Origin of the sequence: Micromonospora globbae (genome assembly GCF_003610785.1) — a bacterium.
In the GTDB taxonomy this organism is placed as follows: domain Bacteria; phylum Actinomycetota; class Actinomycetes; order Mycobacteriales; family Micromonosporaceae; genus Micromonospora; species Micromonospora globbae.
On sequence record NZ_RAQQ01000014.1, the window covers coordinates 111204 to 167412 of the forward strand.

General features: G+C 73.5%; 54 protein-coding genes, 1 tRNA gene and 1 other RNA gene (2 of these 56 only partly in view). 18 read left to right on the forward strand and 38 right to left on the reverse strand.

Features of this window, described 5'->3' with window-relative positions; genetic code table 11:
- A protein-coding gene (locus tag D7I43_RS19855; RefSeq protein ID WP_120330037.1) for an ArsR/SmtB family transcription factor crosses the window boundary here: on the reverse strand, positions 1 to 396 show its 5' portion. 171 nt of this gene lie to the left of the window's left edge; the window shows 396 of its 567 coding nt (coding positions 1-396); it begins with the start codon at positions 394 to 396; its stop codon lies beyond the left edge, outside the window.
- 86 nt (positions 397 to 482) lie between these two features.
- Between D7I43_RS19855 and D7I43_RS19860 the strand changes: the two genes are divergently transcribed.
- Positions 483 to 1409: a S41 family peptidase gene (locus tag D7I43_RS19860; protein ID WP_120330038.1), complete on the forward strand. Its 927-nt coding sequence runs from the start codon at positions 483 to 485 to the stop codon at positions 1407 to 1409.
- A gap of 21 nt (positions 1410 to 1430) precedes the next feature.
- Here the strand turns inward: D7I43_RS19860 and D7I43_RS19865 are convergent, their stop codons facing one another.
- The 8 genes from D7I43_RS19865 to D7I43_RS19900 form a co-directional block, all read right to left on the reverse strand.
- A complete protein-coding gene (locus tag D7I43_RS19865) occupies positions 1431 to 2978 on the reverse strand; it encodes a hypothetical protein (RefSeq protein ID WP_240033051.1) in 1548 nt (515 codons plus the stop codon).
- Positions 2975 to 4075 (reverse strand): hypothetical protein, encoded by a 1101-nt coding sequence (locus D7I43_RS19870; RefSeq protein WP_120330039.1) that lies wholly within the window; start codon positions 4073 to 4075, stop codon positions 2975 to 2977. The genes D7I43_RS19865 and D7I43_RS19870 overlap by 4 nt, the downstream gene beginning before the upstream one ends.
- Positions 4072 to 5481 carry an MFS transporter gene (locus D7I43_RS19875; RefSeq protein ID WP_120330040.1) on the reverse strand — a complete coding sequence of 470 codons (1410 nt, stop codon included), beginning with the start codon at positions 5479 to 5481 and terminating at the stop codon, positions 4072 to 4074. Before D7I43_RS19875 ends, D7I43_RS19870 begins: the two co-directional genes overlap by 4 nt.
- Before the next feature lie 146 nt (positions 5482 to 5627).
- Positions 5628 to 6626 carry a CHRD domain-containing protein gene (locus D7I43_RS19880; RefSeq protein ID WP_158610119.1) on the reverse strand — a complete coding sequence of 333 codons (999 nt, stop codon included), beginning with the start codon at positions 6624 to 6626 and terminating at the stop codon, positions 5628 to 5630.
- 395 nt (positions 6627 to 7021) lie between these two features.
- Complete coding sequence (locus tag D7I43_RS19885; protein ID WP_120330042.1) at positions 7022 to 7900, reverse strand: SRPBCC family protein; 879 nt, start codon at positions 7898 to 7900, stop codon at positions 7022 to 7024.
- The gene (locus D7I43_RS19890) at positions 7893 to 8450 is read right to left on the reverse strand and encodes an ArsR/SmtB family transcription factor (RefSeq protein ID WP_120330043.1); all 558 of its coding nucleotides are present in this window, start codon (positions 8448 to 8450) and stop codon (positions 7893 to 7895) included. The genes D7I43_RS19885 and D7I43_RS19890 overlap by 8 nt, the downstream gene beginning before the upstream one ends.
- 99 nt (positions 8451 to 8549) lie before the next feature.
- Positions 8550 to 9893 (reverse strand): class I SAM-dependent methyltransferase, encoded by a 1344-nt coding sequence (locus tag D7I43_RS19895; protein WP_120330044.1) that lies wholly within the window; start codon positions 9891 to 9893, stop codon positions 8550 to 8552.
- A complete protein-coding gene (locus D7I43_RS19900) occupies positions 9890 to 11290 on the reverse strand; it encodes an FAD-binding oxidoreductase (protein WP_120330045.1) in 1401 nt (466 codons plus the stop codon). The genes D7I43_RS19895 and D7I43_RS19900 overlap by 4 nt, the downstream gene beginning before the upstream one ends.
- A gap of 96 nt (positions 11291 to 11386) precedes the next feature.
- Here D7I43_RS19900 and D7I43_RS19905 point away from each other — a divergent pair, with 96 nt between their 5' ends.
- Both D7I43_RS19905 and D7I43_RS19910 read left to right on the forward strand, forming a co-directional pair.
- Entirely contained in the window at positions 11387 to 11857 is a 471-nt protein-coding gene (locus tag D7I43_RS19905) for an aminoacyl-tRNA deacylase (RefSeq protein WP_120330046.1), read from the forward strand.
- Positions 11858 to 12049: 192 nt separating this feature from the next.
- Positions 12050 to 12334 carry a DUF427 domain-containing protein gene (locus D7I43_RS19910; protein WP_120330047.1) on the forward strand — a complete coding sequence of 95 codons (285 nt, stop codon included), beginning with the start codon at positions 12050 to 12052 and terminating at the stop codon, positions 12332 to 12334.
- A 21-nt stretch (positions 12335 to 12355) separates the two neighbouring features.
- Here the strand turns inward: D7I43_RS19910 and D7I43_RS19915 are convergent, their stop codons facing one another.
- The gene (locus D7I43_RS19915) at positions 12356 to 13663 is read right to left on the reverse strand and encodes an MFS transporter (protein WP_120330048.1); all 1308 of its coding nucleotides are present in this window, start codon (positions 13661 to 13663) and stop codon (positions 12356 to 12358) included.
- Positions 13664 to 13715: 52 nt separating this feature from the next.
- On the opposite strand from D7I43_RS19915, the gene D7I43_RS19920 reads away from it, so the two are divergent.
- Positions 13716 to 14705: a GlxA family transcriptional regulator gene (locus D7I43_RS19920; RefSeq protein WP_120330049.1), complete on the forward strand. Its 990-nt coding sequence runs from the start codon at positions 13716 to 13718 to the stop codon at positions 14703 to 14705.
- 110 nt (positions 14706 to 14815) lie between these two features.
- Here the strand turns inward: D7I43_RS19920 and D7I43_RS19925 are convergent, their stop codons facing one another.
- From D7I43_RS19925 to D7I43_RS19955, 7 genes are all read right to left on the reverse strand, one after another.
- Positions 14816 to 15280, reverse strand: a complete 465-nt coding sequence (locus tag D7I43_RS19925; protein WP_120330050.1) for a hypothetical protein — start codon at positions 15278 to 15280, stop codon at positions 14816 to 14818.
- Between the two features lie 107 nt (positions 15281 to 15387).
- Entirely contained in the window at positions 15388 to 17343 is a 1956-nt protein-coding gene (locus D7I43_RS19930; protein ID WP_120330051.1) for a VWA domain-containing protein, read from the reverse strand.
- Positions 17344 to 17345: 2 nt separating this feature from the next.
- On the reverse strand, positions 17346 to 18818 hold the full coding sequence (locus D7I43_RS19935) for a magnesium chelatase ATPase subunit I (RefSeq protein ID WP_120330052.1): 1473 nt from the start codon (positions 18816 to 18818) through the stop codon (positions 17346 to 17348).
- A gap of 65 nt (positions 18819 to 18883) precedes the next feature.
- Complete coding sequence (locus D7I43_RS19940; RefSeq protein WP_120330053.1) at positions 18884 to 19960, reverse strand: hypothetical protein; 1077 nt, start codon at positions 19958 to 19960, stop codon at positions 18884 to 18886.
- A gap of 89 nt (positions 19961 to 20049) precedes the next feature.
- The gene (locus D7I43_RS19945) at positions 20050 to 20700 is read right to left on the reverse strand and encodes a response regulator transcription factor (protein WP_120330054.1); all 651 of its coding nucleotides are present in this window, start codon (positions 20698 to 20700) and stop codon (positions 20050 to 20052) included.
- The gene (locus D7I43_RS19950; RefSeq protein WP_120330055.1) at positions 20697 to 21944 is read right to left on the reverse strand and encodes a sensor histidine kinase; all 1248 of its coding nucleotides are present in this window, start codon (positions 21942 to 21944) and stop codon (positions 20697 to 20699) included. Before D7I43_RS19950 ends, D7I43_RS19945 begins: the two co-directional genes overlap by 4 nt.
- Before the next feature lie 54 nt (positions 21945 to 21998).
- On the reverse strand, positions 21999 to 22496 hold the full coding sequence (locus D7I43_RS19955) for a hemerythrin domain-containing protein (protein ID WP_120330056.1): 498 nt from the start codon (positions 22494 to 22496) through the stop codon (positions 21999 to 22001).
- Positions 22497 to 22590: 94 nt separating this feature from the next.
- Here D7I43_RS19955 and mgrA point away from each other — a divergent pair, with 94 nt between their 5' ends.
- The 4 genes from mgrA (at position 22591) to D7I43_RS19975 (ending at position 25267) form a co-directional block, all read left to right on the forward strand.
- Positions 22591 to 23586 carry an L-glyceraldehyde 3-phosphate reductase gene (mgrA, locus tag D7I43_RS19960; RefSeq protein WP_120330057.1) on the forward strand — a complete coding sequence of 332 codons (996 nt, stop codon included), beginning with the start codon at positions 22591 to 22593 and terminating at the stop codon, positions 23584 to 23586.
- Positions 23587 to 23655: 69 nt separating this feature from the next.
- Positions 23656 to 23778, forward strand: a complete 123-nt coding sequence (locus D7I43_RS19965; RefSeq protein WP_120330058.1) for a 50S ribosomal protein L36 — start codon at positions 23656 to 23658, stop codon at positions 23776 to 23778.
- Positions 23779 to 23889: 111 nt separating this feature from the next.
- Positions 23890 to 24360, forward strand: coding sequence for a hypothetical protein (locus D7I43_RS19970; RefSeq protein WP_120330059.1), 471 nt, complete (start codon positions 23890 to 23892; stop codon positions 24358 to 24360).
- Positions 24353 to 25267 (forward strand): alpha/beta fold hydrolase, encoded by a 915-nt coding sequence (locus tag D7I43_RS19975; RefSeq protein ID WP_120330060.1) that lies wholly within the window; start codon positions 24353 to 24355, stop codon positions 25265 to 25267. The genes D7I43_RS19970 and D7I43_RS19975 overlap by 8 nt, the downstream gene beginning before the upstream one ends.
- 73 nt (positions 25268 to 25340) lie before the next feature.
- Here D7I43_RS19975 and D7I43_RS19980 read toward each other — a convergent pair whose 3' ends face one another.
- Positions 25341 to 25682, reverse strand: a complete 342-nt coding sequence (locus tag D7I43_RS19980; protein WP_120330061.1) for a VOC family protein — start codon at positions 25680 to 25682, stop codon at positions 25341 to 25343.
- A gap of 90 nt (positions 25683 to 25772) precedes the next feature.
- On the opposite strand from D7I43_RS19980, the gene D7I43_RS19985 reads away from it, so the two are divergent.
- Entirely contained in the window at positions 25773 to 26207 is a 435-nt protein-coding gene (locus D7I43_RS19985) for a VOC family protein (RefSeq protein WP_120330062.1), read from the forward strand.
- Positions 26208 to 26270: 63 nt separating this feature from the next.
- Here the strand turns inward: D7I43_RS19985 and D7I43_RS19990 are convergent.
- Positions 26271 to 26343: transfer RNA gene (locus D7I43_RS19990), tRNA-Ala, on the reverse strand.
- A gap of 112 nt (positions 26344 to 26455) precedes the next feature.
- Positions 26456 to 27046 carry a YqgE/AlgH family protein gene (locus D7I43_RS19995; RefSeq protein ID WP_120330123.1) on the reverse strand — a complete coding sequence of 197 codons (591 nt, stop codon included), beginning with the start codon at positions 27044 to 27046 and terminating at the stop codon, positions 26456 to 26458.
- A gap of 159 nt (positions 27047 to 27205) precedes the next feature.
- Between D7I43_RS19995 and D7I43_RS20000 the strand changes: the two genes are divergently transcribed.
- Positions 27206 to 28009, forward strand: a complete 804-nt coding sequence (locus D7I43_RS20000; protein WP_120330063.1) for an S-methyl-5'-thioadenosine phosphorylase — start codon at positions 27206 to 27208, stop codon at positions 28007 to 28009.
- Between the two features lie 191 nt (positions 28010 to 28200).
- A complete protein-coding gene (gene mdlC, locus D7I43_RS20005; RefSeq protein ID WP_120330064.1) occupies positions 28201 to 29796 on the forward strand; it encodes a benzoylformate decarboxylase in 1596 nt (531 codons plus the stop codon).
- 6 nt (positions 29797 to 29802) lie between these two features.
- On the opposite strand, the gene D7I43_RS20010 is transcribed toward mdlC, so the two are convergent.
- The 9 genes from D7I43_RS20010 to pruA form a co-directional block, all read right to left on the reverse strand.
- Positions 29803 to 30786, reverse strand: coding sequence for a hypothetical protein (locus tag D7I43_RS20010; RefSeq protein WP_120330065.1), 984 nt, complete (start codon positions 30784 to 30786; stop codon positions 29803 to 29805).
- A gap of 288 nt (positions 30787 to 31074) precedes the next feature.
- Positions 31075 to 31545 carry a hypothetical protein gene (locus tag D7I43_RS20015; RefSeq protein ID WP_120330066.1) on the reverse strand — a complete coding sequence of 157 codons (471 nt, stop codon included), beginning with the start codon at positions 31543 to 31545 and terminating at the stop codon, positions 31075 to 31077.
- 201 nt (positions 31546 to 31746) lie between these two features.
- Positions 31747 to 32122, reverse strand: a transfer-messenger RNA (tmRNA) gene (gene ssrA / locus D7I43_RS20020).
- 104 nt (positions 32123 to 32226) lie between these two features.
- Positions 32227 to 32706, reverse strand: a complete 480-nt coding sequence (gene smpB / locus D7I43_RS20025) for an SsrA-binding protein SmpB (protein WP_120330067.1) — start codon at positions 32704 to 32706, stop codon at positions 32227 to 32229.
- A gap of 149 nt (positions 32707 to 32855) precedes the next feature.
- Positions 32856 to 33731: a permease-like cell division protein FtsX gene (gene ftsX / locus D7I43_RS20030; protein WP_120330068.1), complete on the reverse strand. Its 876-nt coding sequence runs from the start codon at positions 33729 to 33731 to the stop codon at positions 32856 to 32858.
- A gap of 71 nt (positions 33732 to 33802) precedes the next feature.
- Positions 33803 to 34483: a cell division ATP-binding protein FtsE gene (gene ftsE / locus D7I43_RS20035; RefSeq protein ID WP_120330069.1), complete on the reverse strand. Its 681-nt coding sequence runs from the start codon at positions 34481 to 34483 to the stop codon at positions 33803 to 33805.
- A 118-nt stretch (positions 34484 to 34601) separates the two neighbouring features.
- Positions 34602 to 35723 (reverse strand): peptide chain release factor 2, encoded by a 1122-nt coding sequence (gene prfB / locus D7I43_RS20040; RefSeq protein ID WP_120330070.1) that lies wholly within the window; start codon positions 35721 to 35723, stop codon positions 34602 to 34604.
- Positions 35724 to 35796: 73 nt separating this feature from the next.
- Positions 35797 to 36312 carry a PadR family transcriptional regulator gene (locus tag D7I43_RS20045; protein ID WP_120330124.1) on the reverse strand — a complete coding sequence of 172 codons (516 nt, stop codon included), beginning with the start codon at positions 36310 to 36312 and terminating at the stop codon, positions 35797 to 35799.
- A 151-nt stretch (positions 36313 to 36463) separates the two neighbouring features.
- Positions 36464 to 38092 (reverse strand): L-glutamate gamma-semialdehyde dehydrogenase, encoded by a 1629-nt coding sequence (pruA, locus tag D7I43_RS20050; protein ID WP_120330071.1) that lies wholly within the window; start codon positions 38090 to 38092, stop codon positions 36464 to 36466.
- A 265-nt stretch (positions 38093 to 38357) separates the two neighbouring features.
- Between pruA and D7I43_RS20055 the strand changes: the two genes are divergently transcribed.
- The gene (locus tag D7I43_RS20055; protein WP_120330072.1) at positions 38358 to 39566 is read left to right on the forward strand and encodes a hypothetical protein; all 1209 of its coding nucleotides are present in this window, start codon (positions 38358 to 38360) and stop codon (positions 39564 to 39566) included.
- 47 nt (positions 39567 to 39613) lie between these two features.
- Here the strand turns inward: D7I43_RS20055 and D7I43_RS20060 are convergent, their stop codons facing one another.
- The gene (locus tag D7I43_RS20060) at positions 39614 to 40123 is read right to left on the reverse strand and encodes a DUF6912 family protein (RefSeq protein ID WP_120330073.1); all 510 of its coding nucleotides are present in this window, start codon (positions 40121 to 40123) and stop codon (positions 39614 to 39616) included.
- Positions 40124 to 40325: 202 nt separating this feature from the next.
- On the opposite strand from D7I43_RS20060, the gene D7I43_RS20065 reads away from it, so the two are divergent.
- Both D7I43_RS20065 and D7I43_RS20070 read left to right on the forward strand, forming a co-directional pair.
- Positions 40326 to 40553, forward strand: coding sequence for a helix-turn-helix domain-containing protein (locus tag D7I43_RS20065; protein ID WP_120330074.1), 228 nt, complete (start codon positions 40326 to 40328; stop codon positions 40551 to 40553).
- A gap of 101 nt (positions 40554 to 40654) precedes the next feature.
- Complete coding sequence (locus D7I43_RS20070) at positions 40655 to 41236, forward strand: Rv3235 family protein (RefSeq protein WP_120330075.1); 582 nt, start codon at positions 40655 to 40657, stop codon at positions 41234 to 41236.
- A 127-nt stretch (positions 41237 to 41363) separates the two neighbouring features.
- Here the strand turns inward: D7I43_RS20070 and D7I43_RS20075 are convergent, their stop codons facing one another.
- The 3 genes from D7I43_RS20075 to secA form a co-directional block, all read right to left on the reverse strand.
- A complete protein-coding gene (locus D7I43_RS20075) occupies positions 41364 to 41951 on the reverse strand; it encodes a hypothetical protein (RefSeq protein ID WP_120330076.1) in 588 nt (195 codons plus the stop codon).
- 431 nt (positions 41952 to 42382) lie between these two features.
- Positions 42383 to 43315 (reverse strand): hypothetical protein, encoded by a 933-nt coding sequence (locus D7I43_RS32765; protein WP_158610120.1) that lies wholly within the window; start codon positions 43313 to 43315, stop codon positions 42383 to 42385.
- A gap of 403 nt (positions 43316 to 43718) precedes the next feature.
- Positions 43719 to 46646 (reverse strand): preprotein translocase subunit SecA, encoded by a 2928-nt coding sequence (gene secA, locus D7I43_RS20085; protein ID WP_120330077.1) that lies wholly within the window; start codon positions 46644 to 46646, stop codon positions 43719 to 43721.
- A gap of 168 nt (positions 46647 to 46814) precedes the next feature.
- Here secA and D7I43_RS20090 point away from each other — a divergent pair, with 168 nt between their 5' ends.
- Positions 46815 to 47969 (forward strand): GNAT family N-acetyltransferase, encoded by a 1155-nt coding sequence (locus D7I43_RS20090; protein ID WP_120330078.1) that lies wholly within the window; start codon positions 46815 to 46817, stop codon positions 47967 to 47969.
- Positions 47966 to 49075, forward strand: a complete 1110-nt coding sequence (locus D7I43_RS20095) for a GNAT family N-acetyltransferase (protein WP_120330079.1) — start codon at positions 47966 to 47968, stop codon at positions 49073 to 49075. The genes D7I43_RS20090 and D7I43_RS20095 overlap by 4 nt, the downstream gene beginning before the upstream one ends.
- A gap of 145 nt (positions 49076 to 49220) precedes the next feature.
- On the opposite strand, the gene hpf is transcribed toward D7I43_RS20095, so the two are convergent.
- The 5 genes from hpf to mtrA all read right to left on the reverse strand — a co-directional run bounded on the left by hpf (position 49221) and on the right by mtrA (position 55091).
- Complete coding sequence (gene hpf, locus D7I43_RS20100; RefSeq protein WP_120330080.1) at positions 49221 to 49862, reverse strand: ribosome hibernation-promoting factor, HPF/YfiA family; 642 nt, start codon at positions 49860 to 49862, stop codon at positions 49221 to 49223.
- Between the two features lie 251 nt (positions 49863 to 50113).
- Positions 50114 to 50773 (reverse strand): ComF family protein, encoded by a 660-nt coding sequence (locus D7I43_RS20105; RefSeq protein WP_120330125.1) that lies wholly within the window; start codon positions 50771 to 50773, stop codon positions 50114 to 50116.
- A gap of 46 nt (positions 50774 to 50819) precedes the next feature.
- Positions 50820 to 52628 (reverse strand): LpqB family beta-propeller domain-containing protein, encoded by a 1809-nt coding sequence (locus D7I43_RS20110; protein WP_120330081.1) that lies wholly within the window; start codon positions 52626 to 52628, stop codon positions 50820 to 50822.
- Positions 52625 to 54388, reverse strand: coding sequence for an MtrAB system histidine kinase MtrB (mtrB, locus tag D7I43_RS20115; protein ID WP_120330082.1), 1764 nt, complete (start codon positions 54386 to 54388; stop codon positions 52625 to 52627). The genes D7I43_RS20110 and mtrB overlap by 4 nt, the downstream gene beginning before the upstream one ends.
- Before the next feature lie 13 nt (positions 54389 to 54401).
- Complete coding sequence (gene mtrA, locus D7I43_RS20120; protein ID WP_120330083.1) at positions 54402 to 55091, reverse strand: MtrAB system response regulator MtrA; 690 nt, start codon at positions 55089 to 55091, stop codon at positions 54402 to 54404.
- 210 nt (positions 55092 to 55301) lie between these two features.
- Here mtrA and D7I43_RS20125 point away from each other — a divergent pair, with 210 nt between their 5' ends.
- On the forward strand, positions 55302 to 56144 hold the full coding sequence (locus D7I43_RS20125) for a hypothetical protein (protein ID WP_120330084.1): 843 nt from the start codon (positions 55302 to 55304) through the stop codon (positions 56142 to 56144).
- Positions 56141 to 56209: the 5' portion of a DUF4129 domain-containing protein gene (locus D7I43_RS20130; RefSeq protein WP_120330085.1), read on the forward strand. The gene runs 570 nt beyond the window's last position; 69 of the gene's 639 nt are visible here — the first part of the coding sequence; its start codon is at positions 56141 to 56143; its stop codon lies beyond the right edge, outside the window. Before D7I43_RS20125 ends, D7I43_RS20130 begins: the two co-directional genes overlap by 4 nt.

A 56209-nucleotide genomic window follows, 5' to 3' on the forward strand; every position in this document is an offset into this window, starting at 1 on the left:
GGTGAGCCGCAGGTGCCGCAGCTGGAGCAGCGGCTCGTCCGGCGCGGCCGCGATCTCCTCGGCGACCGCGCCGAGCATGGCGGCGGTGGCGCCGACGTGTCCCGGCGCGACCCGGATTCGCCGGGCGGACCGCTGGTAGTACTGCTCGGTGCCGCCGCGCACCGGCCGGGTGTGCGCCACCCGCACCATGCCGGCCTCGCGGAGCACCTTGAGGTGGTGTGCCACGTTGCCCTTGGCCGACCCGAGCGCCCCGGCGAGCTGGCTGATCGTGGCCGGGCGCTGGCCCAGTGCGAACAGCAGGCGCTGGCGGAACGGGTGCCCGAGCGCCTTGAACTGCTCGGGGGTGGTGACCTCCAGCAGTTCGTCGAGGGGACGGTCGGGACGTGGATCGGCCATGGCAGAAAGTGTCTACTTCTCTTGACGCTTCTGTCAATCGGCTGCTCTACTGCTCAGCACCCACCACCCGAGGACGGGAGCCGCCCATGCGCCAGGCCGAGATCACCGAGGCCGTCGAACGGACCGCCACGCTCGTCGACGAGCACTACGTCTTCCCCGACCTGGCCGGACGGCTGGCCACCCTGCTCACCGACAACCTCGCCGCCGGCCGGTACGCCACCGCGGCCGACCCCCGCGCCCTCGGTGAGCTGGTCACCGCCGACCTCCAGTCCCTCAACGGCGACCTGCACCTGCGCCTGAAGTACCACGAGGAGGCGCTGCCCGAACGGGACGAGCACCCCGACGACGACCGGATCGTGCGGCTGGCCGCCGACACGATGGGCGGGGTGGGCCGCGTGCAGCGCCTCGACGGCAACGTCGGCCTGCTGGAGATCCGGCCGCTGCTCTTCCCCCCGCCCCTCGCCGGCGACCAGATGACCGCGGCGATGCGGCTGCTCGCCGGCACCGACGCGCTGCTGCTCGACCTGCGCGAGAACGTCGGCGGCAGCCCCGACGGGGTCGCGCTCCTCTGCGGCTGGTTCTTCGACGAGCCGACCCTGCTGCACACCACGTACGACCGCGCGGGCCGTCCCGTCCGCCAGTCCTGGAGCGCCGCGTACGTGCCCGTGCCGACGTACGACGCCACCAAGCCGGTCTACGTGCTGACCAGCGGCCGCACGTTCTCCGGCGGCGAGGAACTGGCCTACGACCTCCAGCAGTCCGGCCGGGCCACCGTGGTGGGCGAGCGCACCGGAGGCGGGGCGCATCCCCGGATCGGCTTCCGCGCCCACGCCCACCTGGAGGTCACCGTGCCGGTCGCCCGTCCGGTCCACCCCGTCACCGGCACCAACTGGGAGGGCACCGGGGTGCTCCCCGACATCGAGTCGCCGGCCGCCGACGCGCTCGACGTGGCGCACCGCGCCGCGCTGTCCCGGCTGGACGTGCCGGCCCCGGTCACGGCCGTCGCGGCCTGACCGCCGCCGGCACCCGGCCGATCAGGCCCACTCCTCGGCCGGGTCACCGTCGGGCGCGGGGTCGCCGGCAGCGTCGCCAGCCGTGGCGGCACCGGCGGCCTCGGCGCCGGCGGGCACCGGCGGGCCGCCGTGGGTCCAGGGGGTCTCCTCGGGGGCCGGGAAGGCGCCGGCCGGAAGGTACGCGTCGGAGAGCGTCGTGTAGCAGAGCCGCTCCCCCACCTCCGGCACGCTGCCCGGCGGCGCCGTCAGCCCGCGCCCCATCCCGCCGGACAGCTCCAGCACCACCTCGGTCTTGCCGTCGGCGGGGTGCAGGAACACCACCCGGGCCTTCTGCCCCGGCCGGGCCGGCGAGTACAGCGTGGCGCCCACCGGCACCAGCACCGGCTCGGTCGTGACCACCTGGATCCGGGGACGCAGCACGGGCCGCTTCCCGCTGTCGTCGACCCGGGCGGGATCGGCGAGCGTCACCTCGCCCACGAACGCCTCGCCGGTGAGGCGGTGCTCGGCCATCACCAGCGGGTCGTCGTAGGCGCGCTGCACCGCGTACGACGTGAGGGCCCGCTCCAACCGGTGCAGCCGCACCGCCGCGGCGACCGCGCCGTCCCGCCGGGGCTGCGGCCCGCCGCCCGCGTCGACGTGCTCGGCGTGCGCGGTGAACGCGTCCCGGTCGCCCGCCCAGCGCCCCTCCACCCGGGCGCCGGGCGGCAGGGCGCGCAGCAGGCCCACGCCGCGCCACATCAGCTCCCAGGTGGGCGCGAGCTGGTCGCGCAGCAACGACTCCAGCGTCGCGTACGCCTCGGCGCGCGCGTCCGGGTCGTCCTCCGCCTCGGCGTACGCGGCGATGGCCGGCGCGAGCCGGTGGTTGTCGAAGTCCGGGTCGGTGGCCGGACCGGCCGGCGGATGCGTGCCCGGGTCCTCGGCCCGGGCCGCCGCCTCGGCACCGGTCGTTCCCGGCGGCGGGTCGATCCAGCCGAGCAACGCCGGCAGGTGCAGGTCCTCCACGGCGCTCTGCCCGGTGGCCCAGTGCAGGGTCAGCGCGTCGGTCATCGCCAGCAGCGCCGACGCACCCGGATGCTCGGCCCGGTCGGCGAAGAACGTCAGCCACCGCCCGAGCAGCGGCACCGACGGGTGCACCGGGTGCTCACCGTCCGGTCGGCGGAACCGGGTGGAGCGACCGAGCAGCCGCAGGAACGTGATCCCGGCCGGGTTGGGCACCAGCACCTGCGGCGCGTCGACGTACCGGTACCGCACGTCCCGGCCCCGGTCGACCGGCACCGCCTCGCTCACCTCCCGGTGGGCGTCCACGTACGGCAGCACGACCTCGGCCAACTCGGCGGCGAACCGGAACCGCTGGTCCCGGTTGCGCGGCTGGGGCACGACCAGCAGCCGCGCCTCGTCCGGCGCCGTACCGACCATCGCGGCCAACGGGGCGTTCGCCTCACCGGCGAGCGCGAGCGGCACCAGCACCAGGGGACGCTCGTGCAGGTGCACGTGGCGGACGGTCGCCACCGGCTGGGCCACCCCGGCCGCGACGGCCTGCGCCTTCGCGAGCGCGCGCAGCGTACTCATGCCGGCACGCCCAGGGCCTCGGCGCGCAACCGGGCCGCGGCGCGCAGCAGCGCGGCGGCCTCGGCCTCCTCCGGGTCGGGGGTCCGGGCGCCGTCGGCGAGCGCCACCACCTCGGCCACGGTGGCGAGCCCGCCGAGCGCCTCGCGGACCGGCCGGCCCAGCGCGGCCGTGTGGCCGCGCGCCTCGTGCCGGCAGAAGTACGCCAGCTCGCAGCTGGCCAGGCACTCCGGCGCGTACCGGGCCTCCACGCGCGACAGCGCGGCGGCCAGCGTGGCCGGGTCGGCAGCCAGGTCGGCGGTGAAGTCGGACGGCACCGACGCCAGCAGGTCGTCGAGCCGGGCCATCCGGTCCAGCTGGCGGCGCAGCACCAGCAACTGCTTACGGACGTCGAGCAGGCTGGCCACCGGCCGGTTCGCGAAGTCCCGCGGGCAGATCAGCACCACCTCGTGCGACACCAGCCCCGGATCGTGGCCGGCGGCAGCGAGCAGCTCGCGCAGCGCCAGCACGTACACGGCCGACTGGGTCGCCGCCGCCGCGACCTTCGCGGGGTCGGCCTGCCCGTCGATCACCGGGAACGACTTGATCTCGACGACGTGGAACCGGCCGGCCAGCCGGGCGGCCACCAGATCCGGTTCGAGGTGGACCCGCCGGCCCGCGACCTCGAGGCTGAGCAGCGGGTGGTCGAAGAGGGCGGCGGGCTGGTCGGCGCCGGTGGGCGCGGCGGCCACCAGCAGCTCACGCGACCGGGCGTGCCGCTCGGGCAGGTCGTCGTCGGCGCCGAGGTCGGTCCAGTCCGCCCGCTCGTCCGGCTCGACCCCGAGGCGCTCGGCGACCAGCCGCAGCAGCTCCGCGCCGCCGTCGGCCTTGACCTGCGCCTCGAACGCGTTGCCGCGGGTGATGGCGAAGCGGGACTGCCCGAACCGGGCCGGAAACCCGATCCGCTCGGCCAGCTTCGGCTTGTCGACGCCGGCGCCGTCCAGGACGGCGCGGCGGACGCAGCCCGGGTTGCCGGTGAGCGCGGCGATCGTCCGGGCGTTGTGCCGGCGGGGCGGTACGCCGCCGCGGATGGCGTCCAGTCGCTGCTCGCTGCTCGTCATGAACCGCCACGATAGGCGGTCACCGCCGGTTCGGCCGGCACGGCGCCCCGGCGGCGGCGGACCAGCAGGGCGGTGGTCGCCGCGGCGAGGGCGGCCAATGCGGCCATGGTCCAGAGCACGGTACGCAGCCCACCGGTGAACCCGGGATCGTCGAGCCGGCCGGCCGTGGTGCTGGCCAGGACCGCGCCGACCACCGCGATGGCGACCGTCTCACTGGCCAGCCGGGCCGTGTTGATCATGCCGGCGCCCGTGGCCGCGCGGGCCGGCGCCACGCTGCCGATGGCCATCTGGTCCAGCAGCCCGATGGAGAGTCCCACCCCGACACCGATGGTGAGCAGCGGGCCGGCCAGCACGGCCGTGCCGCTGTCGGGGCCGAGCACCGTGGCCCAGGCCGCACCGGCGGCCACCACGGCCACCGAGACGACGACCACCAGGGGCGCCGGCACCAGGCGGATCAGCGCCCCGGTCAGCAGCGGCAGGACCAGGGTGGGTGCGGTGAGCAGGATCAGCGTCGCACCGGCCGTGCCCGGGGTCAGCCCGACCACCGTGGTCAGGTACGACGGCAGGTAGACCAGCAGCGGCACGAGCACCGCCACGATGGTGGCCGCCGCCAGGCAGATGCCGAGGAACCGGTGGCTGGCCAGCAGCGTGAGGTCGAACATCGGGTCGGCGCGGCGGCGCTCCACCCGGGCGAAGAGCACGAGCAACGCGAGCGCGGCGGCGAACGCGACGACGATCCGCGGGTCGGCCCAGCCGAACTCCGGCCCCTGCACGAACCCGAAGATCAGCAACAGCAGCGCCGAGGTGAACGACACCGTGCCGGGCCAGTCGATCCGTCCGGCGTGTGGTGCCCGCGACTCCGGCAGCAGCGGCACGAGGGCGAGCACCACCACCCCGGCCAGGGCGGGCGCCGCGAACACCGCCCGCCAGCCGAACGTGTCGATGAGCAGGCCCGCGACGGAGGGACCGAAGGCGAGGCCGGCTCCGATGGCCGTACCGAAGACGCTGAAGGCGCGCGCCCGGGCCGGGCCGTGGAACGTGCCGGCGAGCAGCGCCGAGGCGCTGGTGGCCGCGGCGGCAGCGCCCACACCGGACACCGCCCGGAGGACGTCGAGCAGGGCGATGTCGCCCGCCACCGCCGCGAGCAGCCCGGCGCCCGCGAAGATCGCCACCCCGGTGGCGAACACCCGGCGGCGGCCGAACAGGTCGGCCAGCGCGCCGGTGGCCAGCATGAAGCTGGCGAACGTGGCGTTGTACCCGTTGACCACCCACTGCACGGAGGCCAGTCCGGCGTCGAGGTCACGGCCGATCTCGGGCAGCGCGACCGACGCGCCGGTCAGCGACACCGGCAGCGAGATGGTGGACAGCAGGACGGCGACCAGCACGACGGCCGGGTGGTTGCGCACGGTTCTCCCCGTTCGGACGGCCCCTTAGCCTAGGCACGGCGGGCGCGGACGGGGCCGGGCCGGGGTCGAAGATCACAGGCGGCACAGGTGAACGCCCGACCCGCCGGAACGGGTCGGGCGTTCAGCCGGCCGTGTGCCGGCGGGGCTCACTTCTCGTCGCTCGCCCACCCGTCCCAGTGGTCGTCGCCCTTGTCCGAGCCCTTGTCCTCGCCGCTGTCGGAGTCGCGGTGCTCGCCCTTGTCCTCGCCCTTCTCGTCGCCGCGGTCCTCGCCCTTGTCCTCGCCCTTCTCGTCGCCGCGGTCCTCACCCTTGTCCGAGTCCCAGCCCTTGTCCGAGTCCCAGCCGCTGTCCTCGCTCCGGCCCTCGTCGCCCTTGTCCCAGCCGTGGGCCTCGTCGCTCGAGTCCCAGGCCCGGCTGTCACTGGCGTCCCACTTCCGGTCCTCGTCCTTGCGGTCCTCGTCCTTGCCCTTGCGGTCCTCGTCGACCTTGATCTGGCCGCGGATCTCGCCCTCGGGGTACTTCTTGGTGTGCACGTTGACGTACGTGACACCGGCCTCCATGGCGTCGACCAGCTCGTCGAACTCGCCCGGCTCGATGCCCTGGTCGGCGGGGCCGACCACGTCGTCGGGCTTGATGGTCCCCTTGATGGTGGCCGGCGCCTCGGGGCAGGACTGCACGTTCTTCGAGGGACCGCCCTTCCCGTCCTTGATGTTCGAGCACAGGAAGACGGCCACCCCGCCGCTCTGGTGCTTCCCACCGAAGTGGATGTGCGCCTGCTGGACGTCCTTGAGGTCCTCGTAGCTCAGCCGCCAGCTGATCTCCTTGTTGCGCTCGTCGATCCGCGCCTCGAACCGGCCGCTGCCCGGCGTGGAGATCGTCTTCGGGTCCTCCTGGTACCCGCTCAGGGTGGCCCGGGCCGTCTCCTTCCGTTCGTCCTTCCCGTGCGAGCCACGCCAGTCCCATGAGTCGCCGGACCCGCGCGAGTCGTTCCAGTCCCCCGAGCCGTGCGACTCGCGCTGCTCGTGCGACTGCTTGTCGCCCGAGTCGTCGCGCCCGTCGCCCATCGCGGCGGTGCCGATGGCCCCCACGGCCACCGCCGCCCCGGCCGCAACCGTCACCGCCCAGAGTCGAGTACGTCCCATCATCACTGTTGCTCCCTTCGCAGACGGAGCCCGAGCCGTACCGGCGCGGAGCTGGCCGGCGGCGGAACCCGGGCACGCGAGGGCGCCGCACGCCGAGCACGGTCCCTCGTCGGGAGTCCCGGCACACGGTTCCATTAGCGCCCCTTTGGTGAAATTGTCCCATGTTCGGCACAAACACGAGCGCTCTTCGCTGATCCGACCGTCAGAAGGTTTTTCGGACCACCCGGGCGGTAGGCGGCTCTCCGCGCCACCTCGGCACGGCTGTCCGGCGACCGCCCGTCCATACCCCGACACGCCGAAGCGCCTGACCTGCTACCGCAGTGGTCAGGCGCTTCGTGCTGGGAGGGGGTGTGTTGCCCTCGAACGGCCGTGAAGCCGTGCGAGGGGCCGCGGGCCGGTCAGCCGGCGGTGGTCACCGCCTCCGTCTCGGCGTTCGGGTCCTCGGCCAGCCAGATCGGCTGCCAGTCCGCCATCTCGAGGTAGCGGCGCAGTTCCGCGAGGCCGCTCACGGATCCGGCCCAGGCCGCGTACGGCGGGTTCGACTCGTCGAAGCCGCTCTGCACGAAGGTGAGCTTCGTCTTCCCCTCGGACTGGGCCAGCTCCCAGGTGCTCACACCGGTCGGCCCCCAGTCCACCGTGATCTTCCGGCCCGGATCCAGGTCGACGACCTTGGCCGCGAAGCCGGCGTCGAAGCCACCCATGGCGTAGCGCCCGCCGACCCAGGGCTCGATGCCGATGGGGTAGCCGAACCAGGCACTGGCCTGCTCGGAGTCGGTCAGCGCCTCGTACACCCGGGCCATCGGCGCGTCGATGAGCAGCTCGCCGCGCATCTCGCTGGAGGTGAAGTCGACCTTCGGCAGCAGCGTGCGCCCCTCCAGGTGCGCCGCGAGGTTGGCGACCGACAGGCCCCAGTACGTCTGGAGCACGCCCCGGATGCTGCCGGTGCCGCTCACGGCCTCCTCGAAGTTGAAGTGGCTCTGGCTCAGCGTGAGCAGCGTCGTGGCGGGGCCCTCGGCCCGCAGCCGGAACTCGGTGGTCGTCTCCACCCCGTCAAGCGTCCACGCGAAGCGCAGCGTCTCGTCGTCGACGTGCAGCAGGCGCTGGTGCGGGGCGTCACCCTCGGGCGTGTAGCGGCCCCAGAACTCGTACCGTCGAGGCAGCTCGACCTCGGCGTGCTCGGCCAGCCACACGCGCAGCTCGGCCGGGTCGGTGAGGGCGCGGCGGACGGCCTCGACCGGGGCGGCGAGGCGGGCGTGGAGCGTCATCGGGTCAGTCACGGTCGTTCCCCTTCGGGTAGCAGGCCACGGCGATCTTGAACGCGTCTCCCTCGGCGCCGCCGTAGCGGGTGAACAGGTCCTGCAGAGCGGTCTGCAGGTCGTGCAGGAACTGCTGGCGTTGCCCGGCCGGCACGCGGATCTCGCCGGACACCCCGATCGAGGGCAGCTCCGGCCTGGTGCGGTCGAGCGCGGCGATGTCGGCCTGGACCTCCTCCATGAGGTCGAGCAGGTAGCCCAGGCTCAGCTCGTCGCGGGCCCGGCGAAGCCCGATGCGCCCCACGAGGCGCGGTGAGAGCCAGTAGGAGCGGGCGGCCGCCTGGTAGATGCCCTCGGTGATGCCCCGCACCTTGCGCTCGGCGACCAGCTCGACGAGACCGGCCGCGACGAGCTGCTTCACGTGGTAGTAGACGCGCTGCGGCGTCTGCTCCAGGCGGGTCGCCACCTCGGTGCAGGTGCGCGGCTCGGCGAGCTGCCGCAACACTTCCACGCGCTGCGGCTTGAGCAGGGCCTCGGCCTGCTCGATCTGTTCCAGGTACAGGACGTCTCTCATGGCAAAATCAGTTTGTACGTACAAAACTTCTTTGTCAATAGGATCGACGAAAGCCGCGCCGGTTGCCGGCGCGGCTCTCGTCAGGAGGTCAGAGCGGGGTCAGGGCGTCCAGTCCGGACGCAGCGGGTAGCCGTTGCTGCCGTCGGGGTTGTTGCGCGTGGCCAGCACCTGGTGCAGCTGGATGTCGTTGCGCTCGAAGGCCAGCCGCGAGCCGGCCATGTAGAGGCCCCACACGCGCGCCGTGCCGGCGCCGACCTCGGAGACGCAGAAGTCCCAGTGCTCCACGAGGTTGCGGCACCAGCCCGCCAGCGTCAGCGCGTAGTGCTGGCGCAGGTTCTCCTCGTGGTGCACCTCCAGACCGGCGTCGTGCACCTCGCTGATCACCCGGCCCGGCCCGGCCAGCTCGCCGTCGGGGAAGACGTACCGGTCGATGAACGCGCCGGAGCGGTGCGGCGCCCGGTTGTCCGCGCGGGTGATGCAGTGGTTCAGCAGCCGCCCGCCCGGGCGCAGCCGGTCCCGCAGCGCCCCGAAGTAGGCCGGGTAGTTGCGCACCCCGATGTGCTCGGTCAGGCCGATGGAGGAGATCGCGTCGAACTGCTCGCGCGGGGCGTCCCGGTAGTCCATGTACCGCACCTCGGCCAGCTCGGACAGCCCCTCCCGCTCGATGGCCGCCTGCGCCCACTCGGCCTGCGCCCTCGACAGCGTGACCCCGAGGGCCTTCACGCCGTACTCGCGGGCCGCGTGCCGGACCATGCCGCCCCAGCCGCACCCCACGTCGAGCAGGCGCATCCCCGGCTTGAGCGCCAACTTGCCGGCCACCAGGTCGTACTTCGACGCCTGGGCCTCCTCGAGCGTGTCCCCCGGAGAGCGGAACACCGCGCACGTGTACGTCATCGACGGGCCGAGCACCTTCTCGTAGAAGGCGTTCGAGACGTCGTAGTGGTGCGAGATCGCGGAGCTGTCCCGGGAACGGGAGTGCCGCAGGCCGCCCATCACCCGCTTCCAGCGCGGCTGCGCCTCCTGCGGTGGGGCGGGCGGCGGGCGCAGCCGCTCCCAGCCCAGCCCGCGCACCAGGTTGAGCCCCTCACTGAGCGAGGGAAGACGCAGCTTCACCTCGTCCTTGAGGACCCGGAACGCCTCGTACGGGTCGCCCGGGTGCACCCCCTCCAGCCCCAGGTCGCCACTGACGTACGCCCGGGCCAGGCCCAGGTCACCCGGGGCGGTGAGCAGGTAGGACAGTCCCCGTTCGGAGCGGACGGCCAGCGTGATGCCGGCGTCCGCGGGACCGACGGCGCTGCCGTCGTAGGCGGTGATCCGCACCGGCAGGTCACCGATGGTCACCGCGCGGACCACGTCCGCCACGGTCGTACGCGGGCGCCGGCCCCCCGCCGGCGGTGTGGCGGGGACGCTCGCCGCCCCCTGGTCTCGGTCGGTCAGGCTCATGCTCGTGCTACCGCCTTCTCGTACAGTCCGGTGAGCCGGTGCTCCGGGTCGTAGCGGTCCCGCACGGCGCGCCAGGTCGGCCCGCCGTAGAGGCGCTCGAAGGAGTCCCGGTCGTAGTACGCGTCGGAGTAGAGCGACTTGTGCCCGCCCATCTCCGACACCACGCGCTCGATCAACCGGTTGACGTCACCGTCGGCGGCGCCGTCGGCGATCGGCACGCTCCCCCAGAAACCGATGTTGACGTAGTCCTGCCCGGGCCGCAGCGGATACAGCGGCCAGGACCGGGCCGAGCCGGGACCCGCCGGCTCGCGTAGTCGCAGTGGGCAGAGCCAGACCGGGGTCATCCCGACGTTGCCCGCGAACCAGCGCAGGAAGTCGGCCGTCCGCTCCAGTGGGATCTCCACGTCCTGCACCACCCGTTCCCGGGCGGGCCGGCCGCGCAGGCGATCGATCCGGGCGGCGACACCGTGCCGGTGCTCCAGCCGGACCAGCCGGTGGTACACGTCGCTGCGCCGGTACCGCGCCGGCCAGAGCCGCCGCACCACGGGGTGCTGCACGCCGAACGCCGCCGAGCACCAGAACCAGTCGGTGTCCCAGCGCCACAGGTAGTCGTACGTCGTCAGCGTGTCGCGGACCCGCCGGCGCAGCGACCGGTAGTAGATGTCCTGCCCGGTGTAGTCGCTCGGCCGCTCCCCCTCGTCGGTGAAGGTGCCGAGCACCAGGTACGCCTCGCCCGGGCTGAACATCACCCCGTCCATGGCGTCCACCGGCGTGCCGGCCCACGACCGGGTGGCCGTCACCTCGGCGATGGCGTCGGTGAGCGCCTCCAGCTTCGTGAACCGGATGTTGCGCAGCCCCACGTAGCGGCGCACCGGCTGGAGTTCGATGCGCAGCCGCGTGGCGTAGCCGAGGCTCCCCATCGAGTTCGGGAACGCCGCGAAGAGCTCGGCGTGCTCGCCGTCCGGGCGGGCGGTGACGATCTCACCCGAGCCGGTGAGCACGTCCATCTCGATCACCGACTCGTGGGGCAGGCCGTTGCGGAACGACGTCGACTCGATGCCCAGCCCGGTGACCGCGCCGCCCAGCGTGATGGTGCGCAACTGCGGCACGACCAGCGGCATCAGCCCGTGCGGCAGCGTGGCGTCGACCAGGTCCTCGTAGGTGCACATGCCCTGCACGTCGGCGGTCCGCGCGGTCGGGTCGACGCCGATCACCCCGGTGAGGCCGCTGACGTCCAGGCCCGGCGTACGCACCTGCGAGCGCGGCCGGAACAGGTTGGAGGTGCGCTTGGCGAGCCGGACGGGCTCACCGGGCGGCACCGCGGCGTACGACCGCCGCAGCGCCTCCACCGCACTGTCGTGATCGACCGATCGATGATCCACACGGACGGCGCACATGTGATCACTCTACGCCTGTCGCGGGAAACGGCACCCGATGTCCACGTTGGCCTTTTCACACTTCCGACCTGCTCACGCGGGGTTACGGTGCAACGCATGCCGTCTCCCGCGCTCGCCGCCCTCGACGCCGCCGGCCTGTCCCACCGGGTGATCCGGCACGGGCCGGTGGCCAGCCTCGCCGACGCCGCCGCCGTACGCGGCGTGGACGTGCCCGACGTCGTGAAGACCATCGTCGTGCGCCGCGGCCCCGAGGACTACCTCTTCGTGCTCACCCCGGGCGGCCGGGTCATCTCCTGGCCGAAGCTGCGCGCGCTGCTCGGGGTCAACCGCATCTCCATGCCGGACGCGACCACCGCGAAGGCCGTCACCGGCTACGAGCGGGGCACCATCACACCGTTCGGCGCGACCACCGCCTGGCCGGTCGTCGCCGACGAGCGGATCCGCGGCCGGACCATCACCCTCGGCGCGGGCGAGCACGGGGTGGCCGTGGCGGTCGACGCCGACGCGGCACTCGAGGCGCTGAAGGCGACCGTCGCCGACGTCACCGACCCGGAGCCGGGTCGCTGACGCCTCCCCGCCGGGGGCCGTACGCCGGCGCCACCGCCCGCGTCCGCGCTGCCCGGCCCCGCGCGGTGCCCGCCGCTCACGCGACGGTCGGGGCCCACGCGATGGTCGCCGCGTACGGTGGGCGACGCCCGCGCGGTGGTCGCCGCTCCGTGACGGTGGTCGGCGCCGTGCGGCCGGCATAGCGTGGGACGCATGCCGAAAGCCGTCTGGAACGACCTGGTCATCGCGGAGAGCGACGACACCGTCGTGGTCGAGGGGAACCACTACTTCCCCCGCGCCGCCCTGCGCGACGACGTGATCCGCGAGTCCGACACCCACACGGTCTGCCCGTGGAAGGGCACCGCGTCGTACTACACACTGGAACACGACGGGCGGACCAGCGCCGACGCCGTCTGGTACTACCCGGATCCGAAACCCGAGGCGGAGATGGTCCGGGACCGGGTGGCGTTCTGGAAGGACGTCCGGGTCGTCGACTGAACCCGGTGCCGCGCCGCGCGGTCAGCCGCGGTACCGCCACACGCGCGGCGCGGCCGGCCCGGTGGTGGCCAGCGCCGGCACCGGCGCGACCCCCGCCGGGCGGCGGCGCAGCAGCAGCGAGAGCCCGGCCGCGCCGATCGCCAGCGCCCCGGCCACGTACCAGGCCAGCGCGTAGTCCCCGAGCCGGTCCCGCACCAGCCCCGCGCCGGTCGCGGCGAGGGCCGCACCGAGCTGGTGGGCGGCGAAGACCCAGCCGAAGACGACCGGCCCGGCCGCGCCGAAGTACTCGCGGCACAGCGCCACGGTCGGCGGCACGGTGGCCACCCAGTCCAGCCCGTAGAAGACGATGAAGACGAGCATGCTCGGCTCGGCGGCGCCGCCGAAGAGGCTCGGCAGCACCAGCAGCGAACCGCCGCGCAGCGCGTAGTAGGCGCCGAGCAGCAACCGGCTGTCGACCCGGTCGGTGAGCCAGCCCGAGGCGATGGTGCCGACGATGTCGAAGAGCCCGACCAGCGCCAGCAGGCCCGCCGCGGTGGTCTCGGGCATCCCGTGGTCGTGCGCGGCCGGCACGAAGTGCGTACCGACGAGCCCGTTGGTGGTCGCGCCGCAGATCGCGAAACCGCCGGCGAGCAGCCAGAACGGCCGCGTCCGGGCGGCCTGGGCGAGCGCGCCGAGCGCCCGGGCCGCCGCCCCGCCGGTGGCGGGCGGCGCCGGGGTGACCTCGGCGGCGCCGTACGCGGGCAGCCCGAGATCCGCCGGGTGCTCGCGCAGCAGCCAGACCACCAGCGGTACGACGGCGAGGGCGGCTCCCGCGACGACGAGCGCCGCCGCGCGCCACCCGTGGTCGCGCACCAGCACGGCGAGCAGCGGCAGGAAGACCAGTTGCCCGGCCGCGCCGCCGGCGGTGAGCACCCCGGTGACCAGCCCGCGTCGCCGGACGAACCACCGCCCGGTGACGGTGGCCACGAAGGCGAGCGCCATCGAGCCGGTGCCCAGGCCGACGAGCACGCCCCAGCAGAGGACGAGCTGCCAGCTCGCGGTCATGAACACGGTCAGCCCACTGCCGGCGGCCACGAGCAGCAGGGCCGCGGCGACCACCCGCCGGATGCCGAACCGGTCCATCAACGCGGCGGCGAACGGCGCGGTCAGCCCGTAGAGCAGCAGGTTGACCGAGACGGCGGCGGAGATGGTGGCCAGCGGCCAGCGGAACTCGTCGTGCAGCGGGTGCAGCAGCACCGACGGGGTGGCACGGAAGCCGGCCGCGCCGACGAGCGCCACGAAGGCCACGGCGGCGACGATCCAGGCGGGATGGAGGCGGCGAGTGGTCACGGTACGAGTCTGGGGAGCGCCGGACGCGCTGGCGAGTGGCCGGAAAGCCATCATGCGCAATAATCGGGCCATGGCCATGCCGCCGCACCGGATCGCGGTGCTCGCCCTCGACGGGGTCGTCGGTCTCGACCTCGGCACCCCCTCCCAGGTCTTCGGCACCGCCCGCGACGCCGACGGCGTCCGCCGGTACGCCGTCGAGGTGTGCACGGCCGGCCGCCGGCCGGTCCGCAGCACCGCCGGCTACCAGGTGCTCCCCGAGCACGGCCTGGAGCTGCTGGAGACCGCCGACACGGTGGTCGTCCCCGGCATCCACGAGGGCCCCGCCATGACCGACGGCACGATCGACCCGGAGGTGCGCGCGGCGCTGCGCGGGGCGTACGAGCGGGGCGCCCGGATCATGTCGATCTGCACCGGCGCCTTCGTGCTCGCCGCCGCCGGGCTGCTCGACGGCCGGCGGGCCACCACCCACTGGGCGTACGCCGACCGGTTCCGCCGCCTGCACCCGAGCGTCGAGCTCGACCCCGACGTGCTGTTCATCGACGGTGGGCGGGTGCTCACCTCGGCCGGGGTGGCCGCCGGGATCGACCTGTGCCTGCACGTCATCCGCACCGACCACGGCAGCGAGGTGGCCAACCGGGCGGCGCGGCGCTGCGTGGTGCCGCCGTGGCGGGAGGGTGGTCAGGCGCAGTACATCGAGCGCCCGGTGCCGAAGGCGACCGACACGAGCACCGCCGCGGCCCGGGAGTGGGCGCGGCAGCGGCTGCACGAGCCGGTGAGCCTGCGCGACATGGCCGAGCGGTCGCGGATGAGCGTGCGCACCTTCACGCGGCGGTTCCGCTCGGAGACGGGGCTCAGCCCCGCGCAGTGGCTGCTCCAGCAGCGCACCGACCACGCCCGCCTGCTCCTGGAGACCACCGACCTGAGCATCGACCAGGTGGCCCGGCGTTCCGGCTTCGGCACCACGGCGGCGCTGCGCCAGCAGCTGCACCAACGCCTCGGCGTGCCCCCGAGCACGTACCGCCGCACCTTCCGCCACCCCTGACCCCCGCGCGGCCCGACCCCCGCGATCTTGCACTTTCGGCCCCTGATATGCCCATGAAAGTCTGGTTTGTGGGGGCAGTAAGTGCAAGATCGCGGGGGTCGGGCCGCGGGTCAGGGTGTGCGGAGCAGGCGGAGCTGGGCCAGGTGCTTCGGGAGATGGACCGTGGCGTGCAGGTCGAGGGTGCGGCCCCAGGGCAGGGGCTCGTCCACGTTCAGGTCGTAGCCCTCGCGCAGGTGCGTGTCGACCGGGGTCTCCGCGGCCAGGCCGAGCCGGTCGGTGAGCGTGCACAGCTTCTGGCTGGTGCCCCGGAGCAGGGCGGCCAGCCCGTCCAACCCGCCGTACTGGGCGACCAGCGCGTCCACCTGCGGCCGGTGGATCGTCTCCAGGTCGTAGTAGGCGTACGGGGAACCGGCCAGCACCGCCTCGGTGGCCTCGACCATCAGCTCGTCGTTGGCGGCCAGGTGCGCGACGATCTGCTCGGCGCTCAGCTGCCCCTCGGGCGGCGGCCCGAAGCCTCCCGCGTCGATCTCCGCGAGCACCTCCTCGTACGCCCGGCGCAACCTCCCGCTGTCCATCCCCCAAGTCAACCCCGCCCCGCCCCGTCGATCATGGAATTGTGGTGCCCGGTTCACCCGGACGGGCGGCTTTCGTCCGCCACCACAACTCCATGATCGACGCAGGGTCAGCGGCGGCGCGACTGGCGGGAGCGCAGGTAGTCGGAGACGACGTACTCGCCGAGGTCGTCGGGGTCCGGAGTGAACATGCGGCCCTTCGAGCGGCGGGCCACCGCGTCGACGAAGCGCCGCAGCCCGGGGTCGTCGCCGAGCATGAACAGGTTCAGCGTGGCCCCGTACCGGGCCAGCCGGTCCACCTCACGGATGGTCGCCTCGATCGTCTCCGGCAGCGGCGGCCAGTGGAAGTACGCCTCACCGTCGTCCGGGTCGAGGTGCGCGGTCGGCTCCCCGTCGGTGACCACCAGCACCACCGGCTCGGAGTCCGGGTGCCGGCGCAGGTGCCGCCCCGCCAGCCGCAGGGCGTGCTGGAGGTTGGTGCCCTGCTCCATGTCCGGGTCCACTGCGGCCAGCTCCTGCTGGGTCAGCGGCATCGCCTGCCGGCCGAACCCGATGATCTGGAGCGCGTCCTGCGGGAACCGGGTCGCCATGAGGTGCGACAGCGCCAGCGCCGTCTGCTTCATCGGCCCCCAGCGCCCCTGCGAGATCATCGAGTACGACAGGTCGACGCAGAGCGCCACCGCCGCGGAGGCCCGCCGCTCGGTCTCCACGACCTCGAAGTCCTCGACGGCGAGCTGCACCGGCACCCGCGGGCCGGCCCGGCGGACCGCCCGCGTGAGCGTGCGCACCACGTCCAGCGGCTGCTCGTCGCCGTACTCCCAGGGGCGGGAGGCACCGCTCACCTCGCCGGCGGCTCCGGCCGAACGCAGATCGTGCTGGCCCCGCGGCCCGGCCGTGAGGTCGGCGAAGACCCGCCGCAGCGCCGTACCGCCGAGCCGGCGCAGGGCCTTCGGGCTCAGGGTCAGACCCTCCGCGTCGCGGGTCACCCACCCCTGCCGGCGCAGCTCCCGCTCCAGCTCGCGCAACCGGCGTACGTCGTCAGCGGCGTCGCGGCCCAGCGTCCGGGCCACGGCGTCCACGTCGACGTCGTCCAGCGTCGCGCCGGGGTGCTCCTGGTCGAGCTGGTCGAGCAGGTCGTCCAGCTCGGCGATCTCCTCCAGCGCGCCGGCGGCCTCGCCGTAGCCGAGCGGCCGCTCACCCCGCACCCGCTCGCCCCGCCCCCAGGACAGGTCGGGGCGCAGCGCGCGCAGGTGGGCGTCGAGCTGGCTCATCTCACCGGCCAGCCGCTCGCCGAGCGACTGCCGCATCAGCCCGGCCAGTTCCTCGCGCTGGCGGTCCGACAGCGACCGCATGAGCCGCTCGCCCGCCGCGGCCCGCCGCGCGAGCACGTCGACCAGCTCGTCGACGTCCTTCGGCTGCTCCGGGAAGAACTCCCCGTGCCGGCGCATGAACTCGGCGAACGCGTCGGTCGTGTCCTCCGACCGGGCGTGCCGGGCCAGCAGGTCGTTCAGGTCGTGCATCATCTCGGCGAGCCGCTGCTGCGCCGCCGGGTCCGCGCTGGCGCGCACCGCGTCCCGCAACCCGGCGAAGCGCTGCCCGAGCACGTCGTCGCGGAGCCCGTCGAGGATCCGCTGGTACGTCCGGCGGGCCTCCTCGCTGGCCCACTGGTAGCCGGACAGCTCCTGCACCGCCTTCGCCGTGGAGCGGGGCAGGTTGTCCAGCACCGCCTCGGCGAACCGCGCCGCGTCGTCGTCGCGGCCGCGCAGCTCGTCCCGCTCGGCGGCGAGCGCCTGGTCGAGCAGGGCCCGGGACCGGGTCACGGCCCCGTCCAGGTCGCCGCGGCGCAGCGCCTCCCGGCGCAGTCGCCGGGCGCGGGCGGCCAGCTCGTCGAGCCCGCCACGCCCGTTGGGGCCGCGGCGCAGCAGGTCACGCAGCGCCTCGCGCAGGCTGCCGCCGGCCAGCACCTCGGCGCCGACCGAGTCGACCGCCTCGCGTACGTCGTACGGGGGCGCGAGCGGATCGGGCCCGCCGCGCCACTGCCCGTACCGGAACCGGTTGCCGGCCACGCTCAGCCCCGGCCGCCGTAGACGGTGCGGCCCGAGTCGGTGACGTCCTTGCCCAGCCGGCGGGTCAGGTGCAGTCCCTCCAGCACGAACTCGACACCCGCGGCGGCCTCCTCCGGCGTGGGCGCGTCACCCATCCCGAGGCGGTCCAGCACCTTCGCGAGCCCCGGCACGGTGCCCACCTGGCGCAGCAGGTCGGCCGCGCCGACCAGCTCCCCGGTCTCGATGACGGCGCCCTCGGCCACCAGGTCGGTGAAGCCGGAGAGGTCCAGCCCGGCGAGCCGGGCCCGGAACGTCTCGGCCGTCGCCGTACGCAGCAGGTGGGCGAGGACCTCGATCTCGCGCCCCTCCTCGCCGCTCTCGAACTCCACCTTGCCCCGCAGCGTCGAGGTCACCGACACGGCGTCCCCGATGCGCGCGACCGCCGTCCCGCCGGTGGGCGCGGGATCCCTGTCGCCGCCGGCGGGCGGCGCGGCACCGGCGAGCAGGGCGGCCCGGCGCAGCGCGGCGGCGGCCACCGTCTCGGCGGCGGCGATGGCGAACCGGGCGGAGACACCCGAACGCGGGTCCACCGACGGGGACTCCCGCACCGCCCGCGCGAACCGGGCCAGCACCTCGAGCACGTGCTCCGGCACCTCGGCGACCAGGTCGGCCTCCTGCCGGATGAGGGCCAGCTCCAGCTCCAGGTCGACGGGGTAGTGGGTACGGATCTCCGCGCCGAACCGGTCCTTGAGCGGGGTGATGATCCGGCCGCGGTTCGTGTAGTCCTCCGGGTTGGCGCTGGCGACCAGGAGCAGGTCCAGCGGCAGCCGCAGCTGGTAGCCGCGGACCTGGATGTCCCGCTCCTCCAGCACGTTGAGCAGCGCCACCTGGATGCGCTCGGCCAGGTCCGGCAGCTCGTTGACGGCGAAGATGCCCCGGTTCGTACGCGGCACGAGGCCGAAGTGGATCGTCTCCGGGTCGCCGAGGGTGCGCCCCTCGGCGATTCGGATCGGGTCGATGTCGCCGATCAGGTCGCCGACGCTGGTGTCCGGGGTGGCGAGCTTCTCGCCGTAACGCATCGAGCGGTGCAGCCAGCCGACCGGCAGGTCGTCGCCGGCCTCGGCCACCTGGGCGCGGGACGCCGGGGTGAGCGGGTGCAGGGGGTGCTCGTTGAGCACCGAGCCGGGGATGACGGGGGTCCACTCGTCGAGCAGGGCGGCCAGGGAGCGGATCAGCCGGGTCTTGCCCTGGCCGCGCTCGCCGAGGAGCACCATGTCGTGCCCGGCGAGCAGGGCCCGCTCGACCTCGGGCAGCACGGTGTCCTCGTAGCCGACGATGCCGGGGAACCGGTCGGCGCCGGCCCGCATCCGGGCGACGAGGTTGTCACGGAGTTCCTGCTTGACGGTGCGGTAGCGGTGGCCGGCCGCCCGCAGCTCGCCGAGCGTACGAGGCAGGTCGGCCGGGGGGACCGGGATTACCGGGTTGGGCGCAGTCACCCGACCACGCTAGCTCGGGACGGCCCGGGGGTGCCCGCGCTTGGCGGGTACCCCCGGTACCACCCTCAGCCCCGCCCGCACCGGCGGCAGGCGCCCCGCCGACGCAGGTGGTACGCATAGGTGGCGAGGCCCAGCGCCGGTCCCCACACCGGCCAGAGCAGCATCGGGGCGGTGGCCGCGCTGAACACGTCGCCGCCCAGCGCCCAGAACTGCGGGCTGGCGAGCAGTCCGACGGTGGCCGCGGTCACGACGACCGTCACGAGGCTGGCCGGGATCACGGCGAGCCGCACCGGCACCGGACGGCCGCCCAGCCCGGGCACCCAGCGGGGGAAGCGCTCGCCCCACCGCTGGACGAGGCCGAGGGTGAGGACCGCGCCGACCGTGGCGAACGCGCCGAGGCCCAGACCGGCCCAGACGGCCCCGCTGTCCTGCAACTCGGTGAGGGTGTCGTCGGAGAGGCCGAGCCCGATGCCGGCCGCCCACGCGAGCCGGGTCGACGCGTACACCAGGGGGATGAGGGCGGCGATGCCGGCGGCCCACCGGCCCCAGCGCGCCGCGGCCGCCGGGCTGGTCCAGCCGCGCTCGTCGTCGCCGCGGCCGCAGGCCAGGCAGGCGTCGCCGGTGCGGCGCCACCACACCAGCACCGCGCCGGCGAGCAGCAGCCCGCCGGTCAGGGCGGCGACCCGGACGGCGAGCGCCCAGGTGAAGACCTCGGCGTAGTCGACCGGCGGCCAGCCGAACGGCGCGCCGATGATCAGCATCGGGGCGTAGCCGAGCAGGGCCAGCACCTGGGCGTCCGGCACGACCACGGTGAGGACGACCGCGACCGTCCCGGCGTAGCCGGCGAGCAGCGCCCGCAGCGGGCGGGCGGGGCGGGCCGCCGGCCGGCTCATGGCCAGCGCGGCGACCGCCGCGCCGAGGAGCAGTACGGCGAACAGCGGCGGCGCGACGTCGACGGGGATCAGCCGCAGCAGGCTGGTGGCGCCGCCGCGCGGGTCGTTCGCGCCGAACGGGTAGCCGGCGCCGGTGATCGTGGCGAGCAGGGCGAGGAGGCCCCAGAGGCCGAGCCAGGCGGCGGCCAGCGGGGCGAGACGGTCGGACCGGCGGGTGGCGGGGCGGGGCGGCGCAGCTGTCATCGTCATGGTCTCAGCCTCGGCCGCCGCGATGCGGAAACCCTCCCGTGCCGCGGGGAACCCGCTCCCTCGCGAGGGGGAATCCGGCAGCGCCCGGGTCAGCCGGCCGGGGTGACGAAGCCGGACTCGTACGCCGCGATCACGGCCTGGGTGCGGTCCCGCACCCCCAGCTTGGCCAGCACGTTGCCGACGTGGGTCTTCACCGTCTCCACGCCCACCACCAACTGCGCGGCGATCTCCGGATTGGACAGTCCGGTCGCCATCAGCCGCAGCACCTCCGCCTCCCGGTCGGTCAGCCGGGCCGCGCGCAGCCGGTCCCCGCCCCGCCCGCCGTACGCACCGACGAGCCGGCGGATCGCCGCCGGGAACAGCAGCGACTCCCCCGCGGCGACGACGCGGACGGCCTCCACCACCTCGGCCGGGCGGGCCCGCTTGAGCAGGAAGCCGCTGGCGCCCGCGCGCAGCGCGTCGTAGACGTACTCGTCGTTGGCGAACGTGGTCACCACGAGCACGCGGGGCGGGTCGGCGGAGGCCGCCAGGAGCTGCCGGGTGGCCTGGATGCCGTCGATGCCCGGCATGCGGACGTCCATGAGCACCACGGCGGGCCGCAGCCGGGCGACCAGCGGCGGCACCTCGGCGCCGTCCGCGGCCTCGCCGAACACCCGCAGGTCGGGCTGGGCGTCGATGATGGCCCGCAGCCCGACCCGGATCAGCTCGTCGTCGTCGACGATCAGCACGCCGATGGTCACGGCGCCTCCCGGAACGGCAGCCGCACGCCGATGCGCCAACGCCCGCCGGCGGGCCCGGCGGTGAGCTGGCCGCCGAGCAGCAGCACCCGCTCCCGCATCCCGTCCAGGCCCCGGCCGCCTCCGACCTGGCCGGGGCGTCGCGGTGCGGGTGGCAGCCCGTTGACCAGCTCCAGTTCCAGGGCGTCCGGCCCGACGTCGAGCCGGAGTGTCACCGGCCCCCGGCCGTAGCGGGCGGCGTTGGTCAGCCCCTCCTGGATGATCCGGTAGCCCTCGCGGGAGACGGCGGCGGGCAGCGCGGCCGGGTCGCCGCGGCGGCGCGCGTCGACGGCCAGGCCCGCCGCGCGGGTGTCGGCCACCAGCCGGTCGAGGTCGGCGAGCGTACGCTGCGGCGCGGCCGGGGCCCGGCCCTGCTCGGGCTCCCGCAGCAGCCCGAGCACGTGGTCCAGTTCGTCCATGGCGGTCCGGCCGGCCTCCTCGATGGCGGCCAGCGCCCGACGGACGAACTCCGGGTCGGTGTCCAGCACGGCGCGGGCCGCCCCGGCCTGGAGGGTGGCCACGGTGAGCGCGTGCCCGACCGAGTCGTGCAGCTCCCGGGCCAGCCGGTTGCGCTCGGCCAGCCGGGTGGCCCGGGCCTCCAGCGCGGCGATCCGCTCGGACTGCGCGGGCCCGAGCAGCACCGGCGCCATCGACGCGGCCAGCGCGCCGAGCCCGGCCACCGCGTAGCCGATGCCCACCAGCATCACCACTCCGGTGACCGTGAGCCAGCCCGTGTCCCGCCCGTCGAAGGGGCCGAACCGTTCCTCCCGCAGCAGCTCGACGCCGACGCCGAACTGCTGGGCGATGAAGGCCAGCGCCATCGGCACCGCCATGAGCAGCCCGAGGACGACCAGCCCGCCGACGGCCAGGTGCGTGGCGATCCAGAGCGCGGCCCGCAGCCGCGTCTCCCGGTCGGGGCGGTGCCCGGGAGCCGGGTCGGGCAGGTCGACGCCGAGCAGCGCCCGGGCCGCGGCGATCTCCAGCGCCCGGCTGCCGGCCAGCAGCAGCGGCACACCGGCGACCAGCACGGCGACGACGAGCAGGCCGAGCGCGAGCACCCACGGCACGCCCGGGGCCGTGAAGACCTGCCGGAACGCCACCACGAGCAGCACGTACGGCAGGACGAGCACCCCGCCGAGCAGCAGGAACACGCCACGCCGCCAGGTGCTGGCGGCGTACAGCGGGGCGAGGACGGCTCGGGGGGTCACGGGGCCATTCTCGCCTCGGCGCGGGGAGGGCGACTCCCCCGCGTCGGGGAGATCTCAGCGGTGCTCGCGCACGTACGCCTGGGGGTCCTTGTCGTGGAACGTCAGGTTGCGGCCGTTCTTGTGCTCCCCGTAGAAGGTCAGCCAGCGGTGGCCCAGCTCGGCCCGCAGCTCGGCGCTGGCGTGGCGGCGGAAGTCGGGCAGCGCCTCGTCCTCCTCCTCGGCGAGGTGCTCGCTGTTCTCCCGGCGGGCCCGCCAGACCGCCGCCCACCACCGGTCCGTGCCGACCGGGTACAGCTTCGACTCCGCGATCGCGTCGCGGATCTTGTTGTGGTCGCCGACCGCGTCCACGGTCTCGGCCTCGCCGTCGTCGCCGTGCCGCACGAGGTGCGGGTAGAGGATGGTCTCCTCGGCCTCGGCGTGGATGTCCAGGTGCAGGGCGAGCGCCTCCCAGATGGCGAGGAGTTCGTCCTCGTCCCGGGCGTCGTCCAGCCGGGCGAAGCCGCGCCGGAACGCGGCATGGTCGTCCATGATCATCGCCGTGATGTCGTCCATACGTCCCCCGTCTCGGATGCCGGCGTGGTGGTCAACTCCCGGGCCCGCGGCCGGGTGACGGCGACCGGCACCGCCGACGGGCGCGCGTAGGCTCATGATCGTGACCTACCTCGCCGCGGAAGACCGCTACGACTCCATGACCTACCGGCGCAGCGGACGCAGTGGCCTGCGCCTACCCGCCATCTCCCTCGGCCTGTGGCACAACTTCGGCCCGGACCGCCCGTACGAACGGCAGCGGGACATCGTCCGCCGCGCGTTCGACCTCGGGGTGACCCACTTCGACCTGGCCAACAACTACGGCCCCCCGCCCGGCGCGGCCGAGGAGAACTTCGGCCGGATGCTCGCCACCGACCTGAAGCCGTACCGGGACGAGCTGGTCATCTCCAGCAAGGCCGGCCATCTCATGTGGCCCGGCCCGTACGGGGAGTGGGGTTCACGCAAGTACCTCGTCGCCTCCCTCGACCAGTCGCTGCGGCGGATGGGCCTCGACTACGTCGACATCTTCTACTCCCACCGGTTCGACCCGGACACCCCGCTGGAGGAGACGATGGGTGCCTTGGACGCCATCGTCCGCTCCGGCAAGGCGCTCTACGTCGGCATCTCGAACTACGATGCGGAGCAGACGGCCCGGGCGGCCGCGATCCTGCGGGACCTGGGCACGCCGCTGCTGATCAACCAGCCGTCGTACTCGATGCTGAACCGGTGGCTGGAGGCCGACGGCCTGCTGGACACCCTGGAGCAGGTCGGCGCGGGCTGCATCGCGTACAGCCCGCTGGCGCAGGGCCTGCTCACCGACCGCTACCTGGGCGGCATCCCGGCCGACTCCCGGGTGCGGACCAGCGTGTTCCTCAACGAGAGCGACCTCGGCGAGGAGCGGATGGCGACCATCCGGGCCCTCGGCGCCATCGCCGAGCGGCGGGGTCAGTCGCTGGCCCAGCTCGCGCTCGCCTGGGCGCTGCGGGATCCGCGGATGACCAGCCTGATCATCGGGGCGAGCAGCGTTCCGCAGCTGGAGGCGAACATCGCGGCGCTGGACAACCTCGACTTCACGGCCGAGGAGCTCGCGGAGATCGACGGCCACCTGGGCTGAGCGCGGGAATCGTGGGGGCGGCCCCGGCGTTGGACAGCCGGAACCCACGAGACCCAAGGAGGGTCCGAGATGAAGGTACGTAGCTCCCTGCGGTCCCTGAAGGACAAGCCGGGTTCGGTGGTGGTCCGCCGCCACGGCCGGGTGGTCGTGGTGAACCGGACGAACCCGCGCTTCAAGGGTCGCCAGGGCTGAATCGTCGCGGATGGCGCCGTCGCGGAAGCGGCGGCGCCATTTCTCTGCCCCCGTACTTGACAGCAGATGTCAAGTACTTGACGATGACCGTCAAGTACGGGAGGAGGCCGCATGCCACCGCGCCACGACGAGCTGGTCGACCAGCTCATCAGGTTGATCGACATCCGCCTGCTCGACCCGCTCGAGATCCTGCTCGACGGCCACGACGGCGTCGACTCGCTCCGCGCCGTCGTCCACGACCGGGCCCGGTCGTGGGCCACCACGATGGTCGGCGGCGACGACCGGGCGGCCGTCGGAGCGATCATCCGGGTGATCTCCACGCTCTATCCGGGCGACGGGCCCTTCGACCCGCCCCTGGACTGGTGGCGCACCCCGCTCGGTCAGGTGGTCGCGGCACGAGCCGGCCATCCCACGGCCGAGTCGGTGTCGTACGCCGTGGCCGGCGCCATGCTCGGCATCACCCGGCAGGGCGTCCACGACCTGGTCACCCGCGGAAAGCTCACCCGGCACCCCGAGGGCGGCGTGCTCTCCACCTCCGTACGCGACCGGCTTCGGCAACAGGAGGGGAACAGGCGTGCGTGAGACGATCATCGACTCGGCAGCGGTACCGATCGCGGTCCGGGACCACGGCGGACCCGGACGGCCGCTGCTGCTCCTGCACGGCGCGGGCGGCAACCTCGCCCAGATGGCGACGCTGGCCGCGCGGCTCCGGCCGGCGTTCCGGGTCGTCGCCGTCGACCTGCGCGGGCACGGACGGTCCGGCGACGGCCCGTGGCGCTGGGATGACGTGCTGGACGACCTGGCCGGCGTCGTCGACGCCCTGCACCTGGCCCCGCCCGCGGTCGTCGGGGTCTCCCTCGGCGGGATGCTGGCGGCGCTCTGGGCGCAGCGGCACCCCGAGTGTCCCGGTGCGGTCAGCCTCGACGGGAACCCGACGCTCGGCCGCCCCGACCAGCTCACCGGGATGGACCCCGACCAGGCCGCGGCCGACCTCGCCGCGCTGCGGGCCGCCTTCGACGGCATGGCCGCCACGCTGGCCCAGCCGCTCGACGCGGACCAGGTCGCCGCGGCGCTGGCCGGCCAGCGGGCGATGGCGCAGCGGTACGGCGCCGACCCGCAGGAGTGGGTGGAGGGCTTCACCCGCAACCTGGTCCCCACCGACGACGGGCGCAAGCGGCTGCGCCCCGGGCCGGAACTGACCGCGCAGCTGCGGGACGCGATGGAGTCGCTCGACCTGATGCCCGCCTACCGGGACACGCGCTGCCCCCTGCTGCTCGTCCTCGCCACCGAGGATCTGCCCGAACAACAGGGGTTCCACGCCCTGTACGCCGCCTACCGCCGGGCCACGACCGAACGGCTCGCCACCCTCGACAACCCGTCCGTACGGGTGCGGCACCTCGCCGGCGCCAGCCACGCGATGATCGCCGAACGACCCGAGGAACTCGCCACCCTCGTCACCGAGTTCCTCGGCGCGGCGCCGTCCGCCTGATCCGGTCGGCGCCGTCCGCCTGATCCGGCCGACGCCGACCGCCCGCGCGGTCCGGCGCCCCGGCCCGAACCGATCAGGCCGGGGCGGCGCCAAAGCCGATCTCGTTGCCGTCCGGGTCGCGGAAGATCGCCTTGCGGACGCCGTTGGAGTACGTCTCGCGCTCGGCCGGCTCCAGGCCACGCTCGGCGATCTCGGCGATGCGCGCGTCGAAGTCGCTCACGAAGACGGTGTGCATGGCGTACCCGGCGCGCTCGGGACGCACCTCGATGTAGACGTACCGGTGCTCGGCGAGTTCCCACACCGCCTCGACATCGTTCGGCCGGAACGCGGGCGGGGCGCCGAGGAGCCGCTCGTACCAGGCCGCCGCCGTGGCGTGGTCGCGGACGGGGATGCCGGCGAACAGATCTACGGTCATGAACCGATGCTAGGGGCCCGGGCTGACGAACCGCGCCGGCCCGGCCGCCCCCCGGCAGACGACGACAGACTCGGCCCCTATGGTGGCCCGATGGCATCGGTCAGGCAGGTCCAGGTCACCTTCGACTGCGCGGAACCCGAGCGCGTCGCTCGCTTCTGGTGCGAGGTGCTGGGGTACGTCGTACCGCCCGCACCGGAAGGCTTCGCCACCTGGGAGGACTTCCATCGCTCACAGCCGCCGGAGCAGCGGGGCTCGTCGTTCGCCTGCCTCGATCCCACCGGGGTGGGTCCGCGGCTGTACTTCCAGAGCGTTCCCGAGGGCAAGGTCGTCAAGAACCGGGTGCACCTCGACGTACGGGTCGGCACCGGGCTCGTGGGCGAGGAGCGCGTGGCCGCACTCGAGGCCGAGTGCGCGCGACTGGTCGCGCTCGGGGCGACACGCGTACGGCTGCTGCGCGCCGACGGCGAGAACGAGTCGTGCCTCGTGATGCAGGACGTCGAGGGCAACGAGTTCTGCCTCGACTGAGGCGAGGAACGACGAACGCCCTGGCGGGGGACTCGGTCCCTCACCAGGGCGTTGTGCTCGGGGTGGAGCCGAGGGGACTCGAACCCCTGACCCCCACACTGCCAGTGTGGTGCGCTACCAGCTGCGCCACGGCCCCTTGCGCGTGTCCCGGTCGCCCGGGCACTGGCGAAACTATACACATGCTGGCCGCCGAGGTCATCTCGCGGGGTCCCCGTACGCCGGCCTGCCGCGCCGGCCCGGTCCGGCGCTCAGTTCAGCGCCACGTCCGGCGGGAAGTGGGCCACGGCCGCCATCATCCCGCCCTGCCGGCGCAGCACCATCGGCCACAGGTCGTCGGGACGGTCGACGAAGGCGTCCCCGGGCAGCGCGTCGAGCACGAACCAGGAGCCCTCCTCGATCTCCTGCTCCAGCTGCCCGGCGCCCCAGCCCGAGTAGCCGGCGAACACCCTTATGCCGCCGATGCTCTCCCGCAGCCGCTCCGGGTCCACCGACAGGTCGATCGTGCCGACCGCGCCGGAGACCTGGTGGAAGCCTTTGAGCCGCTTCACCGGGTGCCGCATCCGGGCCAGGCAGATCGCCGAGTCCGGCTGCACCGGGCCGCCCTCGAAGAGCACGGCGGGGTGACGCGCCAGGTCGCTCCAGTCGCCGAGGACGTCCGCCACCGGCACCTCGGTGGCCCGGTTCAGCACGACGCCGAGCGCGCCGCCGGGCTCGTGCGCCACCAGCAGCACCACCGTACGGTCGAAGTTCGGGTCCTTCAGCGCAGGAGTCGCGACCAGCAGTCTCCCGGTCATCGACTCCATCGCCCGCCCGCCGATCGCCTGGCCCTCTCCGTGCATCTCACACACCCGTCACCCGTGAGCCGCGACACAGAAGTCGCCGCTCCGTCGGCTGGCCGGCACCTGCGCTGTCACCGCCATGCCTGGCACGATAACGTGCGGCCGGTGCCGTGGCTAAGGTCTGACCGGCGGTGATCGTGCGCGGGAGAGGGAGCGGCGATGGGCCCTACGGCCGAACTCGCGGTGATCGGCGGCTCCGGTCTCTACGCGCTCCTCGACGGGGCCACCGAGCACCGGGTGGAGACGCCGTACGGGCCGCCGTCGGACGCGATCACGATCGCCGAGGTGGGCGGCCGGCGGGTGGCGTTCCTGCCCCGGCACGGCCGGGACCACCGGTACCCGCCACACCTGATCCCCTACCGGGCGAACCTCTGGGCGCTGCGCTCGCTGGGCGTACGCCAGGTGCTCGCCCCGTGCGCGGTCGGCGGGCTGCGGCCCGACCTCGGGCCGGGCACCTTCGTCGTGCCCGACCAGCTCGTCGACAGGACGAGTGGACGGGTGCAGACCTACTACGACCGGGGCGCCGTGCACGTCCCGTTCGCCGACCCGTACTGCCCCGACGGCCGCCGTACGCTGCTCGCGGCCGCAACCCGTGAAGGGGTCGCGCCGGTGGACGGCGGCACCGTGGTGGTGGTCGAGGGGCCACGTTTCTCCACCCGCGCCGAGTCCCGGTGGTACGCCTCGATCGGCGGCACCGTCGTCAACATGACCGGCCACCCGGAGGCCGTGCTCGCCCGTGAGCTGGCGCTCTGCTACTCGTCGATCGCGCTCGTCACGGACCTGGACGCCGGGCTGACCGAGGGCGAGTCGGTGACCCAGGCGGAGGTGTTCCGGGTCTTCGGCGAGAACACCGACCGCCTGCGTGCGATCCTGCTGGGCGCGCTCGCGGCGCTCCCTCACGAGCGGACCTGCGCCTGCGGGCACGCGCTGGACGGCATCCGGCTGCCCTTCGAGCTGCCCTGACGGCATCGCCGGTCGCCGGACGGGCGACCACCGCGGCGACCTTCGCCACCGGAACGGCGAGATCAATCCCACAGCGTCGGGAAACGCCCGAACTGCCTGGCTCATCCCGATAGATTCGGGTAGGTCGAGGGCGCGCCCGACCAACTCCGGCGAGCCGCAGCAACGCGCCGCGACACGGAGGCAGGTGGGCGATGGCAACGGTCCGGGACACGACGTACGACCTGCTGCGCGACCTCGGCATGACCACCGTCTTCGGCAACCCCGGCTCCACCGAGGAGCCGTTCCTGCAGGAGTTCCCGGCGGACTTCCACTACGTCCTCGCCCTGCACGAGGCCTCCGCCGTCGGGATCGCCGACGGGTACGCCCAGGCCACCGGCCGTCCCGCGCACGTGAACCTGCACACCGCCCCCGGCACGGGCAACGGCATGGGCAACCTCGTGACGGCCTGGCACAACAAGAGCCCGCTCATCGTCACCGCCGGCCAGCAGACCCGGGAGATGCTGCTGCTCGAACCCCGGCTCACGAACCGCCGGGCGGCGGAACTCACCCAGCCGTACGTGAAGTGGGCCTACGAGCCGGTCCGGGCGCAGGACATCCCGGCCGCGCTGCTGCGGGCGTACGCGACGGCGGTGCAGCCGCCCGCCGGGCCGGTCTTCCTCTCGCTGCCCCTGGACGACTGGGCGCAGCCGGCGGACCCGCCTCCGCCGCTGCGTTCCGTGGCCACCCGGTACGCGCCCGACCCGGAACAGCTGGGGCACTTCGCGGCCGTACTTGCCGCGAGCCGCGCTCCCGCCCTGGTCTTCGGCGCGGCCGTGGACCGCGCCGACGGCTGGTCCCTGGCGGCGGCGCTGGCCGAGCGGCTGGCCGCCCCGGCCTGGTCGGCGCCGGCACCGGAGCGGGCCGGCTTCCCCGAGGACCACCCGCACTACCGGGGCGTCCTGCCGTTCGCCATCGGCCCGCTCGCCGAGGCGCTGCACGGGCACGACGCCGTCCTGGTGGTCGGCGCGCCGGTCTTCCGCTACTACCCGTACGTGCCGGGCTCCTACCTGCCCGACGGCGCGCGGCTCCTGCACGTCACCGACGACCCGGACGAGGCCGCCCGCGCGCCGGTCGGTGACACCCTGCTCGCCGACTCGGCGCTGGCCCTCGCCGCACTGGTCGACCTCGTGCCGGCCGCCGACCGCCGCCCGCCGGAGCCCCGGCCGACGCCCACCCCGCCGGAGATCACGCGCCCGCTCAGCGCGGACGCGCTCTTCGCCGCGTTGGCCCGGTTCTGGCCGCAGGACGGGGTGCTCGTCCAGGAGACGCCGTCGAACCTGCCCGCGCTGCGCCGCCAGCTGCGCATCACCCGGCCGGCGTCGTACTTCACGATGGCCAGCGGCGGCCTGGGCTACGGGCTGCCGGCGGCGGTCGGGGTGACGCTGGCCGAGCGGGACACCGGACGCCACCGGCCGGTCGTCGCGGTGATCGGCGACGGGTCGTTCCACTACTCGGTGCAGGCGCTCTGGACCGCCGCGCGGCTGCGGCTGCCGCTGGTCGTCGTGGTGCCGGTGAACCAGCAGTACGCGATCCTCAAGGCGTTCGCCGAACTCAAGGAGACGCCGGGCGTGCCGGGCCTCGACCTGCCCGGGCTGGACATCACGGCCGTCGCCGCCGGGTACGGCTGCGCCACCGCCGTGGTGGAGACGCCCGAGCAGCTCGAGGACGCGCTGGCCGCCGGCCTCCGGCGGGACGGCCCCACGGTGCTGCCGGTGCCGATCACCACCGACCTGCCCCGCATCATCTGACGCCCGTCAGCGGGACCCGATCCGCAGCGGCGCGCCGGTGACCACGTCCAGCACGGCCCGCGCGCCCAACGGCGCCTTCAGGGTGACGGTGACCGGTGCGAGCTGGAGCTGATCGGTGCAGACGCCGCTGGCCCGGGTGACCCCGCCGCCGACCACCACCACGTCCTCGCGCTCCTGCACCAGCGGGGTGATGTCCGTGTCGCAGGCGCCGACCCCCAGCCGGTACGTGAGGCGGGTGCCCTCCACCGCCTGGAGGTCCTGCGCGCCCACGACGCCGTCGGGGGCGGGTCGTGGCGCGCCGCTCGGCTCGGGCACGGCGCCGACGGCCGACGGTGCGACCGCGAGCCGGGCCACGGGGGCGGTCAGCTCCTCGACGGTGAAGAGCCAGGCCGGCACCCGCGCCTCACCGCGACTGGTCCGGACGGCGGCGGTGCCGAGCCGTACGGCCGTGACGGTCAGCGGGGTGCACGCGGTCTGCGGTGAGCTGGTGGCCCATCCGTCGGGGCCGGGTTCGATGATGGGCCCGTCCTTGGGGCGCGGCGGCGCCGCGGGTCGCCCCGGACACGGCGGCGGGTCGCCCCGGTCCAGTTCCCGGTACGCCTCCGCGGCGCTCACGAGCGGGACGGTCAGCGTGCCGTCGGGAAAGCGGATGGTGCCGTCGGCGGGCCGTGTGGCGGGAAGGTCCGTCTGCTCCCGGTACCAGCCGGCCAGGAACGCCGTCTCGGCGTCGCGGGTGAATCCCGGGTCGCCCGTCACGAGGGTGGGCCCCTCCAGCGGTACGTACCCCCGCGTCCACGCCTCGCCCGGCCGCCACGCCCCGGCGACGTCGGCGGCGCGCTGGTGGAACCCCTCCCAGCGGTGGTCCGGGCTGCCCGGGACCGCCGTGATCGGCGAACCGGTCGGGGCGACGAGGGGCTGGGAACCGGCCGGCGCGCAGCCGACGGCGAGCATCAGCAGAGGTAGGCCCAGCAGGAGCGCTGATCGACGCATACCCGTTCGACGGTCGTCCCGGCCGCCCGGTTCCCGCCGTTCCCGCTGCCGGCCCCGGCGATCGTGGGGTCGCCGCGGTCGGTCCGGTTGTGCCGACTCAGCTCCACAGCGTTCCACCACCCCGTCCCTGTCGAGCTGCCCCGGAAATGGGGCACCAGGCGTGGACGGTTGGTCCGCCCGCGCCCCGCCCCCATATGGGGCAGCTCGACAGGCCGCGCGACGGGGTGGTGCCGCATCACGGGTACGCCCGCGTCCCGGTCGTCGCACACGCGGCCGCCGGACCGTCGGTCAGGTCTCGCCGCCCAGGTCCGTCTCGTACGCCTGCCACAACAGGTCGGCGCCGCGCTGGCGATGGCGCGACAGTGCCCGCAGCACGTGCGAGGCCAGGCCGCGCAGTTCGTGCGCCGACACGCCGGGCAGCTCAGCGGCGTGCTGGAGGGCGGCGAGCGCCGCGGTGATCGTGACGTGCTCCCGGGCGAGCAGACGCACGCCGCGGTCCAGCCGTGGGGCCTGCGCGAGCAGTTCGGCGTAGAGACCGTCGGGCCCCTCGGTCACCCGGACGTGCTCGGCGAAGCCCCGACGCAGCGGAGCCAGTTGCACCACCAGGTGCTCCCGCCAGCACGGCTCCTCGGCCGGCACGGCCAGCGTCCGGAGGAGGGCGCGCAGGTCGCCGAGGAGGGAGGCCGGGTGCGGGTCGGCCGCGGGTCGCTGGCGCGTTCCCGTGACGGTTGACGGCTGCCGGATCGGTTGGGTGACCATGGGCACCTCCCGCGCGTACGTCTGACCGCGTACGCCGATGGTGGACCCGGCGGTGGCGGCTGTCCAGAGCCCACCGCCGCCTCATCCGTCCCGTCCGCCCCACCGTTCCCGCAGGCCACAGGGGCCACAGGACGATCGCCGGAAACAGCGCCGGAAACGACTGTGCGCCCCGGTCCGGGTGGACCGGGGCGCACAGGCCGTTGGTGGAGGTGCCGGGAATCGAACCCGGGTCCTTCGCCGCCTTGTCAGGGCTTCTCCGAGCGCAGCTCGCTGTGCCTCTACTCGGCCCCACCGATCACGCGAGCGAGTCGGTGTGACGGGCCCAGTCGCTGTTTGATCTCGCCGCACGGACCCCGCGACCGGTTCCGATTGGCCAGCCTTCTAGCTGATGCCGGCTAACTGGGTCGAAGGCACTCCCAGGCCGACAGACTCGCTACCCGCCTCAGGCGGCGAGAGCGAAGTCAGCGCGATTCTGCTTGGCGCTTATTGTTTTCCGACGATCGATTCACGAGACGACGTCGGCTTCCTCGGCTCGCTTCCCCTGCCGCAACGCACGAAGTCGAAACCAGTCACCCCCTCGACAGGCTGCCTTGTTCGCAGCACCGTCTAGCCTAACGCCTGCCGCAACGGGTTTCATCCCGAGCCCCGGCCCGGACGCGACACCCGCCCACGGCGGACAAATCAGTCATCCATCCCCTTACGGCGCCGCCCGGTGGCGCGGGCGATCTCGCGGTCCGCGTCCCGCTTGGCGATGTCCTGCCGCTTGTCGTAGGACTTCTTGCCCTTCGCCAGGCCGATCTCCACCTTGGCCCAGCCGTCGGAGAAGTAGACCTGCAACGGCACCAGGGTGAGGCCGGCCTCCCGGGTCTTGCCGATCAACCGGTCGATCTCCAGGCGCTTGAGCAGCAGCTTCCGCGTACGCCGGGGCTCGTGGTTGGTCCACGTGCCCTGCGTGTACTCGGGGATGTGCATGCCGTACAGGTAGATCTCCCCGTTGCGCTCCTGCGCGAACGCGTCCACCAGCGAGGCACGCCCGGCGCGCAGCGACTTGACCTCGGTGCCGGTCAGCGCCATGCCCGCCTCGTACGTGTCGAGGATGGCGTAGTCGTGCCGCGCCTTGCGGTTGGAGGCGACCACCTTGCGTCCCTTTTCCCGTGGCATGGGCGCCACCTCCCTTCCTGCGTGCCGCCGACCGGGTGACCCGGCCCGACGGCGGAGATCATGCTACCGGAATGACAAGGACCCTCCCGCACCGTTTATTCCGGCGCGGGAGGGCCCCTGTCGACGATGCGGGACGACCCGTACGGCGGTCAGACGCGCAGGTAGAAGCGGAGCGTGACCCACGCGGTGACGGCGCTGACCAGGCCGCCGATGACCGCCATGAAGGGGAAGACGAAGAGGATGTCGCCCCAGCTGACCGGCGAGAGCAGGCCTTCCAGCGCCTGTAGGGACCCGTCGAAGAGCAGGTACTTGGCGAGGATCAGGGCCACCAGGCCGAGCAGTGCGCCGATGAGGCCGGCGACGACCGCCTCGAGCACGAACGGCGCCTGGATGAACCAGTTGGACGCACCGACCAGCTTCATGACCGCGACCTCACGCCGCTTGCTGTACGCGGCCACCTGGATCGTGTTCGCGACCAGCAGCAGGGCGGCGATCGCCATCACCACCGCGGCGGCCAGGGCTATGTTCTGGATCGCGGTGAGGATGTCGAAGATCTTGTCAAGCAACCGGCTCTGGTCGACGATCTCGTCGACGCCGGCGGTGTCCTTGTACTGGTCGTAGATGTTCTTGTACTGCTCGGGGTTGACCAGCTTGATGCGGAACGACTCGGGCAGCTGGTCCGGCTTCACGGCGTTCACCAGGTCCGGTGCGTCCTGGTACATCTCCTGGAAGCGCTTGTACGCCTCGTCCTTGTTGACGTAGAGGACCTCCTTCACCAGGGGGTCGCTCTTCAGCTGCGTCTCCAGGTCGGTGCGCTGCTGGTCGGTCACCTCCTGGCTCAGGAAGATCGAGACCTGGATGTTCTTGTAGTACAGGTCCTTCATGTCGTTGACCTGGCGGTACATCAGACCGCTGGCGCCGAGCATGGTCAGGGAGACCGCCATCGTGATGATCATCGCGATGGTCATGGTCACGTTGCGCCACAGTCCGACCAGTACCTCGGACAGGACGTACTTCATCCGCATCGGGAATTCCTCCGGGTCTCCGGCATGAGGTGTTCGTCGTCAGGTCGTACGGCGGGGGTGTGCGCCTCGGCTCACCCGTAGACGCCGCGGGCCTGGTCACGCACGATGCGGCCACTCTCGATCTCGATGACCCGGCGGCGCATCTGGTTCACGATGTTGGAGTCGTGCGTGACCATCACGACGGTCGTGCCGGTGCGGTTGATCCGGTCCAGCAGGCGCATGATCTCGATCGAGGTGTCCGGGTCGAGGTTTCCGGTCGGCTCGTCGGCGAGCAGGATCAGCGGGCGGTTCACGAACGCCCGGGCGACCGCGACGCGCTGCTGCTCACCACCGGAGAGCTCGTGTGGGTACCGGTGCTCCTTGCCGCCGAGACCCACCAGCTCGAGCACCTCGGGCACGACCCGACGGGCGACCGCCTTGGTCTTACCGATCACCTCGAGAGCGAACGCCACGTTCTCGTAGGCGGTGCGGTTCGGCAGAAGCCGGAAGTCCTGGAACACGCAGCCGATGGAGCGCCGGAAGTGCGGCCTCTTCCACGACCGCATCGACGTGACGTCCTTGCTGTTCACGATGACCCGGCCCTTGTTGGGCGTGATCTCGTGCAGCAGCAGCTTGATGATTGTGGACTTGCCGGAGCCGGAGGGACCGATGAAGAAGACGAACTCGCCCTTCTCGATCGAGACGGACACGTTGTCGAGCGAAGGCCGGGACGCCTTCGGGTACGTCTTCGTCACTTGCTCAAGCTGAATCACGGGTGGTGAGTCTACGCGGTGTAACCGGAGAGCCAAGTCCCACGCCCCGTCGATGCGGTGCGCGTCATCGATTTACCCGGTTGTGCGGAGATCGACGACGCACTGCGCCCACGGGCCGTCACGCAGTGTCGCCGGCAAGCTCCCGCTGCTTGCGCCACCGGATCCCGGCCTCGATGAACTCGTCCAGGTCGCCGTCGAAGACCGCGCTCGGATTGCCGGTCTCCTGCTCGGTTCGGAGATCCTTCACCATCTGATACGGGTGCAGGACGTACGAGCGCATCTGGTCACCCCACGAGCCGGCCGCCTCGGTCTTGAGGCCCTGGAGCTTGGCCTGCTCCTCCTGGCGCTTGCGCTCCAGCAGCCGCGCCTGGAGCACCCGCAGCGCGGACGCCTTGTTCTGCAGCTGGGACTTCTCGTTCTGGCAGGTCACCACGATGCCGGTGGGGATGTGGGTGATCCGCACCGCGGAGTCGGTGGTGTTGACGCTCTGGCCACCGGGGCCCGAGGACCGGTAGACGTCGATCCGGATCTCGTTCTCCGGGATGTCGATGTGGTCGGTCTGCTCCACGACGGGCAGCACCTCGACGCCGGCGAAGCTCGTCTGCCGGCGGCCCTGGTTGTCGAAGGGGCTGATCCGGACCAGCCGGTGGGTGCCCGACTCGACGCTGAGCGTCCCGTACGCGTAGGGCACCTTGACGGCGAAGGTGGCCGACTTCAGGCCCGCCTCCTCGGCGTACGAGGTCTCGTACACCTCCGTCGGGTAGCCGTGCCGCTCCGCCCAGCGCAGGTACATCCGCAGCAGCATCTCGGCGAAGTCCGCGGCGTCCACCCCGCCCGCCCCGGCGCGGATGGCGACCAGCGCCTCCCGGGAGTCGTACTCGCCGGAGAGCAGGGTGCGGACCTCCATCTCCTGGATGGCCTTGGTCAGCCCGGTGATCTCGCTCTCCACCTCGCCGAGCACGCTCGGGTCGGACTCCGCCTCGGCCAGCTCCAGCAGCACCTGGGCGTCGTCGAGGCGGGAGCGGAGGCTGGCGAGCTTGTTGATCTCGCCGTTGACGTACGACAGCCGCGACGTCACCTGCTGCGCCTTGGCCTGGTCGTCCCAGAGATCCGGAGCGGAGGCCTCCTGCTCCAGCCGGGCCTTGTCCTCACGCAGCCGGTCGAGGTCGAGGACGGACTCGATGTTGCGCAGGGTCGCGTCGAGTTCCTTGAGCTGTTCGGCGTAGTCGGCAGCGGTCACGACTGACAAGCGTACTGCGACGGGCGCGGAGTCAGCGTGCGAGCCCCGTGGTGGCGGGCAGAAAGGCGGGGCGTCACCCGACGGGGGCGCTCTTCAGCCAGGACAGCGCCGCCTTGTGGTAGGCGACGGCGAACTCCAGGGCGCTCGCGTCGTACGTCTCGCCCTCCTTCTTGGCGTTCTTGACCTGCTCCCGGACCCGCGCCAGGGCCTCGGTGTGGTACTCGTTCGCCTCGGCGTAGAGGTTCTTGAGCTGGCTGGGCGAGTGCAGGTTGCCGAAGGCCATCCGCAGCGCGATCGGGTTACGGATGGTGTCCCGACCAGGGCTTTCGGCCAACCACTTGGAGAATGTCCGTTTCCCGGCCGCGGTGATCGCGTACGGCTGGCTCAACCGCGGCCCGGGCTTGCCCAGCCGCACCAGACCCCGCTCGGCCAGGACCGGCAACTCGCGGTAGACCTGGCTGCGGGTCATCGACCAGTACGGCGCCAGACGGCGCTCAGCGGCGGCCATCAGCTGGCCGCCTGTCATCGGCCCCTCGTGCAGCAGCCCCAGCAGGGCCGCCGCCGTGGGGTTGACTCCGGAATCCGCCATGGCCATTACGCTGCCACTTTGCCGTCGCGGCGTCCAGGATTTGGCATTTTGCCACCCGACAGGACTTCCAATGTGCACTGTCGGCGGACGACAGTCCGTTGAGGCGCCGAGGGGCCCCGTCCGGTCGGAGGGGCCCCTCGGCGGCAGGGGCTCAACCCATGTGCGGGTAGGTGTGGTCGGTCGGCGGGACGAACGTCTCCTTGATCGTCCGCGGGGACATCCAGCGGACGAGGTTGTGCCAGGAACCGGCCTTGTCGTTGGTGCCGCTGGCGCGGGCGCCGCCGAACGGCTGCTGCCCGACCACCGCGCCGGTCGGCTTGTCGTTGATGTAGAAGTTGCCCGCCGCGTACCGCATCGTCTCCGCCACCCGGTCGATCACCCGGCGGTCGGTCGCGAAGATCGACCCGGTGAGCGCGTACGGGGCGATGGACTCGGCCTGGGCCACCACCTCGTCGAAGCGGGCGTCGTCGAAGACGTGCACGCCGAGGATCGGCCCGAAGTACTCGGTCGTGAAGGTCTCGTGGGCGGGGTCGGTGCACTCGAAGAGCGTCGGCCGGACGAAGTAGCCGACCGAGTCGTCGGCGGTGCCACCGGCCAGGATCCGGCAGGTGTCGTCGCCGGAGATCAGCTCCAGCGCGGCGGTGTGCCGGGAGAACGCCTTGTCGTCGATCACCGCGCCCCCGAAGTTGCTGAAGTCGGTGACGTCGCCGTACGCCAGCCCGTCCGCGGTGGCGGCCAGCCGGTCCCGCAGCCCGCCCTCCCAGATCGACCGCGGGATGTACGCGCGGGACGCCGCCGAGCACTTCTGACCCTGGTACTCGTACGCCCCGCGGATGAGCGCGGTGTGCAGCGCGTCCACGTCGGCGCTCGCGTGCGCGACCACGAAGTCCTTGCCGCCGGTCTCGCCGACCAGCCGCGGGTAGCCCCGGTAGCGGGCGATGTTCTCGCCCACCGTCCGCCAGAGGTGCTGGAAGACCTTCGTGGAGCCGGTGAAGTGGATGCCCGCCAGGTCCGGGTCGGTGAGCACCACGTCGGAGACCTCCTCACCGCGCCCGGTCACCATGTTGATCACACCGGGCGGGAGGCCGGCCGCCTCGAACAGGCGCATGGTGAAGTGCGCGGCGAACTGCTGGGTGGGGCCCGGCTTCCAGACCACCGTGTTGCCCAGCAGGGCCGGCGCGGAGGGCAGGTTCCCGGCGATCGCCGTGAAGTTGAACGGGGTCACCGCGTAGATGAAGCCCTCCAGCGGCCGGTGGTCGAACCGGTTCCACGTGCCGGGGGACGAGAGCGGCTGCTCGGCGAGGAGCCGGCGGGCGAAGTGGACGTTGAACCGCAGGAAGTCGATGAACTCGCAGGCCGAGTCGATCTCCGCCTGCACGGCGGTCTTCGACTGGCCGAGCATGGTGGCCGCGTTGAGCGTGTCCCGCCACGGCCCGGACAGCAGGTCGGCGGCGCGCAGGAAGATCGCCGCCCGCTCCTCGAACGGGAGCGCCCGCCACATCGGGGCGGCCTCCTTGGCGGCCTTGACCGCCGCGCGGGCGTCGTCGTGGGTGGCGTGGGCCGTGACGCCCAGCACGTGCGCGTGCTTGTGCGGCTGCACCACGTTGATCGGCTCGCCGCCGGCCATCCGCTGCTCACCGGCGATGGTCATCGGCAGGTCGATCCGCTCGGCGGCCAGTTCGGCCAGCCGTCGCTGGAGCCGCTCCCGGTCGGCACTTCCCGGCTCGTAGGTGCGGACCGGCTCGTTGCGCGGTTCGGGTACGGAGAACACGGCGTCCATGAAGGCTCCTGGCGATCTCGACAGCGGTGGCGGAACCGGACCCGCGGGCACCGACCGGACGGCCGGACACCGCACGTCGCGCCGGGTTGACCGGCCACGGCGGCGGGACCTGCCGTGATTCTTCCACGCGCGGACGCCGACCCGGCTCCCCCGGTTCCGCGTCCCGCACGCCGGCGACGTGCGGGACGGGCGGGCGGCGAGCGGGGGCATCGGAGGCGGCTACCCTGGATGGCCGGTGACCTGCCGACCCCGCGAAGGGAAGACGATGACCAAGCAGCCCGGCGGCCCTGACGCCGCGGAGCCGGACCAGCCCGCGGTCGGCGACAGCGCGGCGACCACCGCCGGTGAGGCCGCCGCCACGGCGGTCACCGACCCGGCGGGTGACGAGTCCGCCGGCGCCCGCGACGGCGACGCGCCGGAGGGCCGGGCGGTCGAGGGTACGACCAACGCGGCGGCCACGACCGACGGGGACGCCGGGGCCGACGGTGCGGCCGACGCGGACGCCGCCGTCGACGAGCCCGGGACGGACGCCACGCGGAGCGGCGGGCGGGCGCCGGCCGCCGCGCTGCTGGGGCTGCTCTCGCTGGCCTGGCTGGCCGCGATGCTCTGGTCCACCCGGGAGGCGATCCACTCGGCGGAGGCCGGCGTCACGGCCATCAGCCTCTCCGCCTTCGCGCTGCCCGGGGTGATCTCGGCGGCGCTCGTGGCCGGCGCCGCCTTCGCCCTCTACGGCGTCGACCTGCTCGGCCCCCGGGTCGCCGACCGCGCCACCGTGCGCTTCCTGGCGGCGACCGGGTCCGGCCTGCTGATCGGGCTCGCCGCCGCGGTGGCCGTGAACCTCACGTACGCCGACACCGCCACGACCAACGTCATCGCCGGCACCACCGTCGCCGCGGCGATCATCGGCGGAGCCGTGGCCGGCGCCCGCGCCACCCCCGTGGTGGGCGCCGTGGTGGCCTCGGCGCTCGGCGTACTGATCTTCGTGGTCGCGTTCAGCCGCGCCCGGGGCCGGCTCTTCGACCTGTTCGGCGCCGGCGACACCCAGGAGTCACTGGTCAACGCCGCCAAGTGGGTCTCCCGCACCGAGTCCCTGCTCGCCGGGCTGGTGGCGGGTCTGCTGGCGTTCGGCTACCTCACGTGGGCCCGCCGTCGCGCCGCCCGCCGCGAGCCGGACGCGCCGGCGCCCCGCTGGCCCGCGTACCTGCTGGCCGGTGCCGGGCCAGGCCTGCTCCTGCTGCTGGCCGAAGTGATCATCCGGGTCGGCGGGCGCACGCTCATCGACCTGGCCGGCGCGCTCAGCGAGGCGGACTCGGTGGCCCAGACCATGCTGGGCACCTCGCGGGTGGACAACGGCATCTGGGTGCTCTTCGTGGGGGCGCTGACCGCCCTGATCGCGTTCGGGCGCACGCTCGGTCCGGCCCAGCCGGATGACGAGCCGGCCGACGAGACGGTGGCGGCGGGCGCCGCCCGCTGACCCCGGGCGCGCTGACCGGGCGGCGGGCGCCGCCGCTGACGCGCCCGTCAGGACACGGTGCGCAGCAACACGTCCAGCTCCGTGACGTCGTACCACTCGAGTTCGTGGTCCTCGGCACCGTCGACGGTGAACTGTGCGTCCGGATCGCCGGCGAGCGCCTCGGTCACCACCTCCGCGGCGGCGGCCACGTCCTGGACCGCGTCCCCGCCGTCCACGTGGATCGCCGCGACCGCGCTCACCGGCACCGGGGCCGCCAGCGCCACGGTGCTGGACCCGAGTTCCCCGTCGCCGCGCCCGACCGCCGAGGCCGGCAGGTCGGCGGAGACGACGACCCGGCGGCGGGGCGCGGCGGGGTCGGCCCGGAGCAGTTGCAGCGCGTCCTGGGCGGCGCGGGTGAAGGCGACGTACTCCAGCTCCTCCTCGTCGCCCTCCGCGTACCACTCCCGCAGGCCGGGGGTGACGGCGTGCGCGCGGGCGGCGTCGAGCCCGTGCTCGCGCAGCCGGGCCAGCATCGGTACGGTCGCCGGGACGTACACCCGGACAAGCTGGTCGGTCACGTCGTCTCCCGCTCAGGTCCTCTGCCGGCGTGCGCCGGCCCGGGCGCCGATCATGCCGTACGCCGTGACCGTCATACACCCGGCGCCCGACCGGTGGAAGTTCCGCCCCGGTGTGTCCGGCGACGGTGCCGTGAACGGGCGCGGGCTCGTGTCGGCGGATGATGGCAAACTGAAGCGAACGAAACCAAACGAGGGAGTCTCCGTGGAGCCGAGGTTCCTGCTCCTGTCCGACGTCGCCGCCGAGCTCAACGTGTCGGACTCGCAGGTCTACCACATGGTGCGCAGCGGCGAGCTGCCCGCCATCAAGATCGGTGGCCGCGGCCAGTGGCGCGTGGAGCGCGCGCGGCTGGAGGAGTACATCCAGCGGAAGTACGACGAGACGGCCGAGTGGGTGCGGAGCAACCCGCTCGCCGAGCGCGACCCGGAGTAGCCTCCGCATCGCTCTGCGGCATTGACCAATCCCTACGCCCTGCCCGACAATATGAGCCTGTCGAAGGCAAACAAAGGCAAACGTAGGGTTTGGAGCAGCCGATGAACCGCCGCCCGGGGCCGTCCCGGCCTCCCGTCCGCCTCCGGCCCGCGCCGCCGCTCGACCCCCCGTACGCCGACGAGGACACCTGGTCGCCCGCGACCCACGGCCAGCTCGCCCTCGACCTCTTCGCGTCGACGCGGCCCGACGGTCACCCGCCGCAGCGGCGGCTCCGGCCGGTGCCACCCGGCCCGGGACGCGGCCCGGCCGCGCCGCTGCCACCGGCCGCGCTGGTCACCGCATCGCCGGAGGCCACGCGGGCCGCCCACCGTTTCGTGGGCACCTGTGTGGAGGTGCTCAACGGCTACCGCCCGCCGCACCAGCTGCGGGCGCTGCTCGACCCGGCGCGGGCGCACGAACTCCTGCCCGAGCTGTCCCGGGCCGCCGGCCGTACCGGCCCGACGCGCCGCCGGACCGCCCGCGCCACCGTCCACCTGCGCCGCCTGCGTGCCGCCCAGGTACGCCCCGACGCGGTGGAGGTCGCCGCGGTGCTGACGGGCGCGGGTGGGCGTAGCTGGGCTTTGGCGCTCCGGCTGGAGCACCGCCGGGGGCGCTGGCTGTGCGTGGCCCTGCACGTGCTCTGAACCGCGCGGACGTCCCACCGGGGCCGGCCCCACAACGAGGCGCTGCGGGGGCGACCCCGACGGAGCTGGATACGCCGCTGGCCGGCACCCCGAGGAGGGTGCCGGCCAGCGTGTGGTCGTGCGATTGTCAGCTGTTCCAGTACTGGGCCACCAGGTCAGCGGCCTGCTGCTCCCACTGGGCGTAGGCGTCCGGGTACGCCGACACCTGCACGGTCTGGGCGGCGTCGGTCAGCGGCATGTCCTGCCACCCGTCGACCTGCTTGAGGCCCTTGAGGAAGGCGGTGGTGGAGTACTCGGGGTCGGTGATCTGCTCCGGCGTGCCCCAACCCGAGCTCGGGCGCTGCTGGAACAGGCCCAGCGAGTCGTGGTCGTTGCGGTCGCCGAGGTGGCCCAGGTTCTCCAGCTTGGATTCCTGCAGGCTCGTGGCGATGGAGATGACCGCCGCCCGCTCGGGCAGGCCGTTCTTCTTCGTCGCCGCGATGATCGCCTTGGCGTTCGCGGTCTGCTCGTCGTTCAGGGCGATACGGGACTGGGTGCCCTGGGTGCCGTGCGGGATCAGCTTCCCGGTGTCGGGCTTGTCGGCGGTGTGGACGACCGCGACGGGCTTCGCCTCGTGCACCGGGGCGGCGTGGGCGGTCACGGGGCCGGCGGCCACACCGGTGGCGAACGCCAGACCAGCGACACTGAGCATGCTCTTCCGCAGGATCGTGTTCATGATCAAAGCTCCTCGGGGGGTGAAGGTCCACACCGTCGGGGGACGGGGCGTGGATCTCAGGGGGACGAGCACGGGGGTGCTCGAAAGGGGGAAAGTCTCGGGGGGTTCCACGGCGCGTGGTGGGCGGGGGTGCCGCACCGGGCCGGGTCCGTATCCAACGACCCGCGGCCCGCCATCATTCCCGGCGGTCCCGCCCGATCGGGCGGGCCACGCGGACCAGGGGGCCTGCTACCTCGGCCGTCAGGGCTGTTCAACGACCCCGGCCCGCCCACGATTCCGGCCCCAGGGTGCCACCGACCACACCCCAGACCACCCACGACCGGACATTCGGCGTTCGCTCACCCGGCGGGTTCGTTGGAGCTGTCGGACCCCTTTCGAGCTGAATCGTCCACGACATCACCCGGGCGCGGTCCGCCACGACGCCGAATCGTCTACGACATCAGCTCCACAGCCTCCCGACGAGGCACCGACAGCTGTCGGCGTTCTTCCGTCGGCTGCTGGAGCCGGTGGGTGCCGACGTCCCGTCCGGCCCAGCGAGCGACCAACGTGACCCCGGAGCCCGTTTCGCAGCCGACATGATGTGCTCGCGTCCTGTCGAGCTGCCCCAGATCTGGGGCAGGCAGGCTGCGAGGCACCCCTGGGCTGGACGCGGCCGGCTCGACGCGGCCAGGCTCGACATGGCCGGGCTGGACAAGGCCGCGCTGGACGCGGCCAGGCTCCACGCGGCCCGGCTCGACATGGCCAGGCTCGACGCGGCCGGCCTCGACATGGCCGGGCCCGACGCGGCCGGGCTCGACGCGGCCCGGCTCGACGCGGCCGGGCTCAACATGGCCAGGCTCGACGCGGCCCGGCTCGACGCGGCCCGGCTCGACGCGGCCGGCCTCGACATGGCCGGGCTGGACGCGGCCGGGCTCAACATGGCCAGGCTCGACGCGGCCCGGCTCGACGCGGCCCGGCTCGACGCGGCCGGCCTCGACATGGCCGGGCTGGACGCGGCCGGGCTCAACATGGCCAGGCTCGACGCGGCCCGGCTCGACGCGGCCCGGCTCGACGCGGCCGGCCTCGACATGGCCGGGCTGGACGCGGCCGGGCTGGACGCGGCCGGGCTCAACATGGCCAGGCTCGACGCGGCCCGGCTCGACATGGCCAGGCTCGACATGGCCGGGCTGGACAAGGCCGCGCTGGACGCGACCAGGCTCCACGCGGCCCGGCTCGACATGGCCAGGCTCGACATGGCCGGGCCCGACGCGGCCCGGCTCGACGCGGCCCGGCTCAACATGGCCGGGCTCGACGCGGCCGGGCTCAACATGGCCGGGCTCAACATGGCCCGGCTCGACGCGACCGGGCTGGACGTGACGCGCCACCAGGGGCTGACGGGCCGTGATCGCCCGGGGTCCACCGCTGCCGCCGGCCTGATGTGTGTGCGGATTCCGCGGATGCCCGCGCCGCCATCCCCACCCGCCCGCCGCGCCGTCGTCGGGGACGGCGAGGCGACCACCGGCCGACCGACCCGGATGACGCCATCTCGCCCGTTTCCACAGCGGGGAGGCCACGTCCCAGATATGGGGCAGGTCGACAGGACCGATCCAGTGGGAGTGGACTCGCCCCAACCTCGCAACGGGGTCGTTGCCGTGGGCGGCGCCGCGCAGCCGCTCGGCCGCCCGCCCGTCCCCGAACCCTGCCGCTCGTCGCCGGGATCAACGGCACCCGCAAACAGACGTGGAGCCGGGCCTTGCGGCCCGGCTCCACGTTCGCGGTTCAGCTCGGTCAGGCGGCGCCGTTGGGCGCGCCGTGGCAGCGCTTGTACTTGCGGCCCGACCCGCACGGGCAGGGCGCGTTGCGGGACGGCCCGTTGCTGGCCTCGGCCTCGCCCGGCGCCCTGCGGCGAGCCGCCGCCGAGGAGGCTACGGCCGGTCCGCTCATCCCGCTCGTCGGGCGCTGCGGCGCGTTCGGCGCGGTCGTGCCGGGCGCGGCCGGGGCGGCCTTCGTGGGGCGTCCGACGCCGAGCGCCGGTGCCGTCTGCTCGGCCTGTTCGACGGCCACGCCACCGGCGCCGGCCTCGCCGTCGATGGTGGGCGCGGAGTACTGGAGACCCTGCTGCTGCGGCGTCCGGTTGAGGCCCTTGGCCCGCAGTTCCACCGGCTTGTCGAGCAGCTTGACCTCCTCGGCCTCCTCCGGCTCCGGCTCGGCGACCTGGACCTCCAGGTTGTAGAGGAAGCCGACGGTCTCCTCCTTGATGCCGTCCATCATCGTGGCGAACATGTCGAAGCCCTCGCGCTGGTACTCCACCACGGGGTCGCGCTGGGCGTACGCCCGGAGGGTGATGCCCTCCTGGAGGTAGTCCATCTCGTAGAGGTGCTCGCGCCACTTCCGGTCGATCACCTGGAGCAGGACCATCCGCTCGAGCTGGCGCACGGCCTCCTCGCCGAGCTGCTCCTCGCGCCGGTCGTACGCGGCGTGCGCGTCCTCCTTGAGGCGGGCGAGCAGGAAGTCGGCGTCGATGCTCGCCCGCGAGCCGCCGGCCTCCTCCTCCAGCTCCTCGATGGTCAGGCCCACCGGGTAGAGCTGCTTGAGGCTCGCCCAGAGCTGCTCGAGGTCCCAGTCCTCGGCGTAGCCCTCGGAGGTGGCGCCCCGCACGTACGCCTCGACGACATCGTCGATCATGTTGCGGACCTGCTCGGAGAGGTCCTCGCCGTTGAGCACCCGGAGGCGCTCGGCGTAGATGACCTGGCGCTGCTTGTTGAGCACCTCGTCGTACTTCAGGACGTTCTTGCGGATCTCGGCGTTCTGGCCCTCGATCTGGGCCTGCGCGCTCTTGATCTGGCGGGTGACCATCTTCGACTCGATGGGCACGTCCTCGGGGATGTTGAACCGCTCCATCACCGCCTCGACGGCGCCGGCGCGGAACCGCCGCATCAGCTCGTCCTGCAGCGACAGGTAGAAGCGGGACTCGCCCGGGTCACCCTGCCGGCCGGAGCGACCACGCAGCTGGTTGTCGATGCGGCGCGACTCGTGCCGCTCGGTGCCGAGCACGTAGAGACCGCCGAGCGCGGCCACCTCCTCCGCCTCGGCGTCGCAGGCCTGCTTCCACTTGGGCAGGACCTCCTCCATCGCCTTGGCGTACTCCTCCTCGTGCTCCACCGGGTCGAGACCGCGCTGGCGCAGCTCGTTGGCGGCGAGGAACTCGGGGTTGCCGCCCAGCAGGATGTCGGTGCCGCGGCCGGCCATGTTGGTGGCCACCGTGACGGCACCCTTGCGCCCGGCCTGGGCGACGATCTCCGCCTCCCGGGCGTGGAACTTCGCGTTCAGCACGGAGTGCGGGATGCCGCGGCGGCGCAGCAGCTGGGAGAGGATCTCGGAGTTCTCGACGGAGACGGTGCCGACGAGCACCGGCTGGCCCGCCTCGTGCCGCTCGGCGATGTCCTCCACGACGGCGTTGAACTTGGCCTTCTCGGTCTTGTAGATCACGTCCGGCCGGTCCTGCCGGATCATCGGCCGGTGGGTCGGGATGGTCACGACGCCGACCTTGTAGACCTTGTTGAACTCCCCGGCCTCGGTCTGGGCCGTACCGGTCATGCCGGCGAGCTTCTCGTAGAGGCGGAAGTAGTTCTGGAGGGTGATGGTGGCGAGGGTCTGGTTCTCCTGCTTGATCTCCACCCCCTCCTTGGCCTCGATCGCCTGGTGCATGCCCTCGTTGTAGCGGCGGCCGTGCAGGATGCGGCCGGTGAACTCGTCGACGATGAGGACCTCGCCGTCGCTGACGATGTAGTCCTTGTCGCGCTTGTAGAGCTCCTTGGCCTTGATCGCGTTGTTCAGGTAGCCGACGAGCGGGGTGTTCACCGACTCGTAGAGGTTGTCGATGCCGAGCCGGTCCTCGACCTTGGCCACGCCGCGCTCGGTGATGGCGACGGTGCGCTTGGCGTAGTCGACCTCGTAGTCGCCCTCGCCGTCCTTGCCCGGCTGGAGCCGGGCCACCACGGCCGCGAACTCCTGGTACCAGCGGGCGGAGTGCTCGGCCGGACCGGAGATGATCAGCGGGGTCCGGGCCTCGTCGATCAGGATCGAGTCGACCTCGTCGACCACCGCGAAGAAGTGGCCGCGCTGGACCAGCTCCTCCTTCGACCAGGCCATGTTGTCGCGCAGGTAGTCGAAGCCGAACTCGTTGTTCGTGCCGTAGGTGATGTCGCACGCGTACGCGGCGCGGTGCTCCTCGGCGGGCCGGTTGGGCAGGACCACGCCGACGGTGAGACCGAGGAACTCGTGCACCCGGCCCATCCAGGCGGCGTCGCGCTGGGCCAGGTAGTCGTTGACCGTCACCACGTGCACGCCCTTGCCGGCGAGCGCGTTCAGGTAGACCGGCATGACCGAGGTCAGGGTCTTGCCCTCACCGGTCTTCATCTCGGCGATGTTGCCGAAGTGCAGTGCCGCGCCGCCCATCACCTGGACGTCGTACGGGCGCTGGCCGAGCACCCGGGCGGCGGCCTCCCGGCACACCGCGAACGCCTCCGGCAGCAGGTCGTCGAGGGTCTCGCCGTCGGCCAGCCGTTCCTTGAACTGATCGGTCATGCCACGCAGCTCGGCGTCGGTGAGGTTGACGTAGTCGTCCTCGATCGAGTTGACGGCGGCCGCGATGGCCTTCAGCCGACGCAGCATACGGCCCTCGCCAGCGCGGAGGACCCTTTCCAGAATCGACACGGATCAACGCTCCCCTAGACGGTCTCGAACCATCGTAGGCGCTCCATCGGGGTGATGGTCACTGGTGGCGGGGGACAGGAGTGGCAAAAAGGACGTAACGCTCAGACGGTTCGATGGTCGGGGGATATCCGGTTACGCCGTGGGCGAACGATCCGGCACGATGCTCGGGTGGAGCCCGTGGAGATCAGCGAGGACGACCTGCTGCTGCGCCCGTGGCGCGCCGAGGACGCCGAAGCCGTCCACCGCGCCTGCCAGGACCCGGACATCCAGCGCTGGACCACCGTACCCCGCCCATACCTGCCCGAGCACGCCAGGGAGTTCGTCACCGACGTGGCGCCCCGGGCCTGGGCCGAGGGCACCGGCGCCCCGTTCGCGGTCTGCGACGCCACCACCGGCGAACTGCTCGGCTCCTGCGGACTGGTCACCCTCGACGCCCGCCTCGGCAGCGCCGAGATCGGGTACTGGGCGGCCCCCTGGGCGCGCGGCCGGGGTGTCACGACGACGGCGACCCGCGCGGTGGCCCGGTGGGCGTTCGACGCGCTGAAACTGCGCCGGCTCGTCTGGCAGGCGGAGGTCGGCAACCACGCGTCCCGGCTGGTCGCGCTCCGGGCCGGGTTCCGCGTCGAGGGCCGCCTGCGGCTCGCCGACCCGGCTCCCGAGGGCCGGCCCGAGGGCTGGATCGGCTCCCTCCTGCCCGGCGAGGTGCCCGCACCGGGCACACCCGGCCCCGCCGGCCCCGGCAGCCTGGAGGCCCGCCGGGCCGCCGTTTTCGGACGGCCGCAGCCCGTGCTCTTCGCCACGGCCGGCGCCGCCGAACTACGGCTGCGCCCCATGGAGGAACGCGACCTCGACGCGGTCGTGCGGACCTGCCGCGACCCGGACACCCTCCGCTGGACCACCGTTCCCGACCCGTACGAGCGGTCGGACGCCGAGTCGTTCCTGGACTTCGTACGCGGCACCTGGGCCGCCGGCACCGGCGCCGCCTTCGTGATCGCCGACGCCGACGACCGCTACGCCGGCTCGATCGACCTGCGGCTCGCCGCCAGCGACCCGCTGCTGGCCGACGTCGGTTTCATGACGGCCCCGCACGCCCGCGGCCGGGGCTACATGCCGGCCGCGCTGACGGCGCTCTGCACCTGGGGTTTCACGACCCTCGGCCTGGCCCGGATCGAGTGGCGGGCGAACGTGGGCAACACCGCCTCCCGGCGCGTCGCCGAGAAGGCCGGCTTCACGGTGGAGGGCACGGCCCGGGGCGGCCTCACCCACCGCGGCGAGCGGATCGACGTCTGGGTGGGCGCGCTGCTCGCCGGGGACCTGACGTGACGCCGAAGATCGTCGAGGCGTACGGGGTGCGGCTGCGGCCGTTCCGCCTCGACGACACCGCCGACGTGGTGGCCGGCTGCGCCGACCCCCTGACCCGGCGCTTCATCTCGGGGATGCCCAGCCCGTACACCGAGGCCGACGCCCACTGGTGGATCACCGAGGGGGCGCCGGCCGCCTGGGCCGGCGGTGGCGCCGCGTACGCCGTCGCCGACCCCGCCACCGACCGGCTGCTCGGCGGGGTCGGGCTCAGCCAACCGGTGCCCACCCGCGGCCAGGCGGAGATCGGCTACTGGGTGACGCCGGCCGCGCGGGGGCGCGGGGTGGCGCAGGCCGCCACCCGGGCGCTCACGGAACACGCCTTCGCCACCGGGGTCGTCCGGCTGGAACTGCTCACCCACGAGGAGAACACGGCCAGCCAGCGGGTGGCGCTGGCCGTCGGTTTCCGGTTCGAGGGCGTACGCCGCGCCGCCAACCCGTCCCGGGGCGGCGGGCGGCACGACCTCCTGGCCTGGGTACGCCTCGCCGACGACCCGGCCGGCCCCACGCCGCGGCTGCTGCCCGACCTCCCGGGCGGCCACCTGACCGACGGGACGGTGACCCTGCGCCGGTTGGGCCCGGACGACGTGGACCTGATGTACGGGCTGCACACCCGGCCGGAGGTGGTGGCGAACCAGGCGCCCCCGGTGCCGCCGGACCGCGCCGCCATCGAGCGGCGGTGCCGCCTCGCGGAGAGCCAGTGGCTCACGGGCGACATCGCCCGGATGCTCATCCTGGACGCGGCCAGCGGCGACCCGGCCGGCAGCTGCGGACTGTCCCTGAGCGACGCGGCCGCCGGCGAGGGCACGATCGGGTACGCACTGCTGCCGCAGTGGCGGGGCCGCGGGTACGCCACCCGGGCCGTCCGGCTCCTCGCCGGCTGGGCCTTCGGGCCGGCCCGCCTCGCCCGCCTCGCGGCGGCCACCGTGCCCGACAACGTCCCGTCGCAGCGGGTGCTCGAGAACGTGGGCTTCCGTCGGGAGGGCCTCCTCCGCGGCCGGCTTCCCGGCCTGGCCGGCACCCGGCTCGACGACCTGGTCTTCGGCCTGCTGCCGGAGGAACTGCGCTGACGCTCTCCCCAGAGCCGCGCCGACGCGGTGCCGAAGGCCCGCTGGCATCGGGCTGGAAGCCGCGCTGCGCCGGGCCGGAAGCCACGCTGACGCTCACGGGACCAGGGAGCCGCGGACGGCGGCTCCCTGATCGCCGCGGCCCGGGTCAGATGGCCAGCGAGATGATGCCGTAGTCGTAGGCGCGGCGCCGGTACACCACGCTCGGACGGCCGGACTCCTTGTCGAGGAACAGGTAGAAGTCGTGGCCGACGAGCTCCATCTGGAACAGGGCGTCGTCGACGGTCATCGGCTCGGCGGTGTGCACCTTCTCCCGCGCGATGTGCCAGGGCTGGTCGTCGTACTCCTCCTCGGTGTCGACCCGCTCGGCCACGGCGGTGGCGGCGCGGCCGTTGTCGCTGAGCGCGCCCAGCGCGTCGGCCCCCAGGTCGGTGACCGGCAGGTCGGCGGTGGCGGCGGCGACGGAGAGGGGAGCGTGCCGGCCCCGGTGCACCCGGCGCCGGTCGGCCGCCCGGCGCAGTCGGGTGTCGAGCTTCGCGATGGCGGCGTCCAACGCGCTGTAGAAGTCGTTCGTGCAGGCCTCGGCGCGGATGACCGGGCCACGGGAGATGCAGGTGATCTCCACTCGCTGGCAGTGGTCGGCCTGGCGCGGGTTGCGTTCGTGGAACAGCTCCACGTCGACCCGAATGAGCTTGTGATCGTAGCGTTCGATCTTGGCGAGTTTCTCGGCTACGTGCACCCGGTAATGGTCCGGCACTTCGACGTTTCGGCCCTTGACCACGATGTCCACGTGACCTCCCTGGCTCGGACGGTCTTCGATCGGTTACCCGGTCGCTCGCCCCTAGGGATGAGGCCCCGCTCGGCGTACGACCGGTCAGTGCGGCTACGCCTCCTTTCACCGCCGGGAGCGGGTGGGTTGACCCTCCTACCCCCGACACCACGACGCTAACTCCTGTTCTCCAGGCAGTCACCTGTAGTCGCGAAGACCGCCATGTTTTTTCGCGAGTCGTACACGATCGGGGGGAACTGAAACACGAACGGTTACGACTGGTGCCGTTTCTCGGTCGCCGCGAGCACCGCGGCGACGGCCGGTGCACGCCCGGTGGCGGCCAGGACCCGGCTCACCGCCGCGAGGGTGACGCCCGTCGTGACGATGTCGTCGAGCACCACTGTCACGCCGTCGCCGGCCCGGTCGGCCCGCGGCCGGGCGCGGAACGCCGCCTCGGCCGCCGCGGCACGCCCGGCGCTGTCGAGCGTCAGCGAGTCCGGCCGGGGCAGCGCCCGCAGCGGCCGCAGCACCCGCACCGGCCAGCCGGCCGCGCGCAGCCGGTCGGCGCAGCGCCGGGCGAGCCGGTCCATGTGGTCGCCGTAGCGGGCACGGGCCGCCGCCGCGGTGTCGGGCACCGGGGCCAGCACCACGGGACGCACCGGGCCGACGGCCGCGGCCACCACCTCGGCGAGCAGCGCGCCCAGCGGCCGGGCCAGCCCGTGCCGGCCGTGTTCCTTGTACGCGAGCAGCGCCTCCCGCAGCGGACCGGCGTACGGGCCGAGGGCGACGCACGGGGGCAGACCCGGCGGGGCGGGCGTGGGCCGCACGGGCCGCGGGCGCAGCGCGTCGAGCGTCGCCGCGCACTCCGGGCAGACGCCGCGCCGCAGGCCGGGCCGGCGCTGCCGGCAACCCGCGCAGTCGGCGGGCAGCACCAGGTCGCCGAGGTCCGCCCAGAGCCCGCCGAGGACGCCCACGTCGTCAGTAGAGGAAGAAGGGGGCCGACGGGTTGCCGGGGCGCACCCCGGACGGCGGCGGCGTCACCAGACCCACCTCGCCGCGCTGGATCTGCTCGACCGGGCTGCCGCGGTACGCCACCCCGTTCGCCTCGTACATGAAGGCGCCGGACGGCACGGGAATCGTCGGGTTGACGGGGTAGGTCGACAGGTGGGTCACCTTGGCGCCGGTGTCGTCCTTCAACGGCGTCTGCACCGCGCCGTCCACGCTCACCTCGTAGATCGCCGGGCGGCCCGCCGACCCGGCCACGATGAGCCGGTTCTCGTCGCCCCAGTCCACCGCCGAGATACTCGTCAGGGACGTCGCCACCCGCCGCGGCGGCCCGACCGTCACCCCGCCGCCGGCGAGGTTGAGCGCCGCCACGTAGAGCAGCCCACCGACGACCACGGCGATCCGCTGCCCGTCGAGCGACGCGGCGACCGCGTTCACCGGCGCCGGGGGCAGGTTCAGCGCGATGGGGGTCATCTGCGCGTTCTGGTCGAACCGGTAGAGCCTGCCGCCGGCGACCACCAGGCCCCGCGGCTGCTCGGTACCGGCGGCACGCAGCCAGACGGGACGGCCGATCGCGGTGTGCACCGGCCCCTTCTTGAACGCCGTCACCGGGTCGGGTCCCGTGCCCACGCTGAGCCGTTGCCCGTCCGAGCCGGTCACGACGAGCGCCGCCAGGATCTTGCCGCCGCTGCGGGCGAGCCCGGCCGACACGACGTTCCGGTTCGCACCGGGGTCCAGCGGCACGGTGCCGCCGGGCTCACCGGCGATCTCCAGCGGGTGGACGGCCCCCTCGTACACGCAGTACCGCCGCGGCCCCTCCTGGAGGGTGTAGAGCGCCCGGGACCGCCGCTCGGCCAGATCCGCGACCACGATCGAGTTGTTGCGGACCTTCAACTCGAGCTTCCCGTCTAGGTCGGGAAGCGACCAGGCGAGCTGGGTGACGAACTGGTCGGCCCGGGTCCGGTCGTCGCCGGGCATGTCGAGGTTGACCTCCCAGCGACCGTTGCCGCCGGTGGCGTTGTTGATCAGCTCGGTCCGGTCGGGCAACCCCACGGCGCCGGTGCTGAGCCAGTCCGACGGGCCGTCGACCAGCCACTTCACCACCTCGTTGAGCCGCCGCTCGGTGGGCACGGTGAGCGGCAGGTACCGCTGGTCGGGGACCAGCCGCGTCCGGTCGGAGTTCCAGAAGTAGACCGCCTGGGGCTCGTAGTAGTCGCGCAGGGCGGTGTCGCTGAGCAGCAGCAGGTTCGGCGGATCGGTGATGTAGAAGCCCCCGCCGTCGTCGGCCGTGCCCGCCGGGGAGGCGCTGCGGAGCCCGAACTCGTACGTTGTCTCGGTGGAGACCGGCGGCACCAGCCTCCCGTCGGCCCGGAGGACCCCGACCTGCTGCACCGAGATGGTCACCGCCGCGCTGCGGTCGACGTTATTGGTGATCACCGGCGCGTCCGTGAGCCGCACCACGGTGAGTTCGACCTCGCTGCCCCGCTTGTCCTGCATCCGGCTCTTGAACTCCGGGGCGACGAACTGCTTCACCCGGTCGTACGCCCGGTCCGGCTCGCCGGCCGCCGCCGAGAGGAAGTCGCGGACGAACGCCTCCGAGTCCGTCCCGCTGTTCGACGGGGACGGCGGTTCCTTCGACCAGGCGCTGACCGAGCCGGCCTCGGTGGCCGGCTCCCGCCGCTCGTCGATCTGCACCTCGGAGCGCTCGGGGATGCCGCACCCGGTGAACGCGACGGTCGCCAGGGCCCCGCAGAGCACCCCCGCCACGACACGCACCCTCATGACGGCACCTCCGCACCCGCGGCGTCCGGCTCGCGCGCCGGCGCCGGGCCGATGGCCAGCGCGCCGCCGGGGGCCGGGCCGATCGTCAGCGGAGCCGCGTCGCCCGGGCCGCCGTACGGCAGGCGGGCGTCCTCGGGCACGAGGCGCAGCGGTGAGGTGGTCAGCCGGTCGCCGGCCCGGGCCGGCAGGGTGAGCCGGAACTGGGCGCCCTGGCCCGGGGCACCCCAGGCCTCCAGCCAGCCGCCGTGCAGCCGCGCGTCCTCCAGGCTGATCGACAGGCCGAGCCCGGTGCCGCCGGTCTGCCGTGCCCGGGACGGGTCGGCGCGCCAGAAGCGGTTGAACACGAGCTTCTCCTCGCCCGGCTTCAGACCCACCCCGTGGTCGCGTACGGTGATCGCCACCGCGGTCTCGTCCGCCCCCAGGCGGATCACCACGGGCCGGCCCTCGCCGTGCTCGACGGCGTTGCCGACGAGGTTGCGCAGCACCCTCTCGACCCGGCGCGGGTCCACCTCGGCGATCACCTCGTGCTCCGGCAGGTCCACCTCGATGGGCACGCCGACCCGCTCGGCCAGCCCGGTCAACCGCTCGACCACGCGGTGCACTATCGGCACGAGGTCGGTCGGCTCGGCGTCGAGCATCGCGAAGCCGGCGTCGAAACGGCTGATCTCCAGCAGGTCGGTGAGCAGTTCCTCGAACCGGTCCAGCTCGGCCTGGAGAAGTTCGGCGCTGCGGGCGACCGCCGGGTCGAACCCGTCCCGCTCGGCGAAGATCAGGTCCGCGGCCATCCGGACCGTGGTGAGCGGCGTCCGCAGCTCGTGCGACACGTCGGAGGTGAACCGGCGTTGCAGCCGGGACATCTCCTCCAGGCGCAGGATCTGCCGCTGGAGGTTCGTGGCCATCTGGTTGAACGACGCGGCCAGCAGTGCCAGGTCGTCCTCGCCGTTGACCACCATCCGCTGGTCGAGCAGGCCGGCGGAGAGGCGCTGGGCGGTGCGGGCGGCCACCCGTACGGGGGTGACCACCAGCCGGGTGACCAGCGCGGCGAGCAGCCCGAGCAGGACCACCAGGGCCACGCCGGTGGCCACGACCGTGGCCCGGGCGTCGGCCGCGGTGGCGTCCTGGCGGGCCAGCGGCACGAGGTAGTAGAGCTCGATCTGGCCGAACCGGGTCGGCACCGGCGAGCCGTACGCCAGGTACTTCGTCCGCTCGCCGGTCAGCCGGCCCGTGGCGATCTGGCTGGCCACGTTGCCGTCGGCGACCGCTTCCCGCAGCTCCGGGCTGATCAGCCGCTGCACGCCGTCGACCGCCGGCGCCGTCCGGCTCTGGATCACGGGGAAGTCCTGCGCGGTGATCACCACGACCACCCCGCTGGTCTGCTGCGGGTCGCCGCCGGCGAGGTAGTTGACCGTGCCCTCGATGGTCTCCTGGAGCTGGGCCTCCTGCGGCTGGTTGTAGAGGGCGACCTGCTTGGTCGCGTAGTCCGCGCCGCTCTCCAGCCGCAGCTTGACGTCGGTCTTGGCGCTCTCCAGCAGGATGCTGGTGATCTTGTCGGCGATCAGGTACGCGAAGCCGCCCACCAGCACGCTGGAGGCGACCAGCGTGATGGTGACGACCCGGAACTGGAGCGACCGCCGCCACGTGCGGTGCACACCCGCCGCCGTCCGCGCCACCCGCCCCGCGACCGCGCGCCACAGCTCGCGAGCGGCGCCGCGGGTGCGGGCCGTCGCGGTGTCGGGGGGCGGGAGCGGGGAGGAGGCCACAGTGCGCCCCAGGTTATCCGGTGCCCGCCTTGTAGCCCACGCCCCGCACGGTGAGGATGATTTCGGGTCGCTCCGGATCCGGCTCGATCTTGGCCCGCAGCCGCTGCACGTGCACGTTGACCAGCCGGGTGTCGGCGGCGTGCCGGTAGCCCCACACCTGCTCCAGCAGCACCTCACGGGTGAAGACCTGGCGCGGCTTGCGGGCGAGCGCGACCAGCAGGTCGAACTCCAGCGGCGTCAGCTTCACCTCCTCGCCGTTGCGGCTGACCGTGTGGGCCGGCACGTCGATGCTGATCTGGTTGCCGGGCGGCCCGATGGTCAGCATCTCCGGCGCCACGTCCTCGCCCCGGCGCAGCCGGGCCCGCATCCGGGCCACCAGCTCCTTGGGCTTGAACGGCTTGACGACGTAGTCGTCGGCCCCGGACTCCAGGCCGAGCACGACGTCGACGGTGTCGCTCTTGGCCGTGAGCATGACGATCGGCACGCCGGACTCGGCCCGGATCGCCCGGGCCACGTCGATACCGCTCATCCCGGGCAGCATGAGGTCGAGCAGGACGATGTCGGGCCGGTTGTCGCGGAACGCGGCGAGGGCGCGCTCACCGTCGGCGACGAAGGAGGGCAGGAATCCTTCGCTGCGCAGCACGATGCCGAGCATCTCGGCGAGCGCGGGGTCGTCGTCGACCACCAGTACCCGGGCTCTCATGGGATTAATCTTCCATCCCCATTCAGTGTCGGTGGGACCGGCGTCACCCGGCACGGTACCGCCGCGGCAAGCTTGCCACAGTCCTCCGCGGCACCGGGCGACCGCACGCCGGCACCGACCTGCGGGTCCACCGGATCGGCACCGGGCGTGACACCATGATCCCCGCGTGCGCCGTCGCGCGCCACCACCGTCCGTCCCCAGGGAGTACGCGTGCCCGACGTCGGCCCGATCGCCGTACTCCCCCGCCGCCCGCTCACCGTGGGCGAGCTGCTGGACTCGGCCGTGCTGCTCCTGCGCGAGCAGGCCCGCGTACTGCTGCCGCTCGCCGCCGTCCTCGCCGTGGGTGAGCAGTTGCTGCTGCTCCCGCTGCGGCTCGCCGCCGGCACGGCCCCGCCGGTGTGGTGGTGGTCGGACGGGTCCTTCGGCGCGTACTGGCTGCTGCTCGGCACCGGCGCGGCCACCGAGGCGACGATCGTCGCGCTGCTGGGCAACCCGGCCGCCCGCGCCGCCGGCGCGGCGCTGTTCGGGCGTACCGCCCGTCCCCGCGAGGTGCTCCGCCCGGTCGGCGGCAGGTGGGGGGCCGCCCTGCTGTACGCGGTCGCGGTGGGCGCCCTCATGTTCGCCGCGGCCCTCTGCGGGCCGGCCTGGTTCGTGGGCTTCGCGCTGCTCGGCGCCGTCGCGCCGGCGCTCGTGGTCGACCGGGTGGCGCTGCCACGCGTCCTGCCCCGGGCGGCCGCGCTGGCGACCCGCGACGGGGCGCGGGCCGGGCTGATCCGGCTGCTCGGCTACCTCGGCTGGTGGGTCCTGCGGGTCGGCCTGGCCAGCGGGATCATCCTCGGACTGCGCGGGACCGACCTCGTCGACGCCGACCGGGCCGTGCCAGCCGCCCTCCTGACCTGGGCGGCGGTGAACGCCGTCGCGTACCCGGCGCTGGCCTGCCTGGACGCCGTGCTGCACCTGGAGACCCGGATCCGCACCGAGGGGCTGGACATCCTGCTCGCCCGGGCGCCGGCCGGGACGCCCGCACCGGTCCTCCTGGCGGCGGAGCGATGACCGGTAGCCGGTGGTGGACGGAGACCACGGCGGCACTCGGCGACCGCGTACCGCTGTGGCTGGTC

Bases quoted from the DNA above. Each gene is read 5' to 3' on its own strand.
- D7I43_RS19860 (WP_120330038.1), top strand. From the start codon at position 483: ATGCGCCAGGCCGAGATCACCGAGGCCGTCGAACGGACCGCCACGCTC.
- D7I43_RS19865 (WP_240033051.1), bottom strand. From the start codon at position 2,978: ATGAGTACGCTGCGCGCGCTCGCGAAGGCGCAGGCCGTCGCGGCCGGG.
- D7I43_RS19870 (WP_120330039.1), bottom strand. From the start codon at position 4,075: ATGACGAGCAGCGAGCAGCGACTGGACGCCATCCGCGGCGGCGTACCG.
- D7I43_RS19880 (WP_158610119.1), bottom strand. From the start codon at position 6,626: ATGATGGGACGTACTCGACTCTGGGCGGTGACGGTTGCGGCCGGGGCG.
- D7I43_RS19890 (WP_120330043.1), bottom strand. From the start codon at position 8,450: ATGAGAGACGTCCTGTACCTGGAACAGATCGAGCAGGCCGAGGCCCTG.
- D7I43_RS19895 (WP_120330044.1), bottom strand. From the start codon at position 9,893: ATGAGCCTGACCGACCGAGACCAGGGGGCGGCGAGCGTCCCCGCCACA.
- D7I43_RS19900 (WP_120330045.1), bottom strand. From the start codon at position 11,290: ATGTGCGCCGTCCGTGTGGATCATCGATCGGTCGATCACGACAGTGCG.
- D7I43_RS19905 (WP_120330046.1), top strand. From the start codon at position 11,387: ATGCCGTCTCCCGCGCTCGCCGCCCTCGACGCCGCCGGCCTGTCCCAC.
- D7I43_RS19910 (WP_120330047.1), top strand. From the start codon at position 12,050: ATGCCGAAAGCCGTCTGGAACGACCTGGTCATCGCGGAGAGCGACGAC.
- D7I43_RS19920 (WP_120330049.1), top strand. From the start codon at position 13,716: ATGCGCAATAATCGGGCCATGGCCATGCCGCCGCACCGGATCGCGGTG.
- D7I43_RS19925 (WP_120330050.1), bottom strand. From the start codon at position 15,280: ATGGACAGCGGGAGGTTGCGCCGGGCGTACGAGGAGGTGCTCGCGGAG.
- D7I43_RS19940 (WP_120330053.1), bottom strand. From the start codon at position 19,960: ATGACGATGACAGCTGCGCCGCCCCGCCCCGCCACCCGCCGGTCCGAC.
- D7I43_RS19955 (WP_120330056.1), bottom strand. From the start codon at position 22,496: ATGGACGACATCACGGCGATGATCATGGACGACCATGCCGCGTTCCGG.
- mgrA (WP_120330057.1), top strand. From the start codon at position 22,591: ATGATCGTGACCTACCTCGCCGCGGAAGACCGCTACGACTCCATGACC.
- D7I43_RS19965 (WP_120330058.1), top strand. From the start codon at position 23,656: ATGAAGGTACGTAGCTCCCTGCGGTCCCTGAAGGACAAGCCGGGTTCG.
- D7I43_RS19970 (WP_120330059.1), top strand. From the start codon at position 23,890: ATGCCACCGCGCCACGACGAGCTGGTCGACCAGCTCATCAGGTTGATC.
- D7I43_RS19980 (WP_120330061.1), bottom strand. From the start codon at position 25,682: ATGACCGTAGATCTGTTCGCCGGCATCCCCGTCCGCGACCACGCCACG.
- D7I43_RS19985 (WP_120330062.1), top strand. From the start codon at position 25,773: ATGGCATCGGTCAGGCAGGTCCAGGTCACCTTCGACTGCGCGGAACCC.
- D7I43_RS19995 (WP_120330123.1), bottom strand. From the start codon at position 27,046: ATGCACGGAGAGGGCCAGGCGATCGGCGGGCGGGCGATGGAGTCGATG.
- D7I43_RS20000 (WP_120330063.1), top strand. From the start codon at position 27,206: ATGGGCCCTACGGCCGAACTCGCGGTGATCGGCGGCTCCGGTCTCTAC.
- mdlC (WP_120330064.1), top strand. From the start codon at position 28,201: ATGGCAACGGTCCGGGACACGACGTACGACCTGCTGCGCGACCTCGGC.
- D7I43_RS20010 (WP_120330065.1), bottom strand. From the start codon at position 30,786: ATGCGTCGATCAGCGCTCCTGCTGGGCCTACCTCTGCTGATGCTCGCC.
- D7I43_RS20015 (WP_120330066.1), bottom strand. From the start codon at position 31,545: ATGGTCACCCAACCGATCCGGCAGCCGTCAACCGTCACGGGAACGCGC.
- smpB (WP_120330067.1), bottom strand. From the start codon at position 32,706: ATGCCACGGGAAAAGGGACGCAAGGTGGTCGCCTCCAACCGCAAGGCG.
- ftsX (WP_120330068.1), bottom strand. From the start codon at position 33,731: ATGCGGATGAAGTACGTCCTGTCCGAGGTACTGGTCGGACTGTGGCGC.
- D7I43_RS20045 (WP_120330124.1), bottom strand. From the start codon at position 36,312: ATGGCGGATTCCGGAGTCAACCCCACGGCGGCGGCCCTGCTGGGGCTG.
- pruA (WP_120330071.1), bottom strand. From the start codon at position 38,092: ATGGACGCCGTGTTCTCCGTACCCGAACCGCGCAACGAGCCGGTCCGC.
- D7I43_RS20055 (WP_120330072.1), top strand. From the start codon at position 38,358: ATGACCAAGCAGCCCGGCGGCCCTGACGCCGCGGAGCCGGACCAGCCC.
- D7I43_RS20070 (WP_120330075.1), top strand. From the start codon at position 40,655: ATGAACCGCCGCCCGGGGCCGTCCCGGCCTCCCGTCCGCCTCCGGCCC.
- D7I43_RS20075 (WP_120330076.1), bottom strand. From the start codon at position 41,951: ATGAACACGATCCTGCGGAAGAGCATGCTCAGTGTCGCTGGTCTGGCG.
- D7I43_RS20110 (WP_120330081.1), bottom strand. From the start codon at position 52,628: ATGAGGGTGCGTGTCGTGGCGGGGGTGCTCTGCGGGGCCCTGGCGACC.
- mtrA (WP_120330083.1), bottom strand. From the start codon at position 55,091: ATGAGAGCCCGGGTACTGGTGGTCGACGACGACCCCGCGCTCGCCGAG.